At 70.1% G+C, this 55669-nt stretch carries 55 protein-coding genes (2 of these 55 cut by a window edge); 19 read left to right on the top strand and 36 right to left on the bottom strand.

Going from position 1 to position 55669, the window contains the following annotated elements; genetic code table 11:
- The 7 genes from glgB to CFB81_RS31320 all read left to right on the top strand — a co-directional run.
- On the top strand, positions 1-421 hold the 3' portion of the coding sequence (gene glgB / locus CFB81_RS31355) for a 1,4-alpha-glucan branching protein GlgB (protein ID WP_089437736.1). 1790 nt of this gene lie to the left of the window's left edge; 421 of the gene's 2211 nt are visible here — the last part of the coding sequence; the start codon falls outside the window, past its left edge; its stop codon occupies positions 419-421.
- Between the two features lie 32 nt (positions 422-453).
- A complete protein-coding gene (gene glgX / locus CFB81_RS31350; protein ID WP_089437735.1) occupies positions 454-2568 on the top strand; it encodes a glycogen debranching protein GlgX in 2115 nt (704 codons plus the stop codon).
- 9 nt (positions 2569-2577) lie between these two features.
- The gene (gene treZ, locus CFB81_RS31345; RefSeq protein WP_089437734.1) at positions 2578-4449 is read left to right on the top strand and encodes a malto-oligosyltrehalose trehalohydrolase; all 1872 of its coding nucleotides are present in this window, start codon (positions 2578-2580) and stop codon (positions 4447-4449) included.
- Positions 4446-6665, top strand: coding sequence for a 4-alpha-glucanotransferase (gene malQ, locus CFB81_RS31340; protein ID WP_089437733.1), 2220 nt, complete (start codon positions 4446-4448; stop codon positions 6663-6665). The genes treZ and malQ overlap by 4 nt, the downstream gene beginning before the upstream one ends.
- Positions 6662-9454, top strand: a complete 2793-nt coding sequence (treY, locus tag CFB81_RS31335; protein WP_089437732.1) for a malto-oligosyltrehalose synthase — start codon at positions 6662-6664, stop codon at positions 9452-9454. Before malQ ends, treY begins: the two co-directional genes overlap by 4 nt.
- A 235-nt stretch (positions 9455-9689) precedes the next feature.
- Positions 9690-11303, top strand: a complete 1614-nt coding sequence (locus CFB81_RS31330) for a Fic family protein (RefSeq protein WP_089437731.1) — start codon at positions 9690-9692, stop codon at positions 11301-11303.
- 390 nt (positions 11304-11693) lie between these two features.
- Complete coding sequence (locus CFB81_RS31320; protein ID WP_089437729.1) at positions 11694-12944, top strand: phosphatidylserine decarboxylase family protein; 1251 nt, start codon at positions 11694-11696, stop codon at positions 12942-12944.
- A gap of 22 nt (positions 12945-12966) precedes the next feature.
- Here CFB81_RS31320 and CFB81_RS31315 read toward each other — a convergent pair whose 3' ends face one another.
- The 5 genes from CFB81_RS31315 to CFB81_RS31295 all read right to left on the bottom strand — a co-directional run bounded on the left by CFB81_RS31315 (position 12967) and on the right by CFB81_RS31295 (position 15564).
- Entirely contained in the window at positions 12967-13194 is a 228-nt protein-coding gene (locus CFB81_RS31315; RefSeq protein ID WP_069617004.1) for a hypothetical protein, read from the bottom strand.
- A gap of 315 nt (positions 13195-13509) precedes the next feature.
- Complete coding sequence (locus CFB81_RS31310; protein WP_069617005.1) at positions 13510-13839, bottom strand: DUF1488 domain-containing protein; 330 nt, start codon at positions 13837-13839, stop codon at positions 13510-13512.
- Between the two features lie 4 nt (positions 13840-13843).
- Entirely contained in the window at positions 13844-14392 is a 549-nt protein-coding gene (locus CFB81_RS31305) for a type 1 glutamine amidotransferase domain-containing protein (protein ID WP_089437728.1), read from the bottom strand.
- A gap of 271 nt (positions 14393-14663) precedes the next feature.
- Positions 14664-15029, bottom strand: coding sequence for a DUF3022 domain-containing protein (locus CFB81_RS31300; protein WP_089438147.1), 366 nt, complete (start codon positions 15027-15029; stop codon positions 14664-14666).
- 85 nt (positions 15030-15114) lie between these two features.
- Positions 15115-15564: a hypothetical protein gene (locus CFB81_RS31295; RefSeq protein ID WP_089437727.1), complete on the bottom strand. Its 450-nt coding sequence runs from the start codon at positions 15562-15564 to the stop codon at positions 15115-15117.
- Between the two features lie 157 nt (positions 15565-15721).
- Between CFB81_RS31295 and CFB81_RS31290 the strand changes: the two genes are divergently transcribed.
- Together CFB81_RS31290 and CFB81_RS31285 are read left to right on the top strand one after the other, a co-directional pair.
- On the top strand, positions 15722-16078 hold the full coding sequence (locus CFB81_RS31290) for a DUF3175 domain-containing protein (RefSeq protein WP_069619082.1): 357 nt from the start codon (positions 15722-15724) through the stop codon (positions 16076-16078).
- Positions 16079-16121: 43 nt separating this feature from the next.
- Positions 16122-17444, top strand: coding sequence for a cation:proton antiporter (locus tag CFB81_RS31285; RefSeq protein WP_089437726.1), 1323 nt, complete (start codon positions 16122-16124; stop codon positions 17442-17444).
- A gap of 4 nt (positions 17445-17448) precedes the next feature.
- Here CFB81_RS31285 and ligD read toward each other — a convergent pair whose 3' ends face one another.
- The 12 genes from ligD to CFB81_RS31225 all read right to left on the bottom strand — a co-directional run bounded on the left by ligD (position 17449) and on the right by CFB81_RS31225 (position 28143).
- Positions 17449-20226, bottom strand: a complete 2778-nt coding sequence (gene ligD, locus CFB81_RS31280; RefSeq protein ID WP_089437725.1) for a DNA ligase D — start codon at positions 20224-20226, stop codon at positions 17449-17451.
- Positions 20227-20271: 45 nt separating this feature from the next.
- The gene (locus CFB81_RS31275; protein WP_089437724.1) at positions 20272-21288 is read right to left on the bottom strand and encodes a Ku protein; all 1017 of its coding nucleotides are present in this window, start codon (positions 21286-21288) and stop codon (positions 20272-20274) included.
- Positions 21289-21400: 112 nt separating this feature from the next.
- Complete coding sequence (katE, locus tag CFB81_RS31270) at positions 21401-23506, bottom strand: catalase HPII (RefSeq protein WP_089437723.1); 2106 nt, start codon at positions 23504-23506, stop codon at positions 21401-21403.
- 126 nt (positions 23507-23632) lie between these two features.
- Positions 23633-24019 carry a DUF3022 domain-containing protein gene (locus CFB81_RS31265; protein ID WP_069619087.1) on the bottom strand — a complete coding sequence of 129 codons (387 nt, stop codon included), beginning with the start codon at positions 24017-24019 and terminating at the stop codon, positions 23633-23635.
- Positions 24016-24177 (bottom strand): DUF1328 family protein, encoded by a 162-nt coding sequence (locus CFB81_RS31260; protein ID WP_006498332.1) that lies wholly within the window; start codon positions 24175-24177, stop codon positions 24016-24018. Before CFB81_RS31260 ends, CFB81_RS31265 begins: the two co-directional genes overlap by 4 nt.
- A gap of 46 nt (positions 24178-24223) precedes the next feature.
- Positions 24224-24412, bottom strand: coding sequence for a DUF3008 family protein (locus CFB81_RS31255; RefSeq protein ID WP_006498333.1), 189 nt, complete (start codon positions 24410-24412; stop codon positions 24224-24226).
- 71 nt (positions 24413-24483) lie between these two features.
- A complete protein-coding gene (locus tag CFB81_RS31250) occupies positions 24484-25917 on the bottom strand; it encodes an RNA polymerase factor sigma-54 (protein ID WP_069619088.1) in 1434 nt (477 codons plus the stop codon).
- Between the two features lie 229 nt (positions 25918-26146).
- Entirely contained in the window at positions 26147-26656 is a 510-nt protein-coding gene (locus tag CFB81_RS31245; protein WP_089437722.1) for a ferritin-like domain-containing protein, read from the bottom strand.
- A gap of 65 nt (positions 26657-26721) precedes the next feature.
- Entirely contained in the window at positions 26722-27036 is a 315-nt protein-coding gene (locus CFB81_RS31240) for a hypothetical protein (RefSeq protein WP_069619090.1), read from the bottom strand.
- Between the two features lie 50 nt (positions 27037-27086).
- Positions 27087-27398 (bottom strand): hypothetical protein, encoded by a 312-nt coding sequence (locus tag CFB81_RS31235; protein WP_069619091.1) that lies wholly within the window; start codon positions 27396-27398, stop codon positions 27087-27089.
- The gene (locus CFB81_RS31230) at positions 27395-27637 is read right to left on the bottom strand and encodes a hypothetical protein (protein ID WP_373452665.1); all 243 of its coding nucleotides are present in this window, start codon (positions 27635-27637) and stop codon (positions 27395-27397) included. Before CFB81_RS31230 ends, CFB81_RS31235 begins: the two co-directional genes overlap by 4 nt.
- Positions 27638-27840: 203 nt before the next feature.
- On the bottom strand, positions 27841-28143 hold the full coding sequence (locus CFB81_RS31225) for a hypothetical protein (RefSeq protein ID WP_069619092.1): 303 nt from the start codon (positions 28141-28143) through the stop codon (positions 27841-27843).
- Between the two features lie 171 nt (positions 28144-28314).
- Here CFB81_RS31225 and CFB81_RS31220 point away from each other — a divergent pair, with 171 nt between their 5' ends.
- The 3 genes from CFB81_RS31220 (at position 28315) to CFB81_RS31210 (ending at position 29663) form a co-directional block, all read left to right on the top strand.
- Positions 28315-28569 carry a hypothetical protein gene (locus CFB81_RS31220; protein ID WP_069619093.1) on the top strand — a complete coding sequence of 85 codons (255 nt, stop codon included), beginning with the start codon at positions 28315-28317 and terminating at the stop codon, positions 28567-28569.
- Positions 28570-28657: 88 nt separating this feature from the next.
- Positions 28658-29089: a CBS domain-containing protein gene (locus tag CFB81_RS31215; protein ID WP_027786011.1), complete on the top strand. Its 432-nt coding sequence runs from the start codon at positions 28658-28660 to the stop codon at positions 29087-29089.
- Positions 29090-29180: 91 nt separating this feature from the next.
- Positions 29181-29663 carry a PRC-barrel domain-containing protein gene (locus CFB81_RS31210; protein ID WP_050013988.1) on the top strand — a complete coding sequence of 161 codons (483 nt, stop codon included), beginning with the start codon at positions 29181-29183 and terminating at the stop codon, positions 29661-29663.
- A gap of 130 nt (positions 29664-29793) precedes the next feature.
- On the opposite strand, the gene CFB81_RS31205 is transcribed toward CFB81_RS31210, so the two are convergent.
- Entirely contained in the window at positions 29794-30273 is a 480-nt protein-coding gene (locus tag CFB81_RS31205; protein WP_089437720.1) for a response regulator, read from the bottom strand.
- 233 nt (positions 30274-30506) lie between these two features.
- On the opposite strand from CFB81_RS31205, the gene CFB81_RS31200 reads away from it, so the two are divergent.
- Both CFB81_RS31200 and CFB81_RS31195 read left to right on the top strand, forming a co-directional pair.
- Positions 30507-31175 carry a UdgX family uracil-DNA binding protein gene (locus tag CFB81_RS31200; RefSeq protein ID WP_089438146.1) on the top strand — a complete coding sequence of 223 codons (669 nt, stop codon included), beginning with the start codon at positions 30507-30509 and terminating at the stop codon, positions 31173-31175.
- Positions 31172-32476 carry an NRAMP family divalent metal transporter gene (locus CFB81_RS31195; RefSeq protein ID WP_089437719.1) on the top strand — a complete coding sequence of 435 codons (1305 nt, stop codon included), beginning with the start codon at positions 31172-31174 and terminating at the stop codon, positions 32474-32476. Before CFB81_RS31200 ends, CFB81_RS31195 begins: the two co-directional genes overlap by 4 nt.
- 93 nt (positions 32477-32569) lie before the next feature.
- Here the strand turns inward: CFB81_RS31195 and CFB81_RS31190 are convergent, their stop codons facing one another.
- From CFB81_RS31190 to CFB81_RS31160, 7 genes are all read right to left on the bottom strand, one after another.
- Positions 32570-33181, bottom strand: coding sequence for a hypothetical protein (locus CFB81_RS31190; RefSeq protein ID WP_069619096.1), 612 nt, complete (start codon positions 33179-33181; stop codon positions 32570-32572).
- A 59-nt stretch (positions 33182-33240) separates the two neighbouring features.
- The gene (locus CFB81_RS31185) at positions 33241-33855 is read right to left on the bottom strand and encodes a DUF4142 domain-containing protein (RefSeq protein ID WP_089437718.1); all 615 of its coding nucleotides are present in this window, start codon (positions 33853-33855) and stop codon (positions 33241-33243) included.
- Positions 33856-33889: 34 nt separating this feature from the next.
- Positions 33890-34747, bottom strand: a complete 858-nt coding sequence (locus CFB81_RS31180) for an SDR family oxidoreductase (RefSeq protein WP_089437717.1) — start codon at positions 34745-34747, stop codon at positions 33890-33892.
- 127 nt (positions 34748-34874) lie between these two features.
- Positions 34875-35441: a hypothetical protein gene (locus CFB81_RS31175; protein WP_089437716.1), complete on the bottom strand. Its 567-nt coding sequence runs from the start codon at positions 35439-35441 to the stop codon at positions 34875-34877.
- 61 nt (positions 35442-35502) lie between these two features.
- A complete protein-coding gene (locus CFB81_RS31170) occupies positions 35503-35802 on the bottom strand; it encodes a DUF2795 domain-containing protein (RefSeq protein WP_069619100.1) in 300 nt (99 codons plus the stop codon).
- A gap of 27 nt (positions 35803-35829) precedes the next feature.
- Entirely contained in the window at positions 35830-36858 is a 1029-nt protein-coding gene (locus CFB81_RS31165) for an SDR family oxidoreductase (protein WP_069619101.1), read from the bottom strand.
- 30 nt (positions 36859-36888) lie between these two features.
- The gene (locus tag CFB81_RS31160; RefSeq protein ID WP_069619209.1) at positions 36889-37290 is read right to left on the bottom strand and encodes a BON domain-containing protein; all 402 of its coding nucleotides are present in this window, start codon (positions 37288-37290) and stop codon (positions 36889-36891) included.
- Positions 37291-37534: 244 nt separating this feature from the next.
- Here CFB81_RS31160 and CFB81_RS31155 point away from each other — a divergent pair, with 244 nt between their 5' ends.
- Both CFB81_RS31155 and CFB81_RS31150 read left to right on the top strand, forming a co-directional pair.
- Entirely contained in the window at positions 37535-38854 is a 1320-nt protein-coding gene (locus CFB81_RS31155) for a glycosyltransferase family 1 protein (protein WP_089438145.1), read from the top strand.
- Positions 38854-39900, top strand: coding sequence for a UDP-glucuronic acid decarboxylase family protein (locus CFB81_RS31150; RefSeq protein ID WP_069619102.1), 1047 nt, complete (start codon positions 38854-38856; stop codon positions 39898-39900). Before CFB81_RS31155 ends, CFB81_RS31150 begins: the two co-directional genes overlap by 1 nt.
- Positions 39901-39942: 42 nt before the next feature.
- Here the strand turns inward: CFB81_RS31150 and CFB81_RS31145 are convergent, their stop codons facing one another.
- Positions 39943-42249 carry an ATP-binding protein gene (locus CFB81_RS31145; RefSeq protein WP_089437715.1) on the bottom strand — a complete coding sequence of 769 codons (2307 nt, stop codon included), beginning with the start codon at positions 42247-42249 and terminating at the stop codon, positions 39943-39945.
- Positions 42250-42368: 119 nt separating this feature from the next.
- Here CFB81_RS31145 and CFB81_RS31140 point away from each other — a divergent pair, with 119 nt between their 5' ends.
- Both CFB81_RS31140 and CFB81_RS31135 read left to right on the top strand, forming a co-directional pair.
- Positions 42369-43064, top strand: a complete 696-nt coding sequence (locus CFB81_RS31140) for a PIG-L deacetylase family protein (protein ID WP_089438144.1) — start codon at positions 42369-42371, stop codon at positions 43062-43064.
- Positions 43043-43966 carry a glycosyltransferase family 2 protein gene (locus CFB81_RS31135; RefSeq protein WP_089437714.1) on the top strand — a complete coding sequence of 308 codons (924 nt, stop codon included), beginning with the start codon at positions 43043-43045 and terminating at the stop codon, positions 43964-43966. Before CFB81_RS31140 ends, CFB81_RS31135 begins: the two co-directional genes overlap by 22 nt.
- Before the next feature lie 17 nt (positions 43967-43983).
- On the opposite strand, the gene CFB81_RS31130 is transcribed toward CFB81_RS31135, so the two are convergent.
- Positions 43984-45351, bottom strand: coding sequence for a sigma-54 dependent transcriptional regulator (locus CFB81_RS31130; RefSeq protein WP_089437713.1), 1368 nt, complete (start codon positions 45349-45351; stop codon positions 43984-43986).
- 346 nt (positions 45352-45697) lie between these two features.
- Here CFB81_RS31130 and CFB81_RS31125 point away from each other — a divergent pair, with 346 nt between their 5' ends.
- Positions 45698-46738: a sigma-54-dependent Fis family transcriptional regulator gene (locus tag CFB81_RS31125; protein ID WP_089437712.1), complete on the top strand. Its 1041-nt coding sequence runs from the start codon at positions 45698-45700 to the stop codon at positions 46736-46738.
- A 32-nt stretch (positions 46739-46770) separates the two neighbouring features.
- Here the strand turns inward: CFB81_RS31125 and CFB81_RS31120 are convergent, their stop codons facing one another.
- The 9 genes from CFB81_RS31120 to CFB81_RS31080 form a co-directional block, all read right to left on the bottom strand.
- Positions 46771-47721 (bottom strand): glycosyltransferase family 4 protein, encoded by a 951-nt coding sequence (locus tag CFB81_RS31120; protein WP_089437711.1) that lies wholly within the window; start codon positions 47719-47721, stop codon positions 46771-46773.
- Entirely contained in the window at positions 47711-48799 is a 1089-nt protein-coding gene (locus CFB81_RS31115; protein ID WP_089437710.1) for a glycosyltransferase family 9 protein, read from the bottom strand. The genes CFB81_RS31120 and CFB81_RS31115 overlap by 11 nt, the downstream gene beginning before the upstream one ends.
- Positions 48796-49797, bottom strand: coding sequence for a glycosyltransferase family 2 protein (locus tag CFB81_RS31110; protein ID WP_069619110.1), 1002 nt, complete (start codon positions 49795-49797; stop codon positions 48796-48798). Before CFB81_RS31110 ends, CFB81_RS31115 begins: the two co-directional genes overlap by 4 nt.
- Positions 49794-51539, bottom strand: a complete 1746-nt coding sequence (locus CFB81_RS31105; protein ID WP_089437709.1) for a carbamoyltransferase C-terminal domain-containing protein — start codon at positions 51537-51539, stop codon at positions 49794-49796. The genes CFB81_RS31110 and CFB81_RS31105 overlap by 4 nt, the downstream gene beginning before the upstream one ends.
- Positions 51540-51542: 3 nt before the next feature.
- Complete coding sequence (locus CFB81_RS31100; protein ID WP_089438143.1) at positions 51543-52745, bottom strand: glycosyltransferase family 9 protein; 1203 nt, start codon at positions 52743-52745, stop codon at positions 51543-51545.
- Positions 52742-53353, bottom strand: a complete 612-nt coding sequence (locus CFB81_RS31095; protein WP_089437708.1) for an HAD-IIIA family hydrolase — start codon at positions 53351-53353, stop codon at positions 52742-52744. Before CFB81_RS31095 ends, CFB81_RS31100 begins: the two co-directional genes overlap by 4 nt.
- Entirely contained in the window at positions 53344-54093 is a 750-nt protein-coding gene (locus tag CFB81_RS31090) for an SDR family oxidoreductase (RefSeq protein WP_089438142.1), read from the bottom strand. The genes CFB81_RS31095 and CFB81_RS31090 overlap by 10 nt, the downstream gene beginning before the upstream one ends.
- A 210-nt stretch (positions 54094-54303) precedes the next feature.
- Positions 54304-54831: a hypothetical protein gene (locus CFB81_RS31085; protein WP_034196537.1), complete on the bottom strand. Its 528-nt coding sequence runs from the start codon at positions 54829-54831 to the stop codon at positions 54304-54306.
- On the bottom strand, positions 54773-55669 hold the 3' portion of the coding sequence (locus CFB81_RS31080) for an ABC transporter transmembrane domain-containing protein (RefSeq protein WP_256976391.1). The gene runs 1914 nt beyond the window's last position; 897 of the gene's 2811 nt are visible here — the last part of the coding sequence; its start codon lies off the right edge, out of view — the gene reads right to left on this strand; it ends in the stop codon at positions 54773-54775. The genes CFB81_RS31085 and CFB81_RS31080 overlap by 59 nt, the downstream gene beginning before the upstream one ends.

Below are 55669 nucleotides of genomic sequence, written 5' to 3'. Positions count from 1 at the left end.
CTGGGACTTGCTCGACGCGCCCGCGCATCGCGGCGTGCAGCGGCTCGTGCGCGACCTGAACCGCACGTATGCGGCCGAACCGGCGCTGCATGCGCTCGACTGCCACGCGGCCGGCTTCTCCTGGCTGATCGGCGACGACCGCGACAACAGCGTGTTCGCATTCGCGCGCCGCGACGATGCGGGGCATCTGGTCGTCGCGGTCTGCAACTTCACGCCCGTGCCTCGCGCCGGGTATCGGCTCGGGCTGCCCGCGCCGGGTCATTGGCGCGAACTGATGAACACCGATGCCGCGTCGTACGGCGGCACCAACGCCGGCAACGACGGCGCCGTGTGGGCCGAAGCCGTGCCCGCGCACGGCGAGACGTGGTCGGCGACCTTGCGCCTGCCGCCGCTCGCGACGCTGTGGTTGACACCTGCCTGATTGCTCCCGCCCTCGACACGGAGATACGCCCCATGCCGACCGCCCTGCCCGACCGTCTCGAACCCGGCCGCAGCTATCCGCTCGGCGCGACCTGGGACGGCCTCGGGACCAACTTCGCGGTGTTTTCCGCGCACGCGCACCGGATTCAGCTGTGCGTGTTCGATCCGACCGGCCGCAAGGAACTCGCGCGCCTCGACCTGCCCGAATGCACCGACGAGGTATGGCACGGCTACCTGCCGAACGCGCATCCGGGCACCGTGTACGGGTTCCGCGCGGACGGCCCGTACCAGCCGCAGCACGGCCATCGCTTCAATCCGACCAAGCTGCTGCTCGACCCGTACGCACGCAAGCTGGTCGGCCAGTTCCGCTGGTCGGACGCGCTGTTCGGCTATCGCGTGCATTCGAACCGGTCCGACCTGTCGATGGACCGCCGCGATTCGGCGCCGGCGATGCCGAAAGCCGTGGTCGTCGACGAGGCGTTCGACTGGAGCAACGACCGCCGCCCGAACGTGCCGTGGCGCAGCACCGTGATCTACGAGACCCACGTGCGCGGCGCGTCGATGCGCCGCGCCGGGCTGCGCCCGCCGGAGCGCGGCACGTTCGCGTCGCTCGCGCATCCGGCGTTCGTCGATCACCTGCTGTCGATCGGCGTGACGACGGTCGAGCTGCTGCCGATCCACGCGTTCCTGCAGCAGCGCGAACTCGTGAAGCGCGGGCTGCGCAACTACTGGGGCTACGACACGGCCGCGTTCTTCGCGCCGGAGCCGTCGTATCTGACGACGCGGCGGCTCGACGAAATGCGCATCGCGGTGCGCCAGCTCCATGCGGCCGGCATCGAGGTCGTGCTCGACGTCGTCTACAACCACACGTGCGAAGGCAACCAGCTCGGGCCCACGCTGTCGTGGCGCGGCCTCGACAACGCGAGCTATTACCGGCTGCGGCCCGACGATCCGCGTTACCACGTCGACGAAACCGGCTGCGGCAACACGCTGAACATGTCGCATCCGCGCGTCGTGCAGATGGTGATGGATTCGCTGCGCTACTGGGCGAGCGCGTTCAACATCGACGGCTTCCGCTTCGATCTCGGCGTGACGCTCGGCCGCGAGGATCACGGCTTCGAGCCCGGCGCGGGGTTCTTCGACGCGTTGCGGCAGGACCCGGTGCTCGCGCAGCGCAAGCTGATCACCGAGCCGTGGGATCTCGGCCCCGGCGGCTATCAGCTCGGCCGCCATCCGCCCGGCTTCGCCGAATGGAACGACCGGTTTCGCGACACCGTGCGGCGCTTCTGGCGCGGCGACGCGGGGCAGCGCCCGGAACTGGCCGCGCGCCTGTCGGGCTCGGCCGACCTGTTCAATCACGGGCGGCGCCGCACGTGGGCATCGGTCAATTTCGTCACCGCGCACGACGGCTTCACGCTGGCCGACCTCGTGTCGTATGCGGGCAAGCACAACGACGCGAACGGCGAAGACAACCGCGACGGCCGCGACGACAACTGCAGCGCGAACTGGGGCGCCGAAGGGCCGACCGACGACGTGGCGATCCGCGACGTGCGCCGGCGCGTCGCGCGCTCGATGCTCGCGACGCTGTTTACCGCGCTCGGCACGCCGATGCTCGTGGCCGGCGACGAATTCGGCCGCACGCAGCAGGGCAACAACAACGCATATTGCCAGGATAACGAACTGTCGTGGCTCGACTGGGACCTGGCGCACAGCGACGAAGGCGTGCAGATGACCCGTTTCGTGTCGCGGCTCGCCGCGCTGCGGCGCATGTATCCGGTGATGTCGGCGCCGCGTTATCCGTCGGGCGACCGCGACGGCGCGCCGGGCATGCGCGAGATCGGCTGGTTCGACGAACGCGGCGACGCGCTGACCGTCCCCGCGTGGGAAGACGGCGAACGCCGCGCGCTGACGATGCGGCGCGTCGGCACCGGCCGCACCGGACGCACCGAGGCATTGCTCGTGATGCTGAACGCATCGGCCGAGACCATCACGTTCATGCCGCCCGCGCCCGTGCTCGATTACCGGATCCTGCTCGACACCGCGACGCCCGACGCCGGCCCGCGCTCGTGGCCGCAAGCCGGGCTCGACGTCGCCGCGCATGCGGCCGTGATCGCGGTCGCGGCCGTGCCACCCGACCTGTCTTCGTGAGGAGCCGCCATGACGTCCCGTTCCGCCCATCCGCCCGGCACGCACGCGTACGCGTCGTCGTTCGGCGCGACCTGCATCGATGCGGACCGCACGCGCTTCCGGCTGTGGGCGCCCGCGAGCCGCACGGCCGCCGTCGAACTGCAGGACGCAGGCGGCCGTGCAATCCCGATGACGCCGGCCGGCGACGGCTGGTTCGAGACGGTCGCGCCGTGCGGCCCCGGCACGCTGTACCGTTACCTGCTCGACGACGCGCTCGCGGTGGCCGATCCCGCGTCGCGCTTCCAGCCGTATGACGTGCTGGGCCCGAGCCAGGTCGTCGATCCGGCCGCGTACCGCTGGCGCAACGACGCGTGGCGTGGCCGTCCGTGGCACGAGACGGTGCTCTACGAGCTGCACGTCGGCGCATGCGGCGGCTACGCGGCCGTCGAGCGGCGGCTGCCGGCGATCGCCGAACTCGGCGTGACCGCGGTTGAGCTGATGCCCGTCAATGCATTCCCCGGCGCGCGCAACTGGGGCTACGACGGCGTGCTGCCGTTCGCGCCCGACGCGTCGTACGGGCGGCCCGAGGAACTGAAATCGCTGGTCGACACCGCGCACGGGCTCGGGCTGCAGGTGTTCCTCGACGTCGTGTACAACCACTTCGGCCCCGAAGGCAACCTGCTGCCGCGCTACGCGCCGGACTTCTTCCGCTCGGACCGGCAGACCGCGTGGGGGCCGGCGATCGACTTCTCCCGCCCGCAGACGAGCACGTTCTTCATCGACAACGCGCTGTACTGGCTCGACGAATACCGTTTCGACGGGCTGCGCATCGACGCCGCGCATGCGATCGACGACGACGCGTGGCTGCGCGAACTCGCGCGCCGTGTGCGCGCGCACGCGGGCGACGCACGCCACGTGCATCTCGTGCTGGAGAACGAGCGCAATACCGCGAGCCTGCTCGGCCCCGACGGCTTCGACGCGCAATGGAACGACGACTTCCACAACAGCGCGCACGTGCTGCTGACCGGCGAGCGCGACGGCTACTACCGCGCGTACGCGGATGCCCCGCTGCGTCATTTCGCGCGCACGCTCGGCGAAGGCTTCGCGTATCAGGGCGAACCGTCGCCGCTGCACGACGGCGCCGCGCGCGGCGAGCCGAGCGCGCACCTGCCGCCGACCGCGTTCGTCGTGTTCCTGCAGAACCACGACCAGATCGGCAACCGCGCGTTCGGCGAACGGCTGCGCGCGCTCGCGAACGACGACGCGGTGCGCGCGGCCACCGCGCTGATGCTGCTCGCGCCGTCGATCCCGCTGCTGTTCATGGGCGAGGAAGACGGCAGCACGCAGCCGTTCCAGTTCTTCACCGACTATCGCGGCGCGCTCGCCGACGCGGTGCGCGAAGGCCGGCGTCGCGAATTCGCCGCGTTTCCCGCGTTCGCCGACGCCGCGCATCGCGACGCGATTCCCGATCCGAACGACATCGCGACGTTCGTGCGCTCGTCGTCGCACCATCCACCCGACGAGTCGTGGCCCGACGCGGCCGCGTGGCGGCGCTTCTACCGCAGCGCGCTGGCCGTGCGCGCGGCGCTCGTGACGCCGCACCTGGCCGATACGCGCTCGCTCGGCGTCGACCTGCTCGCGGGCGACGGCGACCCGCCCGCGCTGGTCGCGCGCTGGCGCCTCGGCGACGGCAGCACGCTGACGATCGCGCTGAATCTCGGCTCGCACGACGCGACGCTGCCCGCGCTGCCGGTCGGCAAGATCGTGTTCGAGACGCCGCCGCGTGCGCGCGACCGGCTGCCCGGCGGGCACGTGCCGCCGCGCGCGTGCGTCGCGTGGCGCGACGGTGCGGTCAACCACGATGCGCGGCAGCACCGCGCGAACGGACGGAGCCCGTCATGACGACCGACGTCCCGATCGCGGCGCTCGCCCGCGCGGCCGGCCTGGAACCCGACTGGACCGACGCGGGCGGCGTCGCGCGACGCGTGGCCGACGACGCGCTCGTCGCGCTCGTCGATGCGCTCGGCTGGCCATGCGGCACCGCGATCCAGCGGGTCGACAGCGCAGCGGCGCTCGCCGATGCGAAGGCGTCCCCGCCGCGCGTCGTGACCGGCGACGCCGGCCGGCCGCTGACGCTGCCCGCGACCGTCGCGGCGCCGGGCGCGCGCTTCCGGATCTCGCTCGAAACCGGCGGGCACGTGGACGGTCGCGTGGGCGGCACGGGCGAACACGGCACGCTGCCGCCGCTCGCGATGCCCGGCTATCACGCGCTCGACATCGGCGAGCAGCGTATCGGGCTCGCGATCGCGCCGCCGCGGGCGCTACCGTTCGACGCGATCGCGCGCGCCCATGACGCGGACCGCCGCTGGGGCATCGCGGCGCAGCTCTACAGCCTGCGCCGCACCGGCGACGACGGCGCGGGCGACTACACGGCGCTCGCGCGGCTCGCCGCGCAGGCGGCGCGCCACGGCGCGCAGGCGGTGGCGATCAGCCCGACGCACGCCGGCTATCCGGCGCTTCCCGCGCACGACAGCCCGTATTCGCCGTCGTCGCGACGCTGGCACAACGTCGCGTATCTCGACAGCGACGCGGTGCCGGGCGCCGAAGCCGCGCATCGCGCGTCCGCCGGCGCGGCCGATGCCGCGCTGATCGACTGGCCTGGCGTGCTGCCCGCGAAGCTGCGCCGTCTGCGTGCGTGCTTCGACGCATGGCGCGCCAGCGACGACCCGTCGCGCGATACGTACCAGCGTTTTCGTGCGGCGGGCGGCGCGGCGCTCGACGCGCATGCGCGCTTCGACGCGCTGCAGGCGTTCTGCATCGAGCACGGGATCGGCGCGGACTGGCGGCAGTGGCCCGCGCAATGGCGCATGCCGGGATCGGCGGAAGTCGACGCGTTCGCGCACGCGCATGCCGACACGATCGCGTTTCACACGTTCCTGCAATGGTGCGCGTCGTGCGCGCTCGGCGACGCGCAGCACGCGGCGCGCGGCGCGGGCATGGCGACCGGGCTGATCGCCGATCTCGCGGTCGGCTCCGATCAGGCCGGCAGCGACGCGTGGGCGCACGGCACGACGCTGCTGCGCGGCGTATCGCTCGGCGCGCCGCCCGACCTGTTCAATGCGGCCGGCCAGGCATGGGGCGTGACGACGTGGACGCCCGACGCGCTGCGCGCGGACGGCTTCATGCCGTTCATCGAGCTGCTGCGCGCGGCGTTCGCGCATGCGGGCGGCATCCGCATCGATCACGTGCTCGGCTTCGCGCGGATGTGGATCGTGCCGGACGGCGGCTCGCCGCGCAGCGGCGCGTACCTGCGCTATCCGCTCGACGATCTGGTGCGGCTCGTCGCGCTCGAGGCCGCCCGCCATCGCGCGATCGCGATCGGCGAGGATCTCGGCACCGTGCCGGCCGGGTTGCGCGAACGGCTCGGCGCGCAAGGTGTCGCCGGCATGCGCGTGCTGTGGTTCGAGCGCGACGCGAATGGCGCGTTCCGGCCGCCGTCCGCGTGGGATCGGGACGCGATCGCGATGACGTCGACGCACGATTTGCCGACCGTGGCCGGCTGGTGGCGCGGCGTCGATCTCGGGTGGCGGCGCGTCGCGGCCGAGGCCGACGCCGCGAAGCGGCGCGACGAAGCGCAACCGCGCGATGTCGCCGCCCCGGCGCCGGACGATGCGAGCGCGCACGATTCGGACGAGATCGTGCAAAGCATGGCGTTCGGACACGACACCGTGCCGCGCACCGATTCGAATCACGCGACGCCTCCCCCGCCTGAACTGCTGGCCGCTCATGCGGAACGCGCGACCGAGCGCGCCGCGCTGTGGCACGCGCTGCAGCACGCTGGCTGCGCGCCGGCCGGCGCCGCGGTGCCGCCGGCCGACATGCCGCCGGTGAACGGGATCCTGGCCTACGTCGCGAGCAGCCCGTCGCCGCTCGCGCTGCTGCCGCTCGAGGATCTGCTCGCGCTCGACGCGCAGCCGAACCTGCCGGGGCCGCCATGCGGCCATCCGAACTGGCGGCAGCGGTTGCCGCGCACGATCGACGCGTTGTTCGACGCCGACGTGCGCGCGCGCATCGCCGCCGTCGTGCAGGCGCGCCGCGCGGGGAGGCACGGCCCATGACCCCACGCGCGACGCTGCGACTGCAGCTGCATGCGGGCTTCACGTTCGACGACGCGGCTGCGCACGCCGACTACTTCGCGCGGCTCGGCGTCAGCCACCTGTACCTGTCGCCGGTGTCGACGGCCGAGCCCGGCTCGCTGCACGGCTACGACAGTGTCGACTATGGCGCGCTCAGCGCGGAACTCGGCGGCGAAGCCGGCTTCATGCGGCTCGTCGACGCGCTGCGCGCCCGCGGCCTCGGCATCGTCATCGACATCGTGCCGAACCACATGGGCGTCGGCGGCTCGTCGAACGGCTGGTGGAACGACGTGCTCGAATGGGGGCCGGCGAGCCCCTACGCGCGCTATTTCGACATCGACTGGCATCCGCCCGACGCGGCGCTCGACGGCAAGGTGCTGCTCCCGTGCCTCGGCGCGCCGTACGGCGAGGCGCTCGCGGCCGGCGACATCACGCTGCGCGCCGATGCGGCCGCGGGCCGCTTCTACATCGCGTGCCCGGGGCGGCGGCTGCCGGTTGCCGCCGCCACCTATGCGGACATTCTTCGCATCGCGAATCGCGCGGACCTGAACGCGCTCGCGGAGCGCTTCGACGTCGCGCCGGTCCGCGACAGCGCGCGGCTGGCCGCCACCCATGCGGCGCTGCGCGACCATGCGGCCGCGCACGGCCCGCATGCGCTCGACGCGGTATTGCGCGGCGCCGATCCGCGCCGCGCACGCTCGCGCGCGTGCCTGCATCACTTGCTCGAACGCCAGCACTACCGGCTCGCCTGGTGGCGCACGGCCGCCGACGAGCTGAACTGGCGGCGCTTCTTCGACATCGCGACGCTCGCGGCCGTGCGCGTCGAAGACGAGGCGGTGTTCGACGCCGTGCATGCGCTGCCGCTGCGCCTCCATGCGGCCGGGCTCGTCGACGGCGTGCGCGTCGATCACGTCGATGGCCTCGCCGATCCGCGCGCGTATTGCCGCCGGTTGCACGCGCGGCTCGCCGCGCAGCGCGACGCGCGGCCATACATCGTCGTCGAGAAGATCCTCGCGCGTGGCGAAGCGCTGCGCACCGACTGGGCCGTCGACGGCACCACCGGCTACGACTTCATGAACGACGTCGGCGCGCTGCTGCACGACCCGGCCGGCGCCGAGCCGCTCGCCGCGCACTGGGCGGCCGTATCGGGTTCCGCGCGCACGTTCGCGCAGGAAGCGCTCGACGGCAAGCGGCGCGTGCTGATGCGCCAGCTCGCCGTCGAGCATGCACGGGTCGCGCGGTTGCTGCACGGAATCGCACGGACGTCGCCCGCGACGCGCGACGTCAGCCTGATCGCGATCCGGCGCGTGCTCGGCGAACTCGCAATACGGCTGCCCGTGTACCGGATGTATCCGGCGCGGGGCGCCGAACCGGCCGACACCGACCGCCGCGTGCTCGCGCACGCGTACGACGGTGCTTACGCGGCGGTCGATCCGGCCGACCGGTTCGCGCTCGAGCACGTCGCCGCGTGGCTCGGCTTGCCGGTGGTGCGCGTGCCGCGCGTGGACGCCGATGCACTGGTCGCGGCGCGTGTCGCGTTCGCGCAGCTCACCGCGCCGCTGGCCGCGAAGGGCGTCGAGGATACGGCCAACTATCGCTACGGCCGGCTGCTGTCGCGCAACGAGGTCGGCGCCGACGCCGGCGACTTCAGCCTGTCGCGCGGCGCGTTCCATGCACGCAACCGGCGCCGTGCGCGCACCGTGCCGCATGGGCTCCTCGCGACGGCCACGCACGACCACAAGCGCGGCGAGGACGCGCGGGCGCGGCTCGCGGTGCTCAGCGAAGTGCCCGATGCGTGGCGCGCGGTGTCGCTCGACTGGTCGGCGCTGAACCTGCCGCATCGCGGCGGTGCGCACCGCGACCTCGCGTGGACGCCGGGCCCGGCCGCCGAGGCGATGCTGGTCCAGACGCTCGTCGGCTGCTGGCCGCCGGCGCTCGCCCCCGACGATGCGGCCGGCCTCGACGCGCTCGCGACGCGCGTCGTGCAATGGCAGACGAAGGCGCTGCGCGAGGCGAAGCAGTACACCGACTGGCTCGCGCCCGAGCCGGACTACGAGCAAGGCTGCGAAGCATTCGTCCGCGCGATCCTGACGCCGCGCGGCGCGGGCGATTTTGCGCATCGGCTGCATGCGTTCGTCGCACGGATCGCGCCGGCCGGCGTCGTCAACAGCCTGACCCAAACGGCGCTGCGGATCGCGTCGCCCGGCGTGCCCGATCTCTATCAAGGTACCGAGTCATGGGATCACTCGCTCGTCGACCCGGACAACCGGCGCGACGTGCCGTTCGCGACGCTGGCGACCGTATCGGTCGACGGCCCGGTGGCGTCGTATCTGCCGGTGTGGCCCGATGCGCGGGTGAAGCGCGCGCTGATCGAGCGGATGCTGGCGCTGCGTGCGCGATGGCCGGCGACGTTTGCGCACGGCGCGTACGTGCCGCTGCGGGTGCGTGGGAAGCTCGCGCGGCACGCGGTGGCGTTCGCGCGCTGCGATGACGCGGCTACCGTGGTGGTGATCGCAACTCGGCTCGCGTGCCGGTTGCTCGGCGAAGCGCCCGCGTTGCCGCGCGTGGAGCCTGCGCAGTGGGGCGACACGGCGGTCGTGCTGCCGCGCGGCGTCGAAGGACCGTGGATCGACGGGTTGAATGCGCGCGACGCGATCGATGCGCCGGAAGGGGTGCTGGCGGTTGATCGCTGCCTGGCCGAGTTGCCCGTGGCGGTGCTGGTTGCGGGGCGGACGAATCAGGATCGTCCCGGACACGCTCGCGCCCGGTAGCCCCCTCGGTCGTCGCCACCTAAGGAATGGAGACTCATAGCCCACTTAAAGGGGTCGAAACAATTTCCGACGGATGTCGTGTCCACACCGCCCGTCTGTGGCTCGGGGATAATCGAATTTATGCAAAACAGGCCGCGTATAATCGTTTTTGTACATCCGTAATCGATTTGCGCACAAAACCGACGTTTCTAATCGATTTTGAGCAGAGCCTGAGCCGACTGACAGGAGCCTCCCCATGCCCGAATTGCCCGACGATCCGATTGGCGGCGCGTGGTTAATCGCGAACTGCGACGTTGCGCCCATGGCTCGGCCTCCCGTACTCAGTCGCATCGGGAGCCGACGAGCCACCGAAATCGTCGACGGCTATCGACTCGAAACCTACCCGGAACTCATGCGTCCGTCGGATGACTTCGCCGCCCATCTCCAGTTTCATCTGCGTCACGAGATCCCGCAACTGGAGCTTCTCACGCGCGTGTTCAAGAAATCGGGCCCCAGTGCCATCCAGGCGTGGATCGACGCCGAGCCGACCGGTCAGTATGCCCGTCGCGCCGCTTTTCTTTACGAATGGCTCATCGATGACCACCTGAGTGTTCCCGAGCGACTGGGCGGCAACTACGTCGACGTCCTCGACGACACCAAGATCGTCACCTCGTCCCGCAACCACGTTCTGAGAAATGCCCGGTGGCGGGTGAACGACAACCTGCCGGGTACGCGCTACTTCTGCCCGACGCTCGTCAAGACTGCAGCTTTCATGGAGGCCGCCGCGCTTGACGTGCCGCGTCTCTTCGCCGATCTGGCAAAGGAGTTCGGCGAGGATTTGCTGATGCGTGCGGCAACCTGGATGACATTGCGGGAAAGCAAGGCCAGTTTTGCCATCGAGGGAGAGGCTGACCACACCACTCGTATCCAGCGCTTCGCCGACGTCATGGCCCGACGTACCGCTCAGGGCGAACAACCGTTGACAGATGCCGCCGCTGCCGAACTGCAGCGGGAAATCCTCGGCGAGCGAACCACGCTCACGCATTTCGGCTTCCGGCAATCGCCCGTATTCGTCGGAGAGACCATACGCTTTAGCGAAGTCGTCCACTACGTGGCGCCTGGACAAGACGATGTTCCCGCAATGCTCGACGGACTTCGCGCATTCCTGGAGCGCACTACCGGGCAATCCCCGGTGCTGCGCAGCACGGTCGCAGCCTTCGGTTTCGTCTATGTTCATCCATTAGCGGACGGAAACGGCCGCGTCCATCGCTTCCTGATCAACGATGTCCTGCGCCGGGACGGCGCCATTCCCGCGCCGGTGATCCTTCCCGTTTCCGCGGTGATCATGGACGACGCCGGCGAACGTCGTGGATACGACAGCGTACTGGATCAGGTGTCCGTACCCCTGATGGAACAAGTGCGCGACAACATATCGTTCACAGCGGCCCAGACGTCTTATCCGGACGGTGTCGTATCCAATTTCGCGTTTGACGGCGCCGAACGGGCAAGACCTCTATGGCGGTATCCGGATCTGAGTCCGCATGTGCAATATCTGGCCAACATCATCCGGCGCACGCTAACCGAACACATGCGCGAGGAGTCGCGCTATTTGCGAAGCCACACGCTGGCTCGGCAGGCGCTCAAGGAAATCGTCGAAATGCCGGATCATCAAGCCGACCGGGTACTACGATCGCTCGAGCAAAACAACGGACAACTCAGCAACGTCCTCGCGAAGGAAATGCCTGTCCTGCAACGACCCGGTATTTGGCCCGCTATCGTTGATGCGGTTTCTGCGGCATTTCGCGACGGTGAATCGGTCGATGTCGCGATTGCCGACCGTTACCGGCCCGAACGGCCGGCGGGCCAGTAAATACCCGACCTCACGACCACTCTTCCGGCGGCATCTCGCCGCGATCATCCTCCCACAGCGGTTTCCCCGCGTCTTCTTCACGGCTCGGTGTCACCGGCCCGTTTCCGCTTGCGCTGCGATCACCGCGCTCGCCGCGCCGCGCGCCGTCGCGCGGCGCCGCCGCATGCGGTCGTGCTCGCACACGCGTCGGCGTCACGGTTCGCTGCCCGCTGCGGCGACGCCCGTCCGTCGATTCCGCATCGTTCGTCTGTCGTGCATTCGAAGCCGTAGCCATATTTCTCTCCTGAGTCATTGAAAAAAACGGTCGCCCACGCGCAGCAATTTCGGTGCCGCGCGCCGGGCAAGCGTCTTGCTCCATCGCTTCGCCCCCTAACCATTTCGGAGGAGACGATGCCGACGAATCGCAACGCGCCGCCCGCCACACGCCGCCGCCTCGGCGGATGGATGGCCAGCGAGGAAGCGCACATGGCCGCGTTCCGCGAAAAAATCGCGAACGAAGCACGCGCGCATGCCGGCGAGCGCCTGCGCACGCCGGCCGTGCAGGAACTCGCGCGGCTGTTCGACGACAACGCGGTGCTGCGCATGAGCCTGACGCGCGCGATCGACGAAGCGCTCGAATCGGGATACCGGCTCGGCTACACATCGATCGGCGAGCTGATGACCGTGCTCGACCATCTGATGACCTACACGCCGCCGTTCAGCGAGGAAAGCCTGATCGTGTGCCCGCTGAACGCGTTCTTCGACTGGCCGATGTGCATGCCGTCGGGCCACGCGGTGTTTCGCGACGCGGCCGTCAATACGCAGTTGAAGCGCGTATTGAACGCATGGTGCGACTTCCTCGGCGGCCCGCATTCGCGTGCGCATCTCGACACGTCGCCGCCCGACGGCTGGTTCTGCGACGAAGCGCGCAAGCGCCTCGGGCTGTCGCAGTTCCAGTATCGCGAAGACCAGCCGCACTGGGGCTTCGATTCGTGGAACGACTTCTTCACGCGGCGCTTTCGCGACGGCGCGCGTCCCGTCGCGGCGCCCGACGATCCGCACGTGATCGTCAGCGCGTGCGAGGCCTCGCCGTATCACACCGAAACGAACGTGAAGCTGCGCGACAACTTCTGGATCAAGGCGCAGCCGTACTCGCTGCGCGACCTCTTCACGCCCGCGTGGCTGTCGCTCGCCGAGCGATTCGTCGGCGGCGACGTCTACCAGGCCTACCTCAGCGCGTACAACTACCATCGCTGGCATGCGCCGGTGCGCGGCGTGGTCACCCACGCGTATCGCGTAGACGGCGCCTATTACTCGGTCGCCGAAGCGGAAGGCCCGGACCCGGCCGGGCTCAACGACTCGCAGGGCTACATGACGGCGGTCGCCGCGCGCGCGGTGGTCGCGATCTCGAGCGACGATCCCGGCATCGGCACGGTGGCCGCCGTGTTCGTCGGGATGGGCGACGTGTCGTCGTGCGTGATCAACGTCATGCCGGGGCAGCGCGTCGACAAGGGCGACGAGATCGGCTATTTCCAGTTCGGCGGCTCGACCTACTGTCTGCTCTTCGAGGCCGGCGTGATCGATCGCTTCCTGTACGCGCCGCCGTTCGAAGGCCAGCCGCCCGTCGTGCAGGTCAATGCGCCCGTCGCGATCGCACGGTGAGCGTCGCGTGCGGCCCGGTGCGTCACGCTTCCGTGGTGTCGAACCGGGCCCCGTCGTGCCGCTGCACGCAGCGCAGGACCGACAGTCCGTCGGCGGTCAGTGCCGGGCGGTGTGCGCCCGATGCGTCGTCGTGCTGCAGCACGATCAACTGTTGCTCGACAAGCGCGACAACGTCGTCGCGGTCGATCTGGATCTGTTCCGGTGCGTGATGCGCCAGGAACAGCGCGGCAAATTCATGGGCGGTCAGCATGCTCGTTTCCCCGTTGGCGGCGACGCGCGACGCGACACCGGCGTCGCATCGGCAGCCGGCGCGAAGCGTGCGCCGGCGACGTTACGGGCATGCAGGGACCGTGCCAACAGTGGGCATTCAACCGGTGGTCGTGCGACGCCCGCGCCGCGCGATCTGGCACCGCACGGCGCGTTCGAGCCGCTGCAAAGTTTTCAACGGCATGTAATGGGTAACGGCAAGCAACCGGGCGGCAACGGCGGGCGCCGGATACCTCCGATGAAACCCGCCTGACGCAGGCCGGTTGCGGGCCGCGCGCGTGGCGGAATGCGACCCCGCTCAGGGCTCCCGCGAGCGAAACAACCCCGCTCGCGCACGCCCGCCCGGCGCACGGAAATACCCGCTGTGCAGCACCACGTCGTGGTTGCCGCTCGCCAGCACGTCCGCGCACGCGGCTTCGATACGCGCACGGCCGCGCTCGAACGCGTCGCGCAGGTCGGCCTCCAGCGCGGAGTGCGCGCCAAAATGATCTTCCAGCGCCTCCACCGTAATCGCGCAGGCCTGCGGCGCCCCGTCCACGTCGACGACGAAGCGCAACTGCAGCGCCGCGCCGTCGAACGTCGGCGGTTCGTCGGTCAGCGTCACGGAGCGTGGGGAATCTGCCGGCATCGGCTCATACCCTCCGCGCCGCGAGACGCTCGACCAGCGCGCCGTTGAACGCGGGCAGATCGGCCGGCTTGCGGCTCGTGATCAGGTTGCCGTCGCGCACGACTTCCTCGTCGACCCACTTGCCGCCCGCGTGACGGATGTCGTCCTGCAGGCTCGGCCAGCTCGTCATCGTCTTGCCCTCGACGAGCCCGGCCGACACCAGCAGCCAGCCGCCATGGCAGATCGCCGCGATCGGCTTGCCGGCGCCGACGGCCGCCGTCACGAATTCGCGCGCGGCCGGCACCATCCGGATCGCATCGCCGTTGATGACGCCGCCCGGCAGCACGACCGCGTCGTAATCGCCTTCGCGCGCATCGTCGAACGTGCGGTCGACCTTCACGCGCTCGCCCTTGTCGACGTGCCGGAAACCCTGGATCTCGCCGCGCTTCTGCGAAATCACGTCCACCTGCGCGCCTTCTGCCGCGAGCGCGCGCTGCGGTTCGACCAGCTCGGCTTCCTCGAAGCCGTCGACCGCGAGAATCGCTACCTTGCAATGATCCAGCCTGCCGCTCATGAATGCCTCCGTGGATGGGGATAGGGATGGGGTGGCACACGTCGTGCCGTTGCCCGTCACGCAGCAATCGCCGTTCCGCCGCGGGAGCCTTCGCCCGTCGGCCTCGCCGTTCCGCGCGTCGCGCGGGACAACGGGGGAACGACCCGCGATCGATGGCGGCCACCCGCGAATGGCGGGATCGGTCGCTGTACGTCGCCGCGCGCCCGGCTGCAAAGATTTCAACAGGATGTAATGCGACGCCGTGGCGACCCCGTCCGCCGATCCGGCGCGATTACTGCAGATGACGCGCGGCGTCGAGCATCGCGTCGGTCAGCTCGACCGTCAGCGTCAGGTGTTCGCCGGTATCGGGCAATTGCTCGAGCGTCTGCTGCACGGCGTCGTGCAGCATCGCGTGCACACGCATCCGCGCGCCTTCGTCGAGATCCGCGTAGCGTTCCATCGTCGAGCATTCGAGCGCGAGCACGACGGAGTGCCGGGCCGCCTCGGGCGGCGCCTCGACGGCGTTCGCCCACGCCGCGTGGAACATGACCCTGCCCGTTTCGACGTCCACATGGACCGTCGTGTCGAGATCGTCCACGTCGCTTGCATCGCCGTCGATCTCGTCCTGCTCCAGGAAAATCCGGGAATTCGATTGCATGATGTCCTCCTGCGTGGTGGCGGCGCGCCCGCCCGGGGAAACCGCGCCGCCATCGCGCCGTGCCGGCCGCGCCGGCACGACACCGTCAATAACCGCTGGAACCGCCGCCCGTGCCGCCGGCCCCGCCGCCGCCCGTGCCCGTCGAGCCCGCCGAACCGCCGTTGCCGGCGCCCGACCCGCTCGTTCCGCCGGCCCCGCCCGAGCCGCCGCCGACCCCGCCGCCCGCGGCGCCGCTACCGCCCTGGCCGGCGCCGTTCGGGCCGCCGCCCGGCTTCACGTGGCCTGCCGCCCCGCTGTGCGAACGCATCCCGTGCTTCGCGCCATGCCGTTGCGTGCCCGCCGGCGGAGGCGGCGCGGCCGTATTGCCATTCGTGCCCGGCGTCGACATGTCCATCGACGGATTCGGCGCACCGGTGCCCTCGTCCGAGCGCTGCGAGTTCTGCGCCCACGCGGCCGGCGCGGCCGCGACGATCGCGACGGCCGCGCAGGCCAGCACGCGCCGCGCGACAAACTTCGATTCGAATGCTGACTTCATGGCGTTTTCTCCCTATGGGTGATCGCGTGATGGAAATTCCTGCTCCGATCCTTCAGCAAGGCCCATGCCGTCCCCGGCCACGGTCGCGACGCGGCACGCGATTTGCGGCGCCTCTCTGCGCACGACCCTTCTGTCACCCCATACGGAGCCCTGCCTTATGCCTTCCGCTTCCGCTTCCCACGCGCACGGCAAGCGCCACACGCGCCGCCCGGGCCGCGCGCGCAGCGCCGACCCGGCCCACCGCAAACGCTGGTCCGGCGAAGTCACGCAAAAAAGCGATGCGCTCGACATCGAGCCCGACATCTTCAAATCCGACGATCCGGCCGCGATCGCCGCGTCGCTGAAGCACTCGGCCGAACACAGCCGCCGCCGCAAGGCGTCGCCGTTCCAGTCGGCGATGTCGATGCTGAACTTCTACGTGAACCGCGCGGGCCGCAACCTGCCGAAGACGCGCCGTACGACGCTCGAACGCGCGAAGCGGAAACTGCGCGAAGCCTTCGGGCGCAAGCCCTGACGGCTGGCGCGCCGCTCATCCCCGTCCGCCGTGATTCCCACGCATGCACGAAACCCTCTGGTACCTGATCATCGGCGCGGTGCTGCTCAGTATGGGCGTCGTGACATCCGCGCTGCGCCACCTTCCCTGTAGCTCGGCCATGATCTATCTGGTGCTCGGCGTCGCGCTGGGCCCGGCCGGCGCCGGCCTGCTGCATCTCGACCTCGAACGCGACGGGCCACTGCTGCGCGAGATCGTCGAAGTCGCGCTGCTCGTGTCGCTGTTCGCGATCGGGCTGCGGCTGCGCGTGCCGCTGTCCGACAAACTGTGGCTCGTGCCGTGCCGTCTCGGGCTGCTCGCGATGATCGTCACCGTGCCGCTGCTCGCCGCATGCGCGGTGCTCGCGCTGGACCTCGGCTGGGGCCCCGCGCTGCTGCTCGCGGCGATCCTCGCGCCGACCGACCCGGTGCTCGCGCACGACGTGCAGGTGCACGATCCCGGCGATCGCGACCTGGTGCGCTTCGCGTTGTCCGGCGAAGGCGGGATGAACGACGGCATCGCGCTGCCGTTCGCGCTCGCGGGGCTCGCGCTGTGCGGCACGCCGGGCGCGACGCACGGCATCCCGCCGCTGTCCGGCACGTTCGCGCTCGTCGCGCTGTGGGGCATCGCGGGCGCGGCCGCGATCGGCGGCGGGCTCGGCTGGGTCACGACGAAGATGATCGGCTGGCTGCGCACGCGGCACGCGCAGGCGCTCGGCCTCGAAGGCTTCTTCGCGCTCGCGCTGATCGTGCTGTCGTTCGGCGCCGCGCAGCTCGCGCACACGTTCGGCTTCATCGCGACGTTCGCGGCCGGCGTCGCGATGCGGCGCGTCGAGCATCGCGCGAGCGGCGACCGGCCGCCGCGCGAAGTGATCGGCCAGATCGATTCGGAAGACGTGGTCGCCACCGAGAAGCATCCGGACAAGGCACATGCGTTCATGGCCGAATCGGTGCTGGGCTTCACGATCGAGCTCGAACGGATCGCCGAAGCGATCGTGATGACGATGATCGGCAGCGTACTGTCGACGCTGCCCGGCCCGCTGATCACATGGGGCGCCATCGCGCTGGCCGCCGCGCTGTTCGTCGCCGTGCGTCCGCTGGCGGTGCTGCTCACGCTCACCGGCTCGCGCGCGACGCATGCGCAGCGGCGGCTGATGGCGTGGTTCGGCATCCGCGGGATCGGCTCGTTCTACTACCTGCTGTTCGCGCTCGAGCACGGGCCGTCCGAGGTGGTGCGCCCGCTCGCGGCGCCGGTGCTGGCCGTGGTATCCGCGTCGGTGGTCGCGCACGGGATCTCCGCGACGCCGCTGATGAACTGGTATTACCGGCTGCAGCAGCATCGGCGCTGACGCTTCACGCGTCGACACCGAGCCGCGCCCGCATCGCCGCGGTGATGCGCTGGCGCGTGCTCGCATAGCCTTCCCACGGGTCGCGCTTCAGCATGTCCAGCCGCGCGTGCAGCGTATCGATCGTCCATTGCGCGCCGCCCGTCGTGCCGGGTACCTCGTCCCAGTCGAGCGGCACCGACACACCCATGCCGGGCCGCGCGCGCACCGAATACGCGGCGATCGTGCTCGCGCCGCGCCCGTTGCGCAGATAGTCGACGAAGATCTTGCCGCGCCGGTGGCGCGGCCCCATCGTCGCGGTGAAACGGTCGGGCAGCGTGCCGGCGACGTGCTGCGCGACCGCACGCGAAAAGTCCTTCACGTCGTCCCAGCCCGCATGCCGCGTGAGTGGCACGACGACGTGCAGCCCCTTGCCGCCGCTCGTCTTGCAGAACGACACGAGCCCGAGCTCGTCGAGCAGCCCGCGCACAAGTTGCGCGGCGTCGATCATCGTGCGCCACGGCAGCGCCGGGTCGGGATCGAGGTCGAACACGATGCGGTCCGGCCGCTCGATGTTCGACGCGTGCGCGTTCCACGTGTGCAGTTCGACCGTGCCCATCTGCGCGGCGCCCAGCAGCGCATCGACGCTGTCGATCGACAGCAGCGGCCCGTGGCCCGGATCGAGCCCTTCGTGCTGCGTGACGAACGGAATCTCGCGGCGTTCCGCGTGCTTTTGGAAGAACAGCTCGCCGGCGATGTCGCCCGGCGCGCGCACGAGCGACACGGGCCGGCCTTTCAGATCGGCCAGCAGCCACGGCGCAACCCACTGCCAGTAACGCGCGAGGTCGATCTTGCGCGTGCCGCTTTGCGGGTCGACCACGCGCTCGGGATGCGTGATCCGCACGCGGCCCAGCGTGTCGGGGCCGGACGCGTCGCCTTCCGCGCGGGCGACCGTGCGAGCACGTGATCGGTGCGTGCGATCGGCGGTTGCGTGAGCGGCCGACGATGCGCGCTTGGGTTTGTCGTCGTGGGTGGTTTCGCGTTGATCCATCGTCACCTCCGTTTCCGTGTGTTTCGGCCTCTCGCGGACGATCTGCTCCGCCGGCTTGTCGTCGCGCAGTGCGATGAATGCGGCCTGCCGCACGATCCCGTCGCCGGTCCATTCCGCGAATTCGCATTCGGCGACGAGCGTCGGCTCAACCCAGTGCACGCGCGTGCGCGTGCGCTCGCGCGGCGGCGCATCGAACGGCATCGTGTCGCGTTCGTGCTTGCGCAGGATCGCGGCGAGACGGTCGAGCATCCGCGCGTCGAAGCCGGTGCCGACGCGGCCGACGTAGCGCAGCGGCGCCGGCCCGCGCCGCCGTTTGCCGGCCGGCGCCGGCTCGTGCACGCCGAGCAGCAGCGCGCCGAAGCCGTGCCGGCTGCCCGACGGCTCCGTAAAGCCGCCGATCACGAACTCCTGCCGGCGCCGGCATTTGAGCTTGATCCACGCAGGCGAACGGCCTGCGCGATAGCGCGACTCCGCCCGCTTGCCGATCAGCCCTTCGAGGCCGGTGTCGCACGCGCTCGCGATCAGCGACGCGACGTCCTCGCCGAGATCGGGCGAAAAGCGCACGCGCGCCGGATCGCTGTTCGCGAGCAGCGGTTCGAGCAGTGCGCGACGGGCGGTGAGCGGCGCGTCGCGCAGGTCGTATCCGTCGAGATAAGGCAGATCGAATACGAAGAAGGTGACCGTGTCGGAGCGGTCCGTGCCGAACGCGTTCTGCAACGCCTGGAAATCGGGCAGCCCGTTTTCGCCGAGCACGACGGCCTCGCCGTCGAGCCATGCGTCGTCGACGTCGAGCGCCGCGAGCGCGTCGCGCTGCGCGCGCAGCTTCGCGGTCCAGTCGCGGCCTTCGCGCGTCATCAGCGTGACGCGCCGGCGTGCGCCCTTCCCTGCAATGCGCGCGAGAATCCGATAGCCGTCGAACTTCAGTTCGTAGCACCAGCCGCCCTGGGTCGGCGGCGCATCGACCAGCGTCGCGAGTTGCGGCGCGACGCGCTCGGGCAGCGGCGCACGCACCGCGCCTTCGACCTGCGACGGATCGGCAGGGCGCGGGCTGTCGCGGCTTGCGTCACTTTCGTGTCGCGCGTCGTGTCCATCGCCGGCGTCACCGGTCGATCGGCCGCGCCGCGCCGCATGCCTGCGCGCGGCGCCGTCGGATGCGCCGTCGTGCACGCTCCCCGGCCGCTCGCCGACGACGTCGAATTCATCGGCGCTGCGGGCGTCGTCGTCGCGCTCCTTGATCAGGAGCCACTGCTCCTGGCGCCCTGCCTGCCGCCCGCTGCGCACGAGCGCCCAGCCGCCGTGCAGCTTCTCGCCGTCGAGCCGGAACGTCAGCTTGCCGGCCCGATAGCCTTCGCGTGCCTGCGCAACACCGCCGTCGGGCGTCCAGGTCCCCTCGTCCCAGACGACGACCGACCCCGCACCGTAATGCCCGGCCGGAATCTCGCCTTCGAACGACGCGTATTCGAGCGGATGGTCCTCGACGTGCACCGCGAGCCGCTTCACCCGCGGATCGAAGCTCGGCCCCTTCGGCACGGCCCACGACTTCAGCGTGCCGTCGAGTTCGAGCCGGAAGTCGTAGTGCAGCCGGCGCGCATGGTGCTCCTGGATCACGAAGCGCAGCGGATGGCGTTCGCGCGCGGCGGGCTTCGCGCCTGCTTTCGCATCGGCCTTCGTGCGCCGCTTGCCGTGCGCCCCTTCGGGCTCGGGCGTCGCGCCGAAATGGCGCTTGCGGCGATACGGATCGAGCTTGCCGGCCATCGCGTCACCTCGTCTGAATCGGAACCGGAGTCGGCGTGATCCGCATCACGCCGCGTGCTTGCGGCGCGCGGCGGTCTTTTTCGTCGCATGGTCGCTCGCCGCGCCGCGTTTCGCGGCGGTCTTCTTCGCCGCGGTTTTCGCCGCCGTGCCTTTCGATGCGGATGTCGATGGCGGCTTGCGACGCGCGCCGCTGCGAGATGGGGACGACGACGCCTCGCCCTCGCCTTCGTCGCGCGCTCCACGCAGATCCGCCGCCCGCGCACCGGCGCCGCCCTTCAGGCTGCGCTTCAGCAGCTCGGTGAGATCGACGACGTTGCTCGCAGCGCGGCCGGTCTGCGCGGGCCGATCCTCGATCTCCTCGATCTTGCCGGCGCGCACCTTGCGCTCGACCAGTTCGAGGATGTCGTCGCGAAACGTGTCGTGATATTCGTCGGGCGTCCAGGTGCCGGACATGTCGTCGATCAGCTTCTTCGCCATCCCGAGTTCGCGCGCGGTGACGCCCGCGCCCTTCGCGTCGGCGGCCGGCACCGACAGTTCGTCGAGCGGCCGCAGTTCTTCCTGCCAGCGCAGCGTATCGAGCGCGAGTATCGGCCCCACCGGAATCAGCGCGCCCAGATGCTGGCGGTCGCGCATCACCACGAGCGCGATGCCGATCTTGCCGCTGTCCTTCAGCGCGTCGCGCAGCAGCGCATAGACCTTCTCGCCCTTGCGGTCCGGCACCAGGTAGTACGGCGTGTCGAGATAGAGAAACGACACGGCGTCCTCGTCGACGAAGGTCAGGATGTCGACGGTCTGCGTCGATTCCGGATTCGCCGCGCGGATTTCGTCGTCGGTGAGCACGACGTAGCGCTCCTTTTCGTACTCGTAGCCGCGCACGATGTCCTCGCGCGTGACCTCCTTGCCGGTGCGCTTGTTGATCTGCCGATAGCCGATCGGGTCCATCGAGCGCTTGTCGAGCATCCGGAACGACGGCTTCACGGTGCGCGTCGCCGGAAACAGCTGCACGGGCACGTGCACGAGCCCGAAGCTGATCGCGCCTTTCCATATCATCCGCGGTGCCATGCGTGTTCCTCCTTGCCGAATGCGCGCCCGCCCGAAGGCAGGCGCGCGGTACGGCGCAAGCCGCCGTCGGCGGCTGTCGGCCGCTTTGGGCCGTTTTGGGCCGCTTTCGGCCTTAAGCAGGCAACTCCGCCGCCTGCTGTTCGCGCGCCCACACGCGATGCTGGCCGAGGTGATTCGACAGCGAATTCAGCACCGCGTCGAGATCGACGGCCTGCCCGACGCACACGCCTTCGGCCGGATCGGGCAGGTGCGCGGCGCTGAGCAGTTGCCGACCGGAGCCGACGGCCGCGATCGGCTTCAGGTGCTTGAACGCCTCGCGCACGAAATGGCGGGCGTCGGCGCTATGCGCGAGATCGCGGCCATCGCCGTCGCCGCCGCACACGAACACCGCGTCGAACATCACCGACGGCATACCGACGAGTGTCGCCTCCGGCACGATGCCGCCGATCGGCGCGAGCGTCGGCGCGACGATCGTCGGCACCGCGTGCGCGGCCTGCAGCGCGTCGCGCACCTGCTCGAGCAGCACCGGGTTCACGCCAGGCGTCGCGATCAGCGCGATCTTGCGCGAGCGGATGCCGGGCTTCGCGCGGCCGATCAGGCTCAGCGCGGGCGAGCGCTGCGCGACGACCGGCGTCGCGGCCGCCTGCGGCGCGGGCAGCCCGAGCCGTTCGGCGACTTGCGCGGCGAGCCCCGCGTCGAAGCGCGCGATGATCTCGTTGACCACGCGCTCGCGAATGTGCGGCTGCGTCACCTTGCCGAGCTCGAAGCAGTACGCGTCGCGGATATGCCGCTGCTCGATGTCGGTCATGCTCTGGTAGAACAGCGCGGCCTGCGAGAAATGGTCGGCGAACGATTCGCTGCGAATGCGCACCTTGTGGCCTTCGAGCGGCTCGGGCACGGTCTCGAACCCGCCGCCGGACGGCGCGGGCGGCGTCTCGCGCGGCCAGCCGCCGCTCGTCGAATTCGGCTCGTACGACGCCTGCCCGACGTTGATCGTCTGCCGGTGCATCGCGTCGCGCTGGTTGTTCGCGAACGGGCACACCGGCCGGTTGATCGGGATCTCGTGGAAATTCGGGCCGCCGAGCCGGCTCAGCTGCGTGTCGGTGTACGAGAACAGCCGCCCCTGCAGCAGCGGGTCGTTCGTGAAATCGATGCCCGGCACCACGTGGCCCGGGTGAAACGCGACCTGCTCGGTCTCCGCGAAGAAGTTGTCGGGGTTGCGGTTCAGCGTCATCCGGCCGATCGGCCGCACCGGCACCTGTTCTTCCGGTACGAGCTTGGTCGGATCCAGCAGGTCGAAGTCGAATTTGTCCGCGTCGGCCGGGTCGATCATCTGCACGCCGAGTTCGAACTCCGGATAGTCGCCGCGCTCGATCGCCGTCCACAGATCGCGCCGGTTGAAATCGGGGTCATGGCCGGCGATCCGCTGCGCCTCGTCCCACAGCAGCGAATACGCACCGCTCACGGGCCGCCAGTGGAATTTGACGAAACGCTCGACGCCGGCCGCGTTCACGAAGCGGAACGTATGCACGCCGAAGCCGTCCATCGCGCGATAGCTTGCCGGCAGCGCGCGGTCCGACATCAGCCACAGCACCATGTGCGTGGTTTCCGGCACCAGCGACACGAAATCCCAGAACGTGTCGTGCGCGGACGCGCCGGTCGGCATCTCGTTCGGCGCCTCGGGCTTCACCGCATGGACGAAGTCGGGAAACTTGATCGCGTCCTGGATGAAGAACACCGGCATGTTGTTGCCGACGAGGTCGTAGTTGCCTTCCTGGGTATAGAACTTCACCGCGAAGCCGCGCACGTCGCGCACGGTGTCGGACGACCCGCGCGGCCCCTGCACGGTCGAGAAGCGGACGTATACCGGCGTTTCGGCGGCCGGGTCCTGCAGGAACGCGGCCTTCGTGTAGTCGGCCATCGGTTCGTACACGCGGAACACGCCATGCGCGGCCGAGCCGCGCGCATGCACCACCCGCTCCGGAATGCGCTCGTGATCGAAATGCGTGATCTTCTCGCGCATGATGAAGTCTTCGAGCAGCGACGGGCCGCGCGCGCCGCCGCGCAGCGTGTTCTGGTTGTCGGCGATCCGCACGCCCTGGTTGGTACGCAGCGCCTCGCCGTCGGGCCGCGCACGGTGCTCGTCGAGCTGGCGCGACTTCGCGCTGTCGTGCGGTTGAGTCGGGGGCGTCTTGCCGGCGGATGGGGGATTCGTCATCGTCTGGAGTCCTCGTGGGATTCGGTAGAAGCCGCTGCCGCACGGCGACGCGCCGCGGCGCGCGCGTGCGGACGGCACGGAAAGCCGGCCCGGCGCGCCGCGAACGGCCCCGGGCCGGCGGCGGCGTCAGGGCGCGCGCAGCGCAGCGTCGAATTCCGCGGCCGTCACGTCGAGCGCGACGTTGCATTCGATCGCGGTGTCCTCGACGCGCGGCTTGTGCTCGTCCACCGCGCGCCGCGCGCGGTCGCACAGCTGCGTGCGCACGCGCAGCCGGTCGGCCGCGTCGAGCGTCGCGTAGCGTTCGATCACGTCCGCGTCGAACCGCATGTCGACCGTGCAGCGCCATTCGCGCGCGTCCTCCTCGGACGGCACGCGCACCCACGACACGTGGATCGTCAGCCGCCCGGACGCGTCGTCCGCGTGCACGACGACGGTCGACTGCGACGGAAAACCGATCGCGAACGCGTGCTCGAGTTCCGCGACGCGCTGCGACCGGTCGGGCGTGACCGTCATCGGCGCACGACCCCCAGCAGCAGCGTGACCAGGAAGATCACGACGAAGATGTAGAACAGGATCTTCGCGATCTCGGCCGCACCGGCCGCGATGCCGCCGAAGCCGAACACGGCGGCAATGATCGCGATGACGAAGAAGATGATGGCGTATCGAAGCATGGAACCCTCCTGGATGACAGCGGTCGTCACTAAACGTCGGCGCCGATCACGCATCGTGCTTGTGTTTCGGTTTGCCGTGCGTGGGCGTCGAAGCCATTTTCTCGAGCTCTTTCTCGCTCATCGACTTGGCCATCGATTTCGACGGCGGCTTCAGGTCCTTCATTTTCGTGTCGCCGCGCTTGGCCGACAGCGCGGCCCCGGCGGCGCGCTGCTGAGCCTGGGATTTGGCTGGCATGGTTGCGCTCCTCTCGTTGGCGCGCGAGCCGACGCAACGCGCGGCACGCGCGGGTTGGAACAATGAGGCCGTCACGCGGCGTCGCGACGCCGCAGGTCGGCCGGCGGAATCTTCATCGCCTGGCGATACTTGGTCACCGTTCGACGCGCAAGAAGAATGCCGCGGCCCGCGAGGTTCTCCGCGAGCGCGACGTCGGACAGCGGGTCGGTATGCCGCTCGGCCGCGATCATGTCGCGAATCAGCACCTTCGCGGCCGACGCCGAACACACGCCCTTGCCCGCCGCCTCGAGCTTGCGCGGGAAGAAATGCTTGAACTCGAAGGTGCCGTGCGGCGTGGCCATGTACTTGTTGCCGGTGGCGCGCGACACGGTCGATTCGTGCAGGTCGAGCTCTTCCGCGATGTCGCGCAGCACGAGCGGCTTCATCGCGATCTCGCCGTAGCGGAAGAAATCGCGCTGGCGCGCGACGATGCATTCGCCCACGCGCTGAATCGTGTCGAAGCGCTTCTGCACGTTGCGGATCAGCCAGCGCGCTTCCTGCAGTTGCTGGCCGAGCGGCGAATCGCGTTCGCCGCTCGACTGCGCGAACAGCGTCGCATAGCGCTCGTGCAAGCGGGCGCGCGGCAGCACGGCCGGATTGATCGTCACGATCCACTCGTCGCGCACCTGGCGCACGATCACGTCGGGCACCACGTAGTCGCCGCGCGTGCTGCCGTAGTGATTGCCGGGGCGCGGATCGAGCCCGCGCACCAGCGCGCAAGCCGCCTGCAGCGTCTGCGGGTTGCAGCCGAGGCGCCGCTGGATCTCGGCCGTCTCGCGGCGCGCGAGCCGCTCCAGATGCTCGCGTGCGATCGCCTTCGCTTCCGCGAGCGCCGGCGTGCCGGCCGGAATCGCGTCGAGCTGCAGCACCAGGCACTCGGACAACGAGCGGGCGGCGATGCCCGGCCGGTCGAGCATCTGCACGAGCCGCAGCGCGACCGCCAGATCCTGCTCCGACAGCAGCAAGGCCGGATCGGCGGCAACCAGCAGTTCGGGCAGTTCCTGACGCAGATAGCCGTCGTCGTCCAGCGCATCGATCACGAGGCGCGCGGCTTCGCGGTCGCGCTTGTTGAGCGGATAGAGCCGCAGCGCATCGTGCAGCTGCTGATGCAGCGACGGCTCGGCGGCCATCCATTCGCCCGGCGACAAGCCATCGGCGTCGTCGCCCTGACGGCTCGTGCCGCGCGGCGCGGGCGCGGCCGTAAACGGCACCTCGCCGTCCGGCGGACGGATGTCGTCGCGCTCGGGCGCCGCGTCGGGCGCGGCCGCCTCGGGCGGCTGCTCGGCGGTCGGCGCAGCGGTTTCGTCGTCGCCCTGGCCGTCTTCCAGAAACGGGTTCATGTCGAGCGCCTGGCGCAATTCCTGTTGAAACTCGAGCGAGGACAACTGAAGCAGCCGGAGCGACTGCTGGAGCCTCGGCGTAAGTGCCAGATGCTGTCGCATCTGCAGCGCAAGCGAGACGGGCATCGAAAGCCTCCTGACGTTGGGTTCGCGGGTTCGCGGTAGGTCTTCTACCGGACGTCATGCAGCTTCCATGCCAGTCGCGTAAAGCGCACTACGACGCGGTTCTCGCGGGTTCGCGCCCCGTTTCGCCGCATGCGAGAGCCGCTTTTTTACAAGCCGGGGGCAAGTTAGGGGGCACGTATTTCGCTCGCGGGAAACGACGCCTGCCGGCAGCTGCCCGACGGCCGCACGGCTAGCGTTTTGCGTCGATGCGGTCGACCGCCGAACGATCGAGAAAAGCGGTCGTCAACTCGGGCAGATGGCGCAGCAGCCACGCGGCCATGTCGCGCTCCTGCTGCAGGATCCGCTCGCAACACGCGCGGATTTCGTCTTCGCCCGCTGCTTTCGCGGCCGCGACGAGCGCCGTGTACGCGGCGATCTCGAGTTGCGCGAACGCGTAAGCGGCGAGCGCCGTCTTCACGACCTCGTCATCCGCGAGCATGCCGCTCGCGATCTGTCCGTACGCGGCGACGCGCGCGGCGAGATCCTTGGTCGCCGACGGCGACGTGCCGAGCCGCATCAGGCACGCTTCGACGAGCGCCTGCTGGCCGAGCGTCTCGTCGAGATGAAGCCGCAGCCGGTCCTGCAATTGCGGATAGTGGCCAACCCGCCTCATCTGCGCGTCGATCATCGTCTCGGCCTGGCGCTCCATCGCGTACGCATCGCGCAGCCAGTCCTCCAGGTGCTCATGCTGATTCGCCATCGCGTTCCTCCGGCCGCATCGCGGTGCGGCATGCCGTGACGCGCGCGCCCTCGCGAGGCGTCCCGTCAGTACTGCATCGGCGGCGGCGTGCCCGGCAGCGGCTGGTCGCCCTGCGTGCCGTTCGGGCCCGGCGGCGGCACGTCGACCGGTTCGCCGACGGTCGTGCCCGGCGGCATCGTGTTGCCCGGCGACGGACGCGTGTCGTAACGCGTGTTCGCGTCCGGCATCGTCGTGGTCGACTGCGCGCCGCGGCCGTCGGGCGGCGCGGGCGGCGCCGCGCGCGTACCGTACGGGCCGCTGGCCGGTTGCGTGCATGCGCCCAGCGCGCACGCCGCGGCGAACGCACAGGCGCCCGCGCGTAACGTCTGGATCGTGTTCATCGAATCCTCCCTGGCATCGACGGCTCCGGGCTGCGCCGTGGCGGCGCCGCTCAGAGCCGGTTGAAGTGGAAATCGCCTGCGTACGCGGTCGGTGCGCGGCGCGCCATCATCGTGTCGAACTCGGCCGCGACGCGCGTGAGCGTGCCCCGTTGCCGGTCGATGTCGGCCTGTTCGAGCGCGGCGAACGCGTCGGCGTCGAACGTCACGGTCAGCGACGCCGGATGGCCATCGACACGAAAGCCGATATGCAATGCGCCGGCCGGGTGCTCCTCGACATGAAACGGCATCGCGCGCGCCTCGAAATGGCGGCCCAGCGTTTCGGCGATGTCCCGCAGCATGCCGGGTTTCACGCGGATGCTCATTGCAGGCCCTCCCTTCGTATCGGCGGCATCGCACCCGCCGGCCGCGCGCGCACCGGCGGCTCCTGCGACGGCGGATCGCGTTCCGGCGGCGCATGCCCGGGCGGATCGCCCTCCGGCTCCCGGTACGGTTCGGGCATGTCCGGCGGCACGTCGTCGGGATCGGGCGGCCCGGGGTCCGGCTCGATGTCGGGCAACGGCGGTTCGGGCCGTTGCAGCCACTGCGCGGGTTCGTGTGTCATCGGCATTCCTCGTTGCGGGTTCGGATCGGGATCGGCGCAACGCGCCGCGTAACGAAGATTCGCAAGCCGCATGCCGTCCGTTCATATCGTCCGCGCGGACGGATCGGGCCCGGATCTGCGGGGTTCGATACGCAGCCGCTCCGTCGCGCGCGAAACGCCATGCATTCGCTACACCGCTCGCTGCAAATCTTGCAAGCACGCCGCTACGCGTCGTACGCGGCCATCACGAGCCACAGCTCGCGGCCGTCGTCGCGCACGCGCGCCGCGAGCGCATACGGATCCGACGGCTCGCATGCGCGCTGCAGCGCGAAGCGCGCGGGTTCGGTCGCGCCGAACGTCTCGTCGCCCAGCCGCCGCACGTCGGCCTTGCCTTCGAACATCCGGCGCTCGGGCCGGTAGATCAGCGGTTCATGCTTCCACATATCGAAATGGCTTTTCACCGAATCGAATCCGCCGCCGCATACATTGATTTCGTAGCGCACCCCTGGTCGTCGTTTGGGAATCATCGTCGTGCCTCCTGCTCGATGGGCGCGCGGCAGGCGCCCCTGCTGCGCTGTGTCGTCATGGTCGTCGTCGTGGTCGTCGCGGTCGCAGTGGCAAGTCGCGTGCCGGGCGCGCGCAGCGGGCACGCGGGTTGCGACACAGGCGGCTCCTCGTCACCCATACGGAGCACCGCCATGAAGGATTCGACCCGGCACGGCCACGACGCACCGGCGCGCGAGCGGCAGCCCGACCCGCAACCCCCGCTGAAGGACCAGGACCACACGCGCACGCGCCATTCGGAGCGCCATATCGACAAGCAGCTGGAGGACACGTTTCCGGCGAGCGATCCGCCCGCGACCGGCGGCGTCACGCGCATCGAGCCCGACACGCCGCCCGGCACGCACGATGGCGGGCCGTGGGAGGACAAGCGCAAACGTGACGACAAGTGACGAGACGAGCCGCGTGCACGGCATGCGGTTTGCTGGATCGCAGGGGCCGCATCGGCACATTGCTTCACCCACCCGCAAGGAGAATTTCATGCATCGCGTCAACGAAATCATGTCGCAGGACGTCGTGCGGATCGCACCGACCGACTCGATCCGTCACGCCGCCCAACTGATGGAGCGCTACGACATCGGCGCGCTGCCCGTGTGCGACAACAACCGGCTGATCGGGATGGTGACGGACCGCGACCTCGCGGTGCGCGCGATCTCGGCCGGCAAGCCGCCGGAGACGCGAGTCCACGAGGTCGCATCCGGTCCGATCGAATGGTGCTTCGACGACGATTCGCTGGACGAGATCCAGCACTACATGGCCGACGCGCAACTGCGCCGGCTGCCCGTCGTCGATCACGACAAGCGACTGGTCGGCATGCTGTCGCTTGCCGACATCGCGACGCGCACGGCCAGTCCCGAGCGCGACGACGTCGCGAACACGCTGGAAGGCGTGTCGCAACCGAAGCAGACGTGACGGGGCGATTCCCGCTCCGCCTCGACAACCCGCGCGACCCGCAGGGCCCGCCCCCGGGCACGGTCGCGCCCCACGCAGCCAGGAGGAAACCATGCAGACTTCCGATCAAGGTCAGACCCGCATCATCGGCAAGGGCGCCGCGACGGCGGCCGGCCCCGGCCCCGACGTGATGGCGGCCGATACGCTGGAAGGCGACAAGGTCTATACGACCGACGGCGACGACGTCGGCAAGATCAAGGACATCATGCTCGACGTGCGCTCGGGCCGCATCGCGTATGCGGTGCTGTCGAGCGGCGGCATCCTCGGCATCGGCGACAAGCTGCACGCCATTCCGTGGAGCGCGCTGACGCTCGACACCGAACGCAAGTGCTTCCTGCTGTCGGTCTCGTCCGAGCGTATCCGCAATGCGCCGGGGTTCGACAAGGACCACTGGCCGGCAATGGCCGATCCGCAATGGGCCGAGCCGCTGCACGAGTTCTACGGCAGCACGCCGTACTGGAGCGCCGGCGACGAACTCGGGCTGACCGATCCGACCGAGGACCTCGACGATCCCCGCACGCGCGGGCGTCACTGAGCGCACCCTGACGCGGCGCCGGTCCGCCGGCGCCTGCGTTCCACATCCGTTTGATACGCCCCGCGCCCGCGGGGCATTTTTTTGTCCTCGCGCCGCGGCGGATGCCGCGTCCGGCGCGCCGCCGGCCTTTTTACAAGGATCGTGTAACGTCCTCGTCGGGGCTCACCGCGCCGCCGCTCGCCGATTCGAGGTAGCCGAGCAGCCGGTGCGGCGTCAGCGGCTTCGCGCAGTGCGCGTCGAAGCCGGCTTCCTTCGCCCGTTCCCAATCGCGCCGCGACACGAGCCCGCTGCACGCGACCAGCAGCATGTCCGACGTTTGCGGATCGCCGCGCAGCCGCGCCGCGAGCTGCAGCCCGTCGAGGCCCGGCATCGCGATGTCGAGCACGACCGCGAACGGCTGCCAGTCGCGCGCGACGTCGCACACGGCGAACGGATCGTCGGCGACCCGGCACTCGAAGCCGCGCGCCTCCAGCAGCAGGCGCAGCGCGTCCGCCGCATCGCGATAGTCGTCGACGACCAGCACGCGACGCGGGCGGCGCGGCACGCTGTCGGGCGCGCGCCACAACAGCACGTCGTCGGCGGCCGGATCGTCGCCGGGTTCGGGTTGCATCGTGCTTCTCCTGTCGTTGGACGGGTTTGCCACGCAAGGCGCGCGCCCATTCCGACTGCATGCGGCATGCCGGTTGCTGTCTCTTTCGCATCGTCGACACAGGAGTCTTTCATGCGCACGATGCGGCTTCGATCTTCCGGTTTGCTTCCCTCACCGCGTGCGACAGCACGCACGCCGGCATGTTCCGCGCGAGCGCGGCGCGCCGCCCGTTCGGCCTGCGCCGGAGCGGCCGCATGACGCGCAAAACGCCCGACCGCCAGGCACCGACGACGCCGACCGATGACGATGCGCCGGCCACGCTCGACGCGTGCCGCCGCTGCGCGCTGTGGGAGCACGCGACGCAGCCGGTGCCGGGCGCCGGGCCCGTCGACGCGCCGATCATGCTGGTCGGCGAGCAGCCGGGCGACCAGGAGGACCGCGCGGGCCTGCCGTTCGTCGGCGCGGCCGGCCGCATGCTCGACCGCGCGCTCGACGAGGCCGGGATCGAACGCTCGCACGTCTACCTGACGAATGCGGTCAAGCACTTCAAATGGGAACCGCGCGGCAAGCGGCGGCTGCACAAGACCCCCGCGCAGCGCGAAGTGGCCGCGTGCCATTACTGGCTCGAGCGCGAGCTCGAAGCCGTCCAGCCGCGCGTGGTGGTTGCGCTCGGCGCGACGGCGCTGCGCGCGGTGCTGCAGGACAACGACGCGACGCTGGAGCGCACGCGCGCCCCGGTGCGCACCGACGACGGCCGGCTCGTCGTCGCGACCTATCACCCGTCGTACGTGCTGCGCACCCGCGGCGCCGACTCCCGCGAACACGCATACCGCACGCTGGTCGACGCACTGCGCACCGCGTCGCGCCTCGCACGCGAGCGGCGCCACAGCCCCGGGCGCCCGTCGCACGGGGACGCCGGATGAGCGGGCTGGACGAAGACGCGCGGCCGGCGGCCGACGCGCCGCCGCGCGCCGCGAAACCGTGGTATCGGCGGCTCGGCCCGGGTCTGCTCGCGGGCGCGTCCGACGCCGATCCGAGCAACGTCGCCGTCTACGCGCAGGCCGGCAGCCAGTTCGGCTTCAACATGCTGTGGATGATCGTCGTCACGCTGCCGATGATGGTCGCCGTGCAGCTCGCGGCGGCGTTCATCGGGCGACGCAATCGCGAAGGGCTGGTGGCCGGCATCCGCGAACACTTCTCCGATCGCATCGCGAAGACGCTGATCGCGATGGTCGTGATCGTCAACGTCGTGAACGTCGGCGCCGATCTCGCGGCGATGGGCGATGCGACGGCGCTCGTCGTCGGCGGCCGCAGCTACTGGTATGCGCCGGTATACGGCCTGGCGTCGCTCGGGCTGCAGGTACTGATGTCCTACGAGCGCTACGCGCGCTGGCTCAAATGGATGACGCTCGGCCTGCTCGCGTATGTGATCGAACTCGGTTTCGTGCACGTCGACTGGGGCAATCTGCTGCATGCCATCGCGCTGCCGCGGATTTCGTTCACGCACGACTATGCGACGACCGCGGTCGCGGTGCTCGGCACGACGCTCAGCCCCTACCTGTTCGTGTGGCAGGCCGCGCTCGAGGTCGAGGAGACCCAGGCGGAGCGCCGCAACGGCGGCACGTCATGCGCGCCGGCCGCGCGCCGCGAGACCGAACAGCGCATCACGTTCGACACGTGGACCGGGATGATCGTGACCAACGCGGTGTCGTTCTGCATCATGGTGGTCGGCGCGGCCGTGTTCTTCGCGCGCGGACGGCACGACCTCGCGAGCACCGCGCAGGCCGCCGAGGCGCTGCGACCGATCGCCGGCGAAGCCGCGTTCCTGGTGTTCGCGTTCGGCATCGTCGGCTGCGGGCTGCTCGCGATTCCGGCGTTCGCGGGTAGCGCGGCCTATGGTTGCGCGGAAGCGTGGCGGTTCCGCGAAGGGCTGAACGAGCCGGTGCGGCGCGCGCCCGCGTTCTACACGGTGCTCGCGCTGTGCGTGATCGTCGGCATCGCGATCTGCTTCAGTCCGATCGACCCGATCCGCGCGCTGTACTGGAGCGCCGTGCTCAACGGCGTCGCGGCGGTGCCGATGCTCGTGTTCGTGATGCTGCTGTCGCGGAAGCGCGATGCGGCCGGCCAGCTGGGCAGCGGCCCGGTATCGAAACTGTTGGGCTGGCTGGCGGTGGCGCTGATGGCGGTGTCGGTGGCGACGATGATCGTCGACGTGCTGACGTGAGGCATTCAGGCGGGATCGGTAGACGGTTGCGTACGCAACCTGATGAACCGGCAAGGGGCGGCGCCGCACGTGCCGCCGCCCGCCTGCCCGGCGTTACATCATCTTGCCGCGCGAGCGCTCGGCACGCGCCGCATCGGCGGCGGACTCCACCTTCTTCACTTCTTCCGGCGGCGGCAGCACCGCCTTGAAGCCCATCGACTCGATCCACATTTCACGCGCCCAGCCACGCGTGTGATACAGGTGATGATCCTCGTCGGCCTCGACCTCGTCGTGCGCGGCCTTCAGCGCCTTCGCCGCGTCGCTGTCGGGCAGTTGGTCGGCCGCGTAGCCGATCAGCTCCCAGTTCAGGTGATCCTTGGTTTCGGCCAGCACCACGCACTCGGCCGCGACGACCTGCGCGACGGCCGGGTCGGCCTGCTTCTTCGCCTGTTCGATCACCCGCACCAGCGACTCGCCGGTCGCCGCCACCGCGGCGCGCCCCGGCGATTGCGCATCGGGATCGAGGCCGAGCGTGTCGAATACCTTGCGCAGCACCTCCTGGTGATGCATCGTCTCGCGGTGGTACTTCTCCCATTCCTTGTGCAGGTCCTCGTCGGTCGCGCACTGGAGCGCGGCCTCGTAGATCTTCGCGCCGCCAAGCTCGGTTTCGTATGCCTGGCAGAGCAGTTCGAGGATACCTTCGTGCTTCGATTGCCGTTGGGCCATGACTGCTTCTCCGAAAAAGCGGGCCGCCCGTGCGGCCCAGGGGTGGAACCGGGCGCACGTTATTGCGCGCCCACCTTGCGTGCGACCGTCTCCGCCATGCTCAGGTGATGCTTGAGCGTCGGCAGCGTGGATTTGGCGAATGCGCGCAGTTGCGCATCCTTGCCGTCGCGCGCTTCGTCTTCGAACAACGCAACCGCCTTCTTGTGCGCATCGGGGCCGGCCGCCGCCAGATACGCGGTGTCGAAGTCGCGCCCGCTCTTGCCGCGCAGCGCCTGCACGTCGGGATCCGACAGCTGTTCGACCTGCGGCTTCATGCCCTTGCGCGCCGCGATTTCACTGAGCTTCGCGTTCGCCTTGCCATGGTCCGCGACCATCCGCTTCGCGAACGCCCGCACGTCCGGCGACTGCGCCTGCTTCAGCGCGAGCTGGCTCGCCTGCACTTCCGCCTTGCCGGCCATCGCGGCCTTGTCGACGAACTCCGCGTCGGCGCCCTTCGGCGCTTTCGCGATGCCGGGGTCGCCTGCGCCGCCCGCGCCCGACGACGGGTTGATCACGCCGCCCGGCACGTGCGAATTCGACGCGGGAGGCTCGCTCGGCATCTGCGCGCGGGCGAGCCCCGACACGGCGAACACGCCGGCGGCGAGCGCCGCGATCGTCCAGTGGGGGTGTCTCATCTGCTTTCTCCTTGTGCTTGCATGGAAACGGCCATCAGCCGCCGACGATCGAGCCGCCGTTCGGATGCAATGTCTGCCCGGTCATGTAGCTCGCACCGTCCGACGCGAGCAGCACGTAGCAGTCGATCAGTTCGTCCGGCTGGCCCGGCCGCTTGAGCGGCACGTTCGAGCCGAATTTCGCGACCTGCTCGGGCGTGAACGTCGACGGAATCAGCGGCGTCCAGATCGGCCCCGGCGCGACCGCGTTCACGCGGATGTCGCGTTCGGCCAGTTCGATCGACAGCGAGCGCGTGAAGGCGACGATCGCACCCTTGGTCGCCGAGTAGTCGGGCAGTTTCGGGCTGCCGTGATACGCGGTGACCGACGCCGTGTTGACGATGCGTCCGCCCTGCTTCATGTGCGCCAGCGCGGCCTGCGTGCAGAAGAACATCCCGTACACGTTCGTGCGGAACGTGCGTTCGAGCTGCTCCTCGGACACGTCCTCGATGCCCGGCTGCGGATGCTGCTCGCCCGCATTGTTGACGAGCACGTCGAGCCGGCCGAGCCGCTCGACCGTGCGCGCCACCGCGTCGCGCGCCTGCAGGCGATCGCCGACGTCGCAGGCGATCGCCTCGCAGCGGCGGCCGGCCTGCTCGATCAACCGCTTCGTATGCGCGGCGTCGTCGGATTCCTTCAGGTAGACGATCGCGACGTCCGCGCCCTCCTTCGCGAAGCCGATCGCCACGGCGCGGCCGATCCCGCTGTCGCCGCCCGTCACCAGCGCGACCTTGCCCGCGAGCTTGCCGCTGCCGACGTAGTCGGCCGCTTCGTCGCGCGGCTTCGGATGCATGTCGCGTTCGGTGCCCGGCTGCTGCGCCTGTTTCTGCGGCGGTGGAGTCTGTGCGGTGGTCATGGGTTCCTCCTTGAACGGGTGCCGCCGATGCTGCGCAAGCGGCGTGCCGCGTGCGGCGCACGCCGGCGCGCACGCGGCGGCCGGATGGTGGCGGTCGGCGTTGCAAGCGTTTGGAAAAAGGGCGTATTCAGCGCGGGCTGCGGGACGCGGCTTCGTCGGGTCGGCGCACCGGATCGAAATCGCGCCATTCGCCGTCCTGCCAGTCGCCTTCGACGCGCTCGATCGACTTCGCGCCGGTCGCGCGCAGGACCTCTTCCGCGGCCGTCGCGGTGTCGGGCGTCACGCGCGCGGCGAGGATCACGCCCGTTTCGCTCTGCGCGAGCGTGCCCTTGCCTTCGGCCTGCTCGCCGCGCATCCGGCCGAGCGCGCCGCCGAACGCGCCGAGATACGCGCCGGCCAGCGCGGCGGCGGCCGGCACGAACCAGTAGCGCAGGCCGAGCGCATACACGATCAATCCGATCACGACGCCGATCAGCAGCCCGCGCATCGCGCCGACCATCGCGCCGCGCCCGCCCGGCTTCGCCGCCGTGTCGGCGTACACGTCGCCGCCGATCGGGAAGCGCGCGTGCTGGCCGCCGGGGTTCAGGAAGAAGATCGACACGTCGTCGGGCCCGAACGTGCGCTCGTAGAGGTGACGCGCCCCACCTTCCGCTTCATCGAACGTCGTGAAACGGCCTGCGACGATCATCGCCATGGTCGTGCTCCTCGTGATGGGTGCGCCGCGCGCGCACGCACGCGGCGCGACGGGGCGACGCTTACATCAGCCGCCCGAGTTCCTTCGATACCGATGCCGGCGTGTCGTATTCGCGCTCGGGAATCCTGCGCAGCATGTCGAGCACCTCGCGGTCCGCATGCGAGCGTTCCGCGCACTGCACGACGTCCGACTTGCTCGCCGGATAGTCCATCCCCTTCAGCGCCTTCTGCACGTCGACGGGGCTCGGCGGCTTGCCGTGGCCGGACTGATGGCCGCCCTTGTCGTGGTCCTGCTGCGTGCGCTCGCCTTCGTGCGCGCGCGAGTGGCTGTATTCGTGGCCCGTATGTTGTCGGGATGTCATGAAAGCCTCCTTGGAAAATGAACGAAATCACGCGGACGACCGTCGCGCCCGTGCGAACGCGGCAAACACCAGCGCTGCCGCGCCGAGCGCGACCGCGCCGGCGACCTTCGGGCGCTGCACCACCGAGTTGTACGCACAGCTGCGCAGCACCGGCCCTTCCATGCCTTCGCGCTCGTGCAGCGCGTGGCGCGAGTCGTACAGCGCGTTGTCGTCGCGCGGCCGTGCGGGTCGCACCGTGCGCTGGCCGCGCGAGAACAGCGTGGCCGCGACGCGATCGAACAGCCGCGGCGCGTGATACGCGCTGGCCGACGTGAACTTCGCGGCGCCGCCGACGAACAGCGTGCGGCGCGGATGCGCGGCCGCGAACAGAATCGCGTCGGCCACCAGATCGGGGTCGTAGATCGGCGGCGGCAGCTTCGGCTCGACGTTCATGTAGTTCTTCGCGTGCATCACGAACATCGTGTCGATCGCGGCCGGCTTGATCAGCGTGACGGACACCGGCAGGTGATCGGCTTCCATCTCGAGCCGCAGCGAATCGGTGAAACCCTTCACCGCGTGCTTCGACGCGACGTACGCGCTTTGCAGCGGCACCGGCGCGTCGGACGCCTCGCTGCCCATGTTGATGATCGCGCCCCCGTGGAAATCGCTCTTGCGCCGGAAATGATCGGACGCGACGAGCGAGCCGTGCACGACGCCCCAGTAGTTGGTGTCGAACAGCCGGCGCTGATCCTCGAGCGGCACCGTGGCCGCCGTGCCGAAGATCGACACGCCCGCGTTGTTCACCCAGGTATCGAAGCCGCCGTACGTGTCGGCCGCGGCCGCGGCCGCGCGCTGCAGATCCTCGATGTTGCCGACGTCGCCGGCGACCGGCACCGCGAGGCCGCCGTGCTGGCGGATTTCCTCGCACAGCGTGTTCAGCGCGTCCTCGTTGCGCGCGAACAGCACGAGCTTCGCGCCGCGCCGTGCCGCCTTGCGCGCGGTGACGAGACCGATGCCGCTCGTCGCGCCGGTGATCACGATCGTCTGTTCGCCGACCGGTTTGAGCATGCAGTTCATCGCTGGACTCCTGTTACGGTCGCGTCGCGGTTATTTGGGCCGGATGGTCAACTGGTCGCGCACGTCCTGCACGCCGTCGACCTGCTTCACGACGCTGACGGCCTGGGTGCGCTGCTGCTCGTCGGGCACACTGCCGGTGAGCGTCACGGTGCCGTGCCGCGTCTTCACGTGGATGTCGCCGGCCGACAGGCCGCTCGTGCCGACCAGCTCGGCCTTCGCCTTGGTGGTGATCGTCGCGTCGCGGATCTTCGTGCCGGTGCTCGAATGCGACGACGTGGACGACGATGCGGCGCCGTCGTCGCCGGCGGCGACCGCGTTCGGCGCGACGACCATGCACGCGGTGGCCGCAGCGATCGCGACCGCCATGCCGGTGCGCAGCGCGCGTTGACGGCGGATGCGCGGGGGGTGGGCTTGCAGCTGGAATACCTTCATCGTGACCTCCTTTTCATCGGGCCGGGCGAACCGGCGGGTGAGCAGAAGTCGCGCAAATCGCGTGCCGCGGCGCGTGCGCCGCATGCACGCGCGCCATCGCGATCAGACGCCCTTTCATCCAACGCGTTGTAATTTTTTCGGCACAGGGGGAAGCGGTTTTACCCGCAATGCGGCGGGCATGCCGATTGCCGAGCGACCGGTGACGGCGGCCCGTGTGCGCGGCCCCGATATCGGGAGCAATACCATGCAGAGAATCGCGTTGATCAGTGAACATGCATCGCCGCTGGGCGTGATCGGCGGCGTCGATGCCGGCGGTCAGAACATCTATGTCGCGAACGTCGCAAAGCAGCTCGCGGAGCGCGGCCTCGACGTCGACGTCTACACGCGCTGCGACAATCCCCATTTGCCGGAAGTGGTGCCGATTGGGGCGCGCATGCGGGTGATCCACGTGCCGGCCGGGCCGCCGACCGACGTGCCCAAGGAGCGGCTACTGCCGTACATGGGCGCGTTCGCGCAATACATGATCGCGCGCATGCGGCGCGAGCCCGACCCGGTCGACGTGATGCACGCGAACTTCTTCATGTCCGGCGAAGCCGCGTTGCGCGTGAAAAAGGCGCTCGGCATTCCGCTCGTCACGACGTTCCATGCGCTCGGGCGCGTGCGGCGGCTGCACCAGGGCACGGCCGACGGCTTCCCCGACGCGCGCTTCGCGATCGAGGACACGCTCGCGCGCCGCTCGGACCGCCTGATCGCCGAATGCCCGCAGGATGCGCTCGACCTGACGACGCACTATCGCGCCGATACCGCGCGGATCGAGATCGTGCCCTGCGGCTTCGATGCACGGGAATTCCGGCCGGTGCCGCGCGTCGATGCGCGCGCGCGGCTGGGCTGGCCGCAGGACGCATTCGTCATACTGCAGCTGGGCCGCCTCGTGCCGCGCAAGGGCATCGACACCGTGATCGATGCGCTCGCGCGCATGCCGCGCGACCCGCAACGGCCGACGCACCTGTACGTCGTCGGCGGCAGCCAGCCGACGCCCGACCCCGCGCGCGATCCGGAACTCGCGCGGCTCGCCGCCTTCGCGCACGAACTCGGCATCGCGAATCGCGTGACCTTCGTCGGCCGGCGCGATCGCGACGCGCTGCACCTGTACTACAGCGCGGCCGACGTGTTCGTGACGACGCCGTGGTACGAGCCGTTCGGCATCACGCCGGTCGAGGCGATGGCGTGCGCGGCGCCGGTGATCGGCAGCGACGTCGGCGGCATCCGCACGACGGTCGACGACGGCACCACAGGCTATCTCGTGCCGCCGCGCGACCCGGCCGCGCTGGCCGCGCGCCTCGTGCAACTGCGGGCGCAACCGGAGCTGTGCGCGGCGCTCGGCCGCGCCGGCTACCTGCGCGCGCATCGCTTCTACACGTGGCAAGGCGTCGCCGACCGGCTCGTCGACATCTACCGCGACGTCGCCCACCCGCAGCGCGCCGGTACGTCGGCCGGCACCGGCCGGCGCACGCCGGTCGCCACCACGCGAGGCGTGCTCGCACACCGCAAGGAGAATACGTAATGAAGGGCTACGATCGAAAACGCGTGCTCGTCACCGGCGGCGCCGGCTTTCTGGGCTCGCATCTGTGCGAACGCCTGGTGACGGACGGACACGACGTGCTGTGCGTCGACAATTTCTACACGGGCGCGAAGGACAACATCGCGCACCTGCTCGATGCGCCGAACTTCGAGCTGATGCGGCACGACGTGACGTTTCCGCTCTACGTCGAAGTCGACGAGATCTACAACCTCGCGTGTCCGGCGTCGCCCGTCCACTACCAGCGCGACCCCGTGCAAACGACGAAGACCAGCGTGCACGGCGCGATCAACCTGCTCGGCCTCGCGAAACGCGTGAAGGCGCGGATTCTGCAAGCGTCGACGAGCGAGGTGTACGGCGACCCCGACGTCCACCCGCAGGACGAGCACTATTGCGGCCGCGTCAATCCGACCGGCATCCGCGCGTGCTACGACGAAGGCAAGCGCTGCGCGGAAACGCTGTTCGCGGACTATCACCGCCAGTACGGCGTCGACGTGCGGATCGCGCGGATCTTCAATACCTACGGCCCGCGCATGCACCCCGCCGACGGGCGCGTGGTGTCGAACTTCGTCACGCAGGCGCTCGCGGAACAGCCGCTGACCGTGTACGGCGACGGCAAGCAGACGCGCTCGTTCTGCTACGTGGACGACATGATCGACGCATTGATCCGGCTGATGGACGAACCGGGCGACGCGAGCGAGCCGGTCAATCTCGGCAGCGACGTCGAGATCGCGATGATCGACGTCGCACGCGAAGTCGTGCGGATCGTCGGCGCCAACGTACCGATCGAGTTCCGCCCGCTGCCGTCCGACGATCCGCGCCAGCGGCGGCCGAATCTGGCCGCCGCGCAGAAGCGGCTCGGCTGGCGCGCGACGACGACGTTCGCGAACGGGCTCGCGCACACCGCGCGCTACTTCATTCAACGCCAGGTCACGCACCACGCGCCCGGCGACCTCGTGCGCAGCACGCGCATCGCGTCGCATCTGCTCGCGCAGGTCCACACGCAGAACCGGCCGGCGCCGACCCCTTGATGCGATCCGACGCGACCTGACGCCGCCGCTAGGCGCCGCGCGTCAGTCGTCCCGCTTCGTCGCGTGCGCGATCTTGTACGCGAGTTCGCGCACGTCGACCGGCTTGCACAGGTAGCCGTCGAAACCGGCCTCCAGCGCACGGCGTTCGTCGGCGAGCCCCGCGTGCGCGGTGACGGCCAGCACGCGCACGTCGAGCGGACGGCCGTCGCCGTTCATCGTGCCGCGCCGCAATGCGTCCAGCAGCCAGAAGCCGTCGCCGTCCGGCATCGCGAGATCGGACAGGACGACCGTCGGGCGCATGTCGGCCGCCATCGCGAGCGCCTCGCGGCCCGACGATGCGATCGCGACGGTCGCACCGAACGTGGTCAGCGCGGCCGTGAGGCTCGCCCGCGTGGTCGCATCGTCGTCGACGATCAGGATGCGGTGCGTGTCGAGCACGAGCGCGTCGCGGCGGCCGCTCCCCTGCACGATGCTCCACGCCATCGCGCCGCCCGGCTGCCACCCGACCGGCAGCGTCACCGTAAACGTCGTGCCGCGATCGCGGCCCGCGCTCGTGACGCTCACGCGGCCGCCGTGCAGTTCCGCGATGTGCCGCACGATCGACAGGCCGAGACCGAGCCCGCGCCGCGGCGACGCGGGCGAATCGTCCGCGCGGCGGAACATGTCGAACACGTACGGCGCGAATTCCGTCGCGATGCCCTGCCCGGTATCGACGACGGTCAACACCGCATGCTTGTCGTCGCGTGCGAGCCCGACCGTCACGCTGCCGCCGGTCGGCGTGAATTTCAATGCATTAGAGATGAGGTTGGACAGCATCTGGCGCAATCGCTCGGCGTCGCCGGACACGATGCATGCGGACGCGTCGCAGTCGAATTCGAGCAGGATGCCGGCCGACGACGCGGCGGTCTGGAACGTGCCGACCTGGTCGGAGAACAGCCGCACGACGTCGACTGGCGTCGCATCGAGCCGCAGCTTGCCGGTCGCGAGCGACGACGCGTCGAGGATGTCGCCGACCATCCGCGTGAGCGAGCGCGCGCTGCGGTCGATCGCGTCGATCGCCTGATGCTGCAACGCCTGGTCGCCCGTATTGCGCAGCACCTCGATCCATCCGTAGATCACGTTCAGCGGCGTGCGCAGTTCGTGCGACACCGTGGCCAGCAACTCGTCCTTCAGCCGGTTCGACGTGTCGGCCTGGTCGCGCTCGTCGCGCGCACCCTGCAACGAACGCTGCGCCCGCAGGTCGCGGCGGCGCTGCGCGCCGGTTTCGTGCAGCGTCAGCGACAGCGCGACGCACGCACGCGCGTCGCCCTGCACCGGGCACGCCGAAACCATCGCACGAAAGCGCCGGCCGTCGCGCCGCACGCACAGCAGTTCGAGTGGCCCGACCGGCTCGTGCATCGCGTCGAACGATTCGGCGAGCGGGTTGAGCCGCAGCCAGCGCCGCGCGATCAGCGTGTCGAACCGCCGGCCGCGCGCGTCGGCCTCGTCGTAGCCGAAGATCCGCCGCGCAGCCGGATTCCAGCTCGCGATACGGCCGTCGGCATCGATCCCGACGATCGCGTCCGGCGAGGCCTCGACGACCGCATGCTGCAGCCGCGACGCGTCGACGCGTGCACGGTCCGCGCCGGCATCGCGCAGCAGCAGCACCGCGCCGTCGACGTTGCCGTCCGCATCGCCGATGGGCGACGCGACCGCGACGATCGGCACCGGATCGCCGCTGCCGGCCTTCAGCCAGTGCCGGTCGGACGTCGCCTCGGCGCCGCCGAGCGCGTGATCGAGCGGCGTGGTCGGCACGCGGCGGCCTTCCTGATCGACGATCCGCAGCACGTCGCGCGCCGGCCGCCCCAGCGCCTCGTCCGGCCGGCAGCCGACCAGTTCGGCCCCGGCTGCGTTGAGATACGTGAGTCGCCCTTGCGTATCGGTCGCGATCACGCCATGCGGCAGCGCGCCCAGCACGGCCTCGAGCTGTCGGCGCGCGGCCGCCTCGCGCCGGCGTGCGCGATCGTTCGTGAGCCGCGTGTGATGCAGCATCGATGCAACCGCGCAGACCAGCGCACCGATCAGCATGAACGTGCCGAGCTGCACGAGCCGGTCGGGCAGCGGCGCCGGATAGGCGGCCGGGTCGGACAGGAACAGCGTCCAGACGAGCAGCCCGCTGATCACCGTCGACACGATGCCGAACACGAACGACGTCGCCCACGCGGCGCCGGCGAGCAGCGGGTAATACAGCACGAACGGCAGATTCACGCCGCCGAACCGGATCGCGAGCGTCTGCAGCACGGTCGCGATCGCGACCAGCATCACGGCCGTTGCGTAATTTCCGGCCTGCGGCCGTGCAATTTCGATCATTGAACACGCTCCTGCGGGGACAGTCGACGGCGGCCGGCCGGGGCGCCGCCGGCGGGCACGGCACATGCTGGCCGATCGGCACCGGCGGCCCGGCCGCTCACGATGGAGATCTTCACGTCATGCCCGACCCGACACGCTGGCTCGTCGTCTCGCCGCATCTCGACGATGCCGTCTTCAGTTGCGGGCAACTGCTCGCGCAGGCGCCCGGCTCGATCGTCGTCACCGTGTTCGCGGGGATTCCGCCGCGCGGCATGCCCGCGCCGCCGTGGGATCGCCGCGCGGGGTTTCGCCACGCCGACGAAGCGATGCGCGCGCGCCGCGACGAAGACCGCCGCGCACTCGCGCTGCTCGACGCCCGCCCCGTGTGGCTCGACTTCCTCGACGATCAGTACGGCATACCGACTACGTCGGCCGCGATCGCGGCGCGCGTAGCCGACGTGATCGACGCGCACCCCGGCTTCGGCGTGCTCGCGCCGGCCGGCCTGTTCCACCGCGATCATCTGCAGGTGCAGGAAGCCATGCTGTCGCTGCTGCGTGACGACGATGCGTCGCACGTCTGGCGCTTCTACGAGGACATACCCTATCGCCGCATCGACGGGCTGATGGCCGGGCGCGTGTCGGGCTGGCGCGAACGCGGCTGGCTCGCGCATCCGGTCGCCGCGCCGGCCGGCAGCGGGTCGGACGGCGTCGCCGCGAAAGCCGCCGCCGTCGATGCGTATGCAAGCCAGGTGACGCTGCTCGAGCCTCATATGCGCGCCGCTCTCCGCGAACCCGAAACGATCTGGCGACTCGAATGCGACGTCACGTCCGTGTAACGCCCGCGCGCGCCACGCAGCCGCCGGCCGAGCCGCGCGTGACGGCCGTCGTGCTGACCTGCCGGCGCGCCGCCGAACTCGCGCGCACGCTCGAACACCTGTGCGCGCTGCCCGACCGGCCGGCGATCGTCGTCGTCGACAACGGCGCCGACGCCGAGACGGCCGCGCTGATCCGCGCGCGCTTTCCGCATGTCGCGCTTGTGCACGCGCCGGGCAACCTCGGCGCGGCCGGCCGCAATCTCGGCGTCGACGTCGCCCGCACGCGCTACGTCGCGTTCTGCGACGACGACACGTGGTGGGCGCCCGGTTCGATCGCCGAAGCCGCGAACCTGCTCGACGCGTATCCGCACGTCGCGGCCGTCACCGCGCGCGTGCTGGTCGGCCCCGACGAGCGCGAGGACCCGACCTGCCGGCTGATGGCCGACAGCCCGCTCGACGCGCCGGTCGCGCTGCCCGGCCGCCCGATCCTCGGGCTGCTGGCCGGCGCGACCGCGTTCCGGCGCGACGCGTTCGTGCATGCGGGCGGCTACCATCCGCGCTACTTTCTCGGCGGCGAGGAAGCGCTGCTCGCGCTCGATCTGACTCGCGCGGGGCACTGGCTCGTGTATGCGCCGCGCCTCACCGTCCATCACTACCCGTCGACGCAGCGCGATCGGCCGACGCGCGAGCGCACCGCCGCTCGCAACGCCGTGTGGACCGCGTGGCTCAGATGGCCGGCCGCCGCTGCGTGGCTGCATACGGTGCGCATGCTGCCGCTGCTGCGCCGCGAACGCGCGCTCGTGCGCACGTTCGCCGGGCTGCCGTGGATCCTGCGCGAACGACGCGCGATCCCGCCGCACGTCGAACGCATGCGCCGCCGCCTCGAGCGCGAGCCGCGCCGCGAGGCCGGAACCGAAACATGAACGCGGTCGTAGCGGCATCAGGAATCGGGCTTCTCCGCTTCGTCTTCGAGTTGCGCGAGGCGGTTGTAGATCGTCTTCAGGCTGACGTCGAGCACCTCGGCCGCCTGCGCCTTCACGCCGCCGCATTGGGCGATCGTGCCGAGGATCAGCTTGCGGTCGACTTCCTCGAGCGGCGTGCCGAACGGCACCGTCACGCGATCTTCATGCGAATCGACCATGCTGGACAGTTCGTCCATGATCGGCGGCGGCAGCGTGTCGATCACGTCGGCATCGGTGAAGATGCTCGCGCGCTGCACGAAGTTGCGCAGCTCGCGCACGTTGCCGGGCCATTCGTAAGTTTTCAGCGCTTCGCGCGCGGCCGGCGAGAAGCGCAGATTGCGGCCGCTCTCCTCGTTGTAGCGCTGCAGGAACGCATCGGCGAGCATCGGGATGTCGTCGCCGCGTTCGCGCAGCGACGGCAGCGGGATCGGGAACACGTTGATCCGGTGGAACAGGTCCGGCCGCAGCTTGCCGTCGGCCATCGCGGCTTCGGGGTCGCGGTTCGTCGCGGCGACGATGCGCACGTCGACGTCGATCTCGCGCGTCGAGCCGAGCCGCGTGACACGCCCCGTTTCCAGCACGCGCAGCAGCTTGACCTGCGATTCGAGCGGCATCTCGGTGATTTCGTCGAGAAACAGCGTGCCGCCGTCCGCGCGTTCGAAGAAGCCCTTGTGCTGACGTTCCGCGCCGGTGAAGCTGCCGCGGTCGTGGCCGAACATTTCGCTCTCGACGAGGTTCGCGGCGATCGCGCCGCAGTTCACCGCGAGGAACGGGCCGCGGCGGCGCAGGCTCAGATCGTGCACGGTTTGCGCGGCAAGCTCCTTGCCGGTGCCCGATTCGCCGGTGAGCAGCACCGACGCTTCGGTGCGCGCGACGCGGCCGATCGCGTCGTAGACGGCCTGCATCGCGGGCGAACTGCCGAGCATGCGGCCGAAGCGGCCGAGGCGTTGCAGTTCCGAGCGCAGCTCCGCGATTTCCTCGTGCAGGGCTGTCGTACGCGGCACGCGCGCGAAGATGCTGTTCAGCCGCTGCATGTTGAGCGGCTTCACCAGGTAATCGGACGCGCCGCGCCGCAATGCATCGATCGCGGTTTCGAGGCTCGCGTGGCCGGTGGTCAACACCATTTCGCAATGCCCGCGCTTGGGCAACGCGTCGAACAGATCCATCCCGTTGCCATCGGGCAGCACGAGGTCGCACAGCACGAGATCGGGGGTATGCGTCGAGACGAGCGTGCGCGCTTCTTCAAGCGTCGCGACCGTATCGCACGTGAGTTGCTGCGTGCGTGCGAGCGTGGCCAGCATCGTTCGCGTATCGGCGTCGTCTTCGACGATCAGGACGTAAGGCATCGAGGCTCCTGGTAATGCGGGCCGGCGCGGGTGTCGGCCGGCACCGCGACACGTGCGGCGCCATGCGCGTCACAGAGCTCGCGACGGCATTTTCAACGCTGCACACGAGCGGGCAGACAAGCTGTCCTGCAATGAAAACGAGTGCTTAGCAGTATAGAAGAACGGTGTCGCGCATTCGTCGCTCATCGAATAAATCTATCTGTCGCCGTAAACCGCATTGCCAGATTCAATGTCGATGAATCGGTATAAAAGGTATTCTGAGTACGTGAAAGACGACGTATGCCACGTCGTTTTTTACCTGGTCACGACATATTCGGTCAAAACTTCCCAACCCGGTTACTACTCCATGTCGAAATCCGACGATGACGGCACGCGACTGTTCGGCCGTTCGCGAACAATTCAGGATCTGCTGCTGAAAGTGTCGCGCGTCGCCGCCACCCGCGTGAGTGTGCTGGTGGTCGGCGAAAGCGGGGCGGGCAAGGATATCGTCGCCCGCCTCATTCACGACATGAGCCCGCGCCGGCGCGGGCCGTTCGTGCCCGTCAATTGCGGTGCGATTCCGAAAGACATCGCGGAGTCGCACTTGTTCGGTCACGAAAAAGGCAGCTTCACGGGCGCCGTTGCACAACATGTGGGCATGTTCGAAGCCGCGCGCGGCGGCACCCTGTTTCTCGACGAAATCGCCGAAATGCCGCTCGAATTGCAGGTCAAGCTGCTGCGCACGCTCGAAACCAACACGATCGTGCGCGTGGGCGGCCACGACGCGATTCCGCTCGACGTGCGAATCGTCGCGGCCACGCATCACGATCCCGTCGAGGCCTTGCGCAACGGCACGCTGCGCGAAGACCTGTTCTACCGGATCGCGCCGATCGCGCTGCACGTGCCCGCGCTCCGGCAGCGCGAGGACGACGTCGGCGACATCGCGCTGCAAATCGTCGAACGGCTGAACGCGCGGCACCGCACGCGGAAGCGCCTGTCGACGCAGGCGATGAAGGCGCTGCGCGCGTACACGTGGCCCGGCAACGTGCGCGAGCTGCGCAATGCGCTGGAGCGCGCGTTCATCCTCGCCGACGAGCAGATCGAACTGCAATTGCCGCGCCGCCCGCCGCCGCGCGAGGAAGTGCGCCACAACGCGATGACGCTGCATATCGGCACGACGCTCGCGCACACGCAGCAGCGCTTCATCGTCGCGTCGCTGCGGCACTTCAACGGCGACAAGCCGCGCACCGCGAAAGCGCTCGGCATCAGCCTGAAAACGCTGTACAACCGCCTCGCGCTGCTACCCGAAAGCGAGCGCAATGCGGCCAGCGGCAACGCGCCGGCGGCGGCGACGAATGCGTCGAACGGCAACAGCGCGCCGAGTTCGCCGCCCGCGCCGCCCCCGTGAGCGCGGCAGGCCACGCCGCCGCCGTCAAGCCGTCACGCCGTCACGTCCCGCAGCGCGGCGTCCCAGTCGCGCGCGAAGCGCTCGATGCCGAATCGCTCGCACGCGTCGCGTTTGGCCGCCGCGCCCCACTCGCGCGCCAGTTCCTGATCGCGAATCAGCATCCGCATCGCGTCGATCAGCACGGCCGGCCGCGTATCGGCCACGCCGTTGCTACCTGTCTTCACGAGTTGCGCCATCTCGGTCGTCGCGAGCGCGACGATCGGCAGCCCGATCATCATCGCCTCGATCACCGCGAGCCCGAGGCTCGTGTAGCGAATCGGATTGAAGAAGAACCGGTAGTGCGACAGGAACTGCGGCAGCGCCGGGTTCGGCACTTCGCCGATCCCGCCGAGTTCGGTCGAGCCCATCCCGACCAGGTCGATCGGCACGCTGTGCCGCACGACCTCGAACAAGTCCGCGCCAAGGCGCCGGCCGCGGCGCGCGAGGTTGTTCACGACGGCCACGCCCTTCGGCAGCGTGCCGTGATACTCGACGTCCTTCGGCACCAGCACGCCGTGCTCGATCACGCGCGTCGGCGTCACGCCGTTGTCCCACATCAGCGCGTTGAACGGCGTCACGTGCACCAGCAACACGTTCGGGTCCTGCACCGGATGCAGCGTATCGGTCGGATGCTCGCGCGGCGGATCGTGCTCGACGAACAGCGTCGGCAGCGTGCGCTGCGCTTCGCTCAGCAGCCGCAGGCGGTCGTGCTGGTAATGCTTCACGTGCTGATACAGCACGCAGTCGAATGCGGTGTCGCGCACGCACTCGGCCGGCACCTCGTGCACGTTGTCGCCCCACGGCAGGTGCCCGACGCGGCCCGCATAGCCGGGCGGATGCTGCGGCTTCGTCACGATGTAGAAATCGTGCGGCGCCTGCGACAGGTAATACAGATAATTGCCATGCACGTGCCAGGTCAGCACGCGCAACCGCTTACGTGACATGACGTCTCTCCTCCGCGAGCAGTTCGCCCGCCCGGTCGATCACGTCGCCGACACCGATCGCGGTCGCGCACTCGTGCCCGTACGGGCAGGTATCGAACATGCACGGCCGGCACGCCGGGTAGTTCGCGAGCACGCGATGACGTTCGGCGTCGAGCGGCGCCCAGCGGGCCGTATCGCTGCCGCACGCGACGACGATACTCGGCGTGCCGAGCGCCGCCGCGACATGCGATACGCCCGTGTCGTTGCACAACAGCAGCCGCGCGCGGGCAATCAGCGCGGCCAGCGCGCCGAGCGGCGTGCGGCCGCACAGGTTCACGCACGGCCGCCCGAGGTGCTCGGCGAACGCGCTCGCCAGCCCCAGTTCCGCGCGCGTGCCGGTCAGCACGATCTGCCAGCCGTCGTCCGCGAGCTGCCGCGCGGCGAGCGCGAAGCGTTCGACCGGCCAGCGCCGCGACGCCATCCGCGCGCCGGGATGGACGATCACGTAGCGGCCGGGATCGAGCGCGTGTTCGTCGCGGAGCACGTGCCACAGCGCGTAGTCGAGGCCGCCGAGCGGGAATTCGAGGTAGTCGCCCCAGTCCGCGTAGCCGAGCTTGCGCGTGAGCCCCAGATAGCGCGCCACCTCCGGTTCGTCGTCGCGCCAGACGAGCGCGCAGTCGAGCGCGGTCGTGCCGCCGTCGGCCGGCACGAAGCCGGCCGTGCGCGTCGCGCCGAGCGACGCGACGATCGCGTTCGTGTGCACGCCGCTGCCGTGCAGCTGGATCGCGAGATCGAAGTCGCGCGCGCGGCATTCGGCGATGAACGCTTCGCGCGTGGCCGCGTCGGGTTCGGGCTGCTCGGCGAGGCCCGGCGCGCCGGGGAATGCGATGAAGCTGTCGATGTAATCGGAAAAGCGCGATGCGAACTCGCGCGCCCACGGCAGGCCGATCAGCGTGATGCGTGCGTCCGGTTCGCCGCGCCGCAGCGCACGCAGCGCGGGCACCGCGCACAGCATGTCGCCGAGCTGCAGCGCACGGAACACCGCGATCCGCTTCGGGCCGCGCGGGCCGTCGGAATCGACGCTGGGATCGAGCTTCATAGGAACATCACCCGGAAGTGAAGCGCGCCACGCATGCGCCAATACAGCGACACGGGCGGAATCGCGATGGACGTGACGATCATCTCGGCCACATGCGACGCCGTGAGCTGCGTGCCGCGCAGCCGTTTCGCGCAGAAGCCCGCGGTAATCGCGGCCCACACCGCCGCGCACACGATGGCCGGCGCCGGCCAGCCGGCGGCGAAACAGCCGATCGCGCCGAGCGCGGCAAGCACGGCCGCGTAGTAATGCCACGGCGGCACGGGCCGGATATGACGCCGGTAGGTCGCGCGGTGCTTCTTGTACAGCAGCGCATCGAAATACACCTTCGACTGCGCGCCAATGCTCGATCCCCAGCGCGCGGGACGCACCGGATGCACGATGCGCGCGGCGTCGGCCTCGACGATCGGCCCCGCATGCTCGCGCAGCGCGAACATCAGGTCGGCGTCCTCGCGCCACGCGCGCGTGAAGCGCTCGTCGAAGCCGCCGATGCGTTCGAGCGCCGCGCGCCGCACGAAGCAGTTCGCGGTCGCGAATTCCGCATGCGCGAGCCCCGCCGCATCGCGTTCGTAGTCGGTCGGGCGCGGCCGCAACGGTACGTCGATCCGGCCGGCGGCGGCCGCCGCCGACGGCGCGGCCTGCAGCGCGGCCGCCCCGTTGCGCAGCCAGTCCGGATCGGGAATCGTGTCGTCGTCGGTAAACGCGATCAGCGCGCCGCCCGCGCTGCGCCAGCCGACGTTGCGCGCGCCGGCCGGCCCCTGCGTGTCCGGCGCGGTCATGTAGCGGATCACCGGCACGTCGGTCACGCGCGCGCGGCACGCGTCGACGACGGCGCGCGCACTGCCGGCCGGGTCGTCGTCCACGACGACGATCTCGTAGGTGGTCGGGTCGAACACCTGCACGCACAGCGCGTCGAGGCAGCGTGCGAGCAGGTCGGGCCGCCGGTAGGTCGGCACGACGACCGACACCACCGGCGGCAGCTGCGTGTCGCGCATGTTCATCTTGGCTTCTCCAGCAGGAACGGGCCGATCACGAGCGCGTCGAGCGGCGACGTCCAGAAGCATTCGATCGCGTCGCGCGGCGAGCACACGATCGGCTCGCCGCGCGTGTTGAACGACGTGTTGACGAGCACCGGCACGCCGGTGAGCGCGTCGAACTCGGTCAACAGCGCATGCAGCAGCGGATGCTGCGTCGCGTCGACGGTCTGCACGCGCGCGGTGCCGTCGATGTGGCGCACGGCCGGAATCCTATCGGCGCGCTCGGGCACGACGTCGTACACGAACAGCATGAACGGCGCGCGCAGCGGCGTGCGCCGGCCGCCGCTGAACCAGTGATGCGCGCGGTCCTCGAGCACGACCGGCGCGACCGGCCGGAAGTCCTCGCGATCCTTGATCCGGTTCAGCTTGCGCTGCATGTCCGGATCGATCGGCGACGCGAGGATCGACCGCGCGCCGAGCGCGCGCGGGCCGAACTCCATGCGCCCCTGGAACCAGCCGATCACGCGGTTCGCGGCGAGCAGCGCGGCCGTCTGCGCGGCGACGTCGGCGAGCCGCCGGTACGGCAGCTGCGCTTCCTTCAGGAACGCCTCGATCGCGTCGTCGTCGTAGGCCGGCCCAAGATACGCATGATCCATCCGCCAGCCGCCGCGCGCGCCGCGCATCCGGAAATCGGTCCATAGCGCGGCGCCGAGCGCGGTGCCCGCGTCGCCGGCGGCCGGCTGCACCCACACGTCGTCGAACGGGCCGCGATCGCGGATCTTCGCGTTCATCACGCAGTTCAGCGCGACGCCGCCCGCCATCGCGAGCTGCCGCTCGCCGGTCTCGGCGGCGAGCCAGTCGACCGCCTGCAGCGTCGTCTCCTCGAGCACCAGTTGCAGCGCATGCGCGATGTCGCAGTGATGCGGCTCGATCGGGCCGCCGCGTTCGCGCGGCGGGCCGAAGCGCGCGGCCAGATCTTCGTCGACCACGTCGTAGCGCCCTTCTCCGCGATACCGCACGAGCTTGCGCATCTCGTCGGCGAACACCGGCTTGCCGTACGACGCGAGCGCCATCACCTTGTATTCGTCGGACGAGTGCAGGAAGCCGAGATAGCGCGTCACCCGCTCGTACAGCAGCCCGAGCGAATGCGGCAGATTGACCTGCCCGAGCCGCCGGTACGATCGGCCGTCGAATACGCCGTAGCTCGTCGTCGCACGTTCGCCGCGCCCGTCCATCGTCATCACCGCGCAGCGTTCGAATGGCGCCGCGAGAAACGCGCTCGCCTCGTGCGCGAGATGGTGCTCGATGAAATGCCAGCGGAACGGCCCGTCGTGCGTGACGCCGCGAAAACGCCGCTGCAGATGATGCGGCACGCCGCCGGCGAGCTGGCGCGGCGCGTTGACGATCGACGACAGGAACAGCGGATGCCACGGCGACGCGCCGTCCTCGCGCGGCGCATGCGCGGACGGCGACAGCGGCAAGGTCAGCGCCGGCGCCGTGCCTTCGCGGTCGAGTTCGAACCACGGGTCGTACGAATACGCGACGTGGTCCACGTCCGCGAGCGTGATGCCGGCTTCCGCGAGGCAGTAGTCGATCGCGTGGAAAGGCAGCTCCCAGGTCGAGAACGGCACCGGGCGCTTCGCGTGCTTCACGTGCGTGAAGCGTTCGTCCTCGGCCGCCGCGATCACGACGCCGTCGCGCACGATGCACGCGGCGCTGTCGTGGAAGGCGGCGTTGATGCCGAGCGTATGGATCGGATCAGGCATGCGTCAGTTCCTCGTGATGACGTGCGCGAACGGAATCACGTTCGATGCGTGCGCCGCGACCGGCTCGCCGTCGTGCGCGGCGGCCCGCGCGGCCGTGCGTTGCGCATGGCGCGCGCTGCCGCGCAGCAACGCGTGCACGGCGGCGGCGACGTCGTCGACGCTCACGCCGCGCAGGCACGGATGACCGGGCTGGTTGCACACGCTGCGGTAGCAGTTGCGGCACGGCACGTCGACGTTCAGCACACGGTGCGGCACACGCCACGGCGTGTGCTGCGGATTGGTCAATGCATACAGGTCGACCACCGGCGTGCCGAGCGCGGCCGCGAGATGCACGGGGCCGCTGTTGTTCGACAGCAGCACGTCGGCCGTCTCGATCAACGCGCCGAGTTCGCCGAGCGGCAACACGCCCGCAAGCGGCACCGCGCGCGGCCCCGCCCGTTCGCACACCGCGTCGACCAGCGCGCGTTCGTCCGCGCTGCCCGTCACCGCGATGCCGTCGAACAGCGGTGCGACCGCGGCGGCCGCTTCGCCGAAACGCTCGGCCGGCCAGCGCCGCGACGCGGCGGTCGCGCCCGGGTGGACGACGAGCCAACGCGGGCGCGCCGCCGCCGGCCGGCGCGCGCCGCCGATACGTTGCAACGCGGCCTGCAGCCGCGCGTGCACCGCACGGCGCGCCGCGTCGCCCGGCTCGAACGCCATCCGCCAGTCCGCCGTCTTCGCGCCGACGGCACGCACCAGCGCGAGCTGGCGCGCGACCTCGTGGCGCACGTGCGATTCCGGCTCGGTTTCCGGCACGCGGTCGGTCAGCAGTTCATACGGATTCTCGCGGCAATGCGCGAGCCGCAGCGGGATGCCGGCGAGCCAGCACATCATCGCCGCGGGCAGCGGATTCTGGCTGTAGACGGTGAAGATCACGGCCGCGTCGAAACGGCCCGCCAGCAGCCGGTCGATCATGTCGAGATCGGCCACCGGATCGCCGCGCACGTCGGGATGCTTGACCCATGGCGCGTCGTAGCTCCACACGTCGTCGACCATCGGCAGATGCTTCGCGAGCGCGGCGCCCGTGCGCGACGTCAGCAGCGTCAGCTGGCGATCGGCGCCGCTCTCCTTCAGCGCGCGCAGCGCGGGCGTGGTCATCAGCACGTCGCCGATGCTGTCGAGCCGCACGCACAGAATGCGCCGGGCGCGGCTCCAGGCCGTGCTCATTGCCGCCCCCACGAGCCGTGCCGGCGCGCGGCCTCGCGTACGACGATGTCGGCCGCCAGGTCGACGCGATCGACGACGTGATGCGGCGTGCGCGCGGCGTCGAGCCGCCACTCGGTCTCGTTGCCGCAGTCGACCAGGATCGTGCCGCAGCGCGCGGTGCGGCCGGCCTCGACGTCGTCGAGGATGTCGCCGATCATCCAGCTCCATTCGGGCACGGCGCCGAGCGCGGCCAGCGCGCGGCGCAGCATGCCGGGGCGCGGCTTGCGGCAGATGCAGTCGCAGGTGTAGCGCGGCACGCTGCCCTGCGGGTGATGCGGGCAGTAAAAAAAATCCGCCAGCGTCGCGCCGTTTGCTTCGAACAGTTCGGCGAGACGCTGGCGGACCGCGCCAAGCTCATGTTCGGTAAAGCGGCCGAGCGCGACGCCCGGCTGGTTCGACACGATCGCCAGCGGCATGCCGGTCGCGCCGAGCGTGCGCAGCGCGCGCGCGGCGCCCGGCGCGAGGCGCATGCGTGCGGGATCGACGTTGTACGGCACGTCGTCGAGCAGCGTGCCGTCCTTGTCGAGCAGCACCGCGCCGGGCAGCCGCCGTTCGCGCTTCAGGGCCATGACGTCTCCTTCATCGGCAGCACCATCAGCTCCGGCACCACGGTGCCCGGCGGCTGCGTCAGCACGAAGCGCACGGCGGCCGCGACGTGCTCCGGCGGCTGCAGCGTGTCCTCGTCGATGTCGGGAAAACGGTCGAGCAGGAACGGCGTGCGCATCCCGCCCGCGACGATCGCCGACACGCGCACGCCGCTCGGCCGCAGCTCCGCATGCAGCGCGTGCGACAGGCCGAGCAGCCCCCACTTCGTCGCGTGATACGCGGACGCGTTCGGCCACGCACGCTTGGACGCGGTCGACGCGATGTTCACGATATGGCCGTTGCCGCGCGCCTTCATCATCGGCACGGCCGCATGACACATCAGGTACGGGCCGAACAGGTTCGTCATCAGCACCTGCTGCCACGCGTCGACGCTCACGTCGTCGATCGGCGCGGTCACGTCGATCGCCGCGTTGTTGACGATCACGTCGAGGTCGCCGAGCGACTCGCGCGCATCGTGCACGACCTGCAGCACCGATGCTTCGTCGCGCACGTCGAGCGGCCGTCCCATCGCCTGCCCGCCGTGCCGTTCGAGCCGCTGCGCGACGGCTGCCGCGCGGTCGCCGTCGAGATCGGCGACGACGACATGCGCGCCGTGCCGCGCAAGCTCTTCGCAAATGGCTTCGCCGAGACCGCGGCCGCCCCCGGTCACGAGTGCGGTCCGGCCGGCGAGCGGCGGTTTGGCTGGATCGTGAGTCGCGTTCACCTGCACCTCCTGTCGATGTCGGAAAGCAATCCGGCTGACGGCGACACTTGTCGCGACAACCGTCCGTGCAGGAGTACAGCGAAAACCGTGCCGGCCTGCGCGCGCCCGCGCTGCATCAGACCATGGCGCGCGCTTGCTGGCTTTTTTATAACCTGCTGTAAAAACCGGCCCGGGCAGCCGCGCCCAGGCGGTCTCACCTAGGCGGCCCCCTCAGATCGCGAGCCCGTCGGGCGTCGCCTGCGCGCGGTGCTTCGCGAGCGCACGCAGGCAGTGCGCGATGCAGCCCGCGAACGCCTCGTCGAACCACGGCTGCGCGCCCGACACGCCGACCACGATGCCGCCGAGCGCGACGCCACCCCACAGGTTCGTGTCGCCCGCGCGCAGCCGGTACGGCTCCAGCGCCTGCACGACGTGGCCGTCGCGGCCCGTTTCCCACGACAGCCGCGCCTTGGCCCGCGCGTATGCGCGATAGTCGGCGTCCCAGTCCTTCGGGTCGGGCAGCGAAAACTCATACAGGATCGCGTCCTCGAACGCCGCGTCGTGCGGCCCGAGCGCCGGGTCCATGATCACGATGTGCAGGCAACCGCTGTCGCCGACGAAATCGCTCTGCAGCGCGGCGGACAGGGTCGGCAGCAGCAGCTCGACGGCCGCCACCGCGGCCTGGCGGTCCGCGAACGCGCTACCGCCGCGACGTGCGTTCAGGGCTTCGGGTGTCGTCGGATTCAGAAGGTTCGGCATGGATTTCTCCGGAGGAAAACGCGAGCGCACGCAACGCCGCGATCAGGTCGGCCGCTACCGCGGGCTTGGTCAGGTACGCATGGAAACCGGCTTCGACGGCGCGCGTGCGGTCGCGATCGCGCGCATGGCCGGACAACGCCAGCGCTTCGAGCGGCGCACGGCCGTCGCGATCGCGCGCGGCGTCGAGCTGACGCACGCGCGCCATCACCGCGTAGCCGTCCTCCTCGTCGTCGCCGAGGTCGATGTCGCAGACGAGCAGCGCCGGCCAGTCGGCCCGGCGCGCGCGCCACAGGTCGTCCAGCAACGCCTGGCCCGACGCATACGCGTGCACGTCGGCGCCGGCCACCTTCAGCAGCGCGGTGAGGGCCTCGCGCGCCTCGTCGTGGTCGTCCACGCACGCGATGCGCAGCCCGTCGAGGGGCTTCGCGGCGGTCGCCCCGCCGGCGTCCGGATGCGGCGCGGCACCGTCCGGCTGCACCGATCCCGGCACCACCGCGTACATCGGCAGCGACAGGTGCAGCGTCACGCCGATATCGTCGCGTTCGCGCACGACGTAGCCGCCGGCTTCCTCGATCGCGTCCTGCAATCGTTCGAGATCGATCAGCGACAGTTCGGCGGCATCGACGCCCGCGCACGCGATCGTGATCCGCGCTTCCGGGTCGTGGCGCGCGGTGCGCACCTCGAGCTGCCCGCCGCTGCTCGCGTCGATCGCGCCGCGGCACAGTTCCCACACGAAGCGTCGCAGCGCGGCCGGATCGGCCTTGACGACGAGATCCTCGTCCGTCAGGTGGCGGAACACCGGCACGCCGCGCTGCGCGGCCGCCTCCGCCAGCGAATC

The sequence above is a fragment of the Burkholderia sp. AU28863 genome (assembly GCF_002223195.1).
In the GTDB taxonomy this organism is placed as follows: Bacteria; Pseudomonadota; Gammaproteobacteria; order Burkholderiales; family Burkholderiaceae; genus Burkholderia; species Burkholderia sola.
Note: the sequence above shows the minus strand (reverse complement) of the source record. Positions and strands in the feature narration are given on the sequence as shown.

Excerpts from the sequence above, each read along its gene's own strand:
- glgX (WP_089437735.1), top strand. The coding sequence starts at position 454 with ATGCCGACCGCCCTGCCCGACCGTCTCGAACCCGGCCGCAGCTATCCG.
- treZ (WP_089437734.1), top strand. The coding sequence starts at position 2,578 with ATGACGTCCCGTTCCGCCCATCCGCCCGGCACGCACGCGTACGCGTCG.
- malQ (WP_089437733.1), top strand. The coding sequence starts at position 4,446 with ATGACGACCGACGTCCCGATCGCGGCGCTCGCCCGCGCGGCCGGCCTG.
- treY (WP_089437732.1), top strand. The coding sequence starts at position 6,662 with ATGACCCCACGCGCGACGCTGCGACTGCAGCTGCATGCGGGCTTCACG.
- CFB81_RS31330 (WP_089437731.1), top strand. The coding sequence starts at position 9,690 with ATGCCCGAATTGCCCGACGATCCGATTGGCGGCGCGTGGTTAATCGCG.
- CFB81_RS31320 (WP_089437729.1), top strand. The coding sequence starts at position 11,694 with ATGCCGACGAATCGCAACGCGCCGCCCGCCACACGCCGCCGCCTCGGC.
- CFB81_RS31315 (WP_069617004.1), bottom strand. The coding sequence starts at position 13,194 with ATGCTGACCGCCCATGAATTTGCCGCGCTGTTCCTGGCGCATCACGCA.
- CFB81_RS31310 (WP_069617005.1), bottom strand. The coding sequence starts at position 13,839 with ATGCCGGCAGATTCCCCACGCTCCGTGACGCTGACCGACGAACCGCCG.
- CFB81_RS31305 (WP_089437728.1), bottom strand. The coding sequence starts at position 14,392 with ATGAGCGGCAGGCTGGATCATTGCAAGGTAGCGATTCTCGCGGTCGAC.
- CFB81_RS31300 (WP_089438147.1), bottom strand. The coding sequence starts at position 15,029 with ATGCAATCGAATTCCCGGATTTTCCTGGAGCAGGACGAGATCGACGGC.
- CFB81_RS31295 (WP_089437727.1), bottom strand. The coding sequence starts at position 15,564 with ATGAAGTCAGCATTCGAATCGAAGTTTGTCGCGCGGCGCGTGCTGGCC.
- CFB81_RS31290 (WP_069619082.1), top strand. The coding sequence starts at position 15,722 with ATGCCTTCCGCTTCCGCTTCCCACGCGCACGGCAAGCGCCACACGCGC.
- CFB81_RS31285 (WP_089437726.1), top strand. The coding sequence starts at position 16,122 with ATGCACGAAACCCTCTGGTACCTGATCATCGGCGCGGTGCTGCTCAGT.
- ligD (WP_089437725.1), bottom strand. The coding sequence starts at position 20,226 with ATGGCCGGCAAGCTCGATCCGTATCGCCGCAAGCGCCATTTCGGCGCG.
- CFB81_RS31275 (WP_089437724.1), bottom strand. The coding sequence starts at position 21,288 with ATGGCACCGCGGATGATATGGAAAGGCGCGATCAGCTTCGGGCTCGTG.
- katE (WP_089437723.1), bottom strand. The coding sequence starts at position 23,506 with ATGACGAATCCCCCATCCGCCGGCAAGACGCCCCCGACTCAACCGCAC.
- CFB81_RS31265 (WP_069619087.1), bottom strand. The coding sequence starts at position 24,019 with ATGACGGTCACGCCCGACCGGTCGCAGCGCGTCGCGGAACTCGAGCAC.
- CFB81_RS31260 (WP_006498332.1), bottom strand. The coding sequence starts at position 24,177 with ATGCTTCGATACGCCATCATCTTCTTCGTCATCGCGATCATTGCCGCC.
- CFB81_RS31255 (WP_006498333.1), bottom strand. The coding sequence starts at position 24,412 with ATGCCAGCCAAATCCCAGGCTCAGCAGCGCGCCGCCGGGGCCGCGCTG.
- CFB81_RS31250 (WP_069619088.1), bottom strand. The coding sequence starts at position 25,917 with ATGCCCGTCTCGCTTGCGCTGCAGATGCGACAGCATCTGGCACTTACG.
- CFB81_RS31245 (WP_089437722.1), bottom strand. The coding sequence starts at position 26,656 with ATGGCGAATCAGCATGAGCACCTGGAGGACTGGCTGCGCGATGCGTAC.
- CFB81_RS31240 (WP_069619090.1), bottom strand. The coding sequence starts at position 27,036 with ATGAACACGATCCAGACGTTACGCGCGGGCGCCTGTGCGTTCGCCGCG.
- CFB81_RS31235 (WP_069619091.1), bottom strand. The coding sequence starts at position 27,398 with ATGAGCATCCGCGTGAAACCCGGCATGCTGCGGGACATCGCCGAAACG.
- CFB81_RS31230 (WP_373452665.1), bottom strand. The coding sequence starts at position 27,637 with ATGACACACGAACCCGCGCAGTGGCTGCAACGGCCCGAACCGCCGTTG.
- CFB81_RS31225 (WP_069619092.1), bottom strand. The coding sequence starts at position 28,143 with ATGATTCCCAAACGACGACCAGGGGTGCGCTACGAAATCAATGTATGC.
- CFB81_RS31220 (WP_069619093.1), top strand. The coding sequence starts at position 28,315 with ATGAAGGATTCGACCCGGCACGGCCACGACGCACCGGCGCGCGAGCGG.
- CFB81_RS31215 (WP_027786011.1), top strand. The coding sequence starts at position 28,658 with ATGCATCGCGTCAACGAAATCATGTCGCAGGACGTCGTGCGGATCGCA.
- CFB81_RS31210 (WP_050013988.1), top strand. The coding sequence starts at position 29,181 with ATGCAGACTTCCGATCAAGGTCAGACCCGCATCATCGGCAAGGGCGCC.
- CFB81_RS31205 (WP_089437720.1), bottom strand. The coding sequence starts at position 30,273 with ATGCAACCCGAACCCGGCGACGATCCGGCCGCCGACGACGTGCTGTTG.
- CFB81_RS31200 (WP_089438146.1), top strand. The coding sequence starts at position 30,507 with ATGACGCGCAAAACGCCCGACCGCCAGGCACCGACGACGCCGACCGAT.
- CFB81_RS31195 (WP_089437719.1), top strand. The coding sequence starts at position 31,172 with ATGAGCGGGCTGGACGAAGACGCGCGGCCGGCGGCCGACGCGCCGCCG.
- CFB81_RS31190 (WP_069619096.1), bottom strand. The coding sequence starts at position 33,181 with ATGGCCCAACGGCAATCGAAGCACGAAGGTATCCTCGAACTGCTCTGC.
- CFB81_RS31185 (WP_089437718.1), bottom strand. The coding sequence starts at position 33,855 with ATGAGACACCCCCACTGGACGATCGCGGCGCTCGCCGCCGGCGTGTTC.
- CFB81_RS31180 (WP_089437717.1), bottom strand. The coding sequence starts at position 34,747 with ATGACCACCGCACAGACTCCACCGCCGCAGAAACAGGCGCAGCAGCCG.
- CFB81_RS31175 (WP_089437716.1), bottom strand. The coding sequence starts at position 35,441 with ATGGCGATGATCGTCGCAGGCCGTTTCACGACGTTCGATGAAGCGGAA.
- CFB81_RS31170 (WP_069619100.1), bottom strand. The coding sequence starts at position 35,802 with ATGACATCCCGACAACATACGGGCCACGAATACAGCCACTCGCGCGCG.
- CFB81_RS31165 (WP_069619101.1), bottom strand. The coding sequence starts at position 36,858 with ATGAACTGCATGCTCAAACCGGTCGGCGAACAGACGATCGTGATCACC.
- CFB81_RS31160 (WP_069619209.1), bottom strand. The coding sequence starts at position 37,290 with ATGAAGGTATTCCAGCTGCAAGCCCACCCCCCGCGCATCCGCCGTCAA.
- CFB81_RS31155 (WP_089438145.1), top strand. The coding sequence starts at position 37,535 with ATGCAGAGAATCGCGTTGATCAGTGAACATGCATCGCCGCTGGGCGTG.
- CFB81_RS31150 (WP_069619102.1), top strand. The coding sequence starts at position 38,854 with ATGAAGGGCTACGATCGAAAACGCGTGCTCGTCACCGGCGGCGCCGGC.
- CFB81_RS31145 (WP_089437715.1), bottom strand. The coding sequence starts at position 42,249 with ATGATCGAAATTGCACGGCCGCAGGCCGGAAATTACGCAACGGCCGTG.
- CFB81_RS31140 (WP_089438144.1), top strand. The coding sequence starts at position 42,369 with ATGCCCGACCCGACACGCTGGCTCGTCGTCTCGCCGCATCTCGACGAT.
- CFB81_RS31135 (WP_089437714.1), top strand. The coding sequence starts at position 43,043 with ATGCGACGTCACGTCCGTGTAACGCCCGCGCGCGCCACGCAGCCGCCG.
- CFB81_RS31130 (WP_089437713.1), bottom strand. The coding sequence starts at position 45,351 with ATGCCTTACGTCCTGATCGTCGAAGACGACGCCGATACGCGAACGATG.
- CFB81_RS31125 (WP_089437712.1), top strand. The coding sequence starts at position 45,698 with ATGTCGAAATCCGACGATGACGGCACGCGACTGTTCGGCCGTTCGCGA.
- CFB81_RS31120 (WP_089437711.1), bottom strand. The coding sequence starts at position 47,721 with ATGTCACGTAAGCGGTTGCGCGTGCTGACCTGGCACGTGCATGGCAAT.
- CFB81_RS31115 (WP_089437710.1), bottom strand. The coding sequence starts at position 48,799 with ATGAAGCTCGATCCCAGCGTCGATTCCGACGGCCCGCGCGGCCCGAAG.
- CFB81_RS31110 (WP_069619110.1), bottom strand. The coding sequence starts at position 49,797 with ATGAACATGCGCGACACGCAGCTGCCGCCGGTGGTGTCGGTCGTCGTG.
- CFB81_RS31105 (WP_089437709.1), bottom strand. The coding sequence starts at position 51,539 with ATGCCTGATCCGATCCATACGCTCGGCATCAACGCCGCCTTCCACGAC.
- CFB81_RS31100 (WP_089438143.1), bottom strand. The coding sequence starts at position 52,745 with ATGAGCACGGCCTGGAGCCGCGCCCGGCGCATTCTGTGCGTGCGGCTC.
- CFB81_RS31095 (WP_089437708.1), bottom strand. The coding sequence starts at position 53,353 with ATGGCCCTGAAGCGCGAACGGCGGCTGCCCGGCGCGGTGCTGCTCGAC.
- CFB81_RS31085 (WP_034196537.1), bottom strand. The coding sequence starts at position 54,831 with ATGCCGAACCTTCTGAATCCGACGACACCCGAAGCCCTGAACGCACGT.